Below are 55,358 nucleotides of genomic sequence, written 5' to 3' on the forward strand. Positions count from 1 at the left end.
CCCGGGGGGGGGGTTGCCCCCACCCCCCCCCCCCCCCCCCCCCCCCCCCGTGTGGGTGAATGCTTCTCAGCCGAAGAAGACCTTCGCCTCCTCGTAGACCTCCAGCGGCACCGTCTTCAGCCGCGCCGTCGCCTCCGCCAGGGGCACCCGCACCACGTCCGTGCCCCGCAGCGCCACCATCTGCCCGAAGGCGCCGTCCCGTACCGCCGTGATCGCGTGCAGCCCGAACCGCGTGGCCAGCCAGCGGTCGAACGCGCTGGGCGTCCCGCCGCGCTGGACGTGACCCAGCACCGTGGTGCGGGCCTCCTTGCCCGTGCGGCGTTCGATCTCCTTGGCCAGCCACTCGCCGACCCCCGACAGGCGGACGTGGCCGAAGGGGTCGAGCGCGGCCGCGTCCTTGAGGACGAGGTCGCCGTCGTGCGGCATCGCGCCCTCGGCGACCACCACGATCGGCGCGTAGCTGGCGCGGAAGCGGGAGGTGACCCAGCCGCAGACCTCGTCGACGTCGAAGCGCTGCTCGGGGACGAGGATGACGTTGGCGCCGCCGGCCAGGCCGGAGTGCAGGGCGATCCAGCCGGCGTGCCGGCCCATCACCTCGACGACCAGGACGCGCATGTGCGACTCGGCCGTGGTGTGCAGCCGGTCGATGGCCTCGGTGGCGATGTTGACGGCGGTGTCGAAGCCGAAGGTGTAGTCCGTGGCGGACAGGTCGTTGTCGATGGTCTTGGGCACGCCGACGCAGCGCACGCCGTACTCGTCGTGCAGCCGGGCCGCCACCCCGAGGGTGTCCTCGCCGCCGATGGCGATCAGGGCGTCCACCGCGTGCTCGGCCAGGGTGCCGGTGATGCGGCGCACCCCGTCGGGCTCCTTGAACGGATTGGTGCGCGACGAGCCGAGGACGGTGCCGCCGCGCGGCAGGATGCCGCGGACCGCGGGGATGCCGAGCGGCACGACGGCGCCGGTCAGCGGTCCGCGCCAGCCGTCCCGGAAGCCGATGAAGTCGTAGTCGTAGTCCTGGACGCCCCTGCGGACGACCGCGCGGATGACCGCGTTGAGTCCGGGGCAGTCGCCGCCTCCCGTGAGCACTCCGATGCGCATGCCGGACACCCTCCCCTTCGCCGGGGACGACACCCGCAGGTCGCGCAGGGCGCTCAGGCGTCGTCGAGGCCTCGCTCTATCGCGTAGCGGACGAGCTCCACGCGGTTGTGCAGCTGGAGCTTGCCCAAGGTGTTCTGAACATGGTTCTGCACCGTCCGGTGGGAAATAACCAGCCGTTCGGCGATCTGCTTGTACGACAGACCCTTGGCGACCAGGCGCAGCACCTCGGTCTCCCGGTCGGTCAGCCGGGGGGCGCCGGGCTCGTCGGCGGTGGCGGGGGCCGGGGCGGCGGCCAGCCGGCGGTACTCGCCGAGGACGAGGCCGGCCAGGCCCGGGGTGAAGACGGGGTCGCCCGCCGCGGTGCGGGCCACGGCGTCCAGCAGCTCCTGGGGGCTGGCGGACTTCAGCAGGTAGCCGGTGGCCCCGGACTTCACGGCCTCCAGGACGTCGGCGTGCTCGCCGCTGGCGGAGAGCACCAGCACGCGCAGCCCCGGCATCTCGCCGACGAGCTCCTTGCAGACGGCGACGCCGGGCAGGCCGGGCAGGTTCAGGTCGAGCACCAGCACGTCCGGGGCGGTGGCCTTCGCCCGGCGCACGGCCTGCGGGCCGTCGCCCGCGGTGGCCACGATCGTGTAGCCGGCGGCGGCCAGGTCGCGGGCGACCGCGTCGCGCCACATGGGGTGGTCGTCGACGACCATCACCTTGATTGCGTCTGTGCTCATGCCTCGTTCTCGCTCCCCCGGGGAACCTTCAGTTCGACTTCCGTGCCCTGCCCGGGCACCGACAGCAGTTCGGCCGTGCCGCCGAGGTCGCGCAGCCGGCCGCGGATGGACAGCGCCACGCCCATCCGCCCCTCGCGCTCGGCGTCGGCCAGGCGGCCCTCGGGAATGCCGGGGCCGTCGTCGCGCACGGTGACGATCACCTCGTCCGGTTCGTCCTCCAGCAGGATCCAGGCGTGGGCGTCCTCGCCGGCGTGCCGGGCGACGTTGTCCAGAGCGGCGCCGACGGCGGCCGCCAGCTCGGCGGCCGCGGCCGCCTCCAGCAGCACCGGCGTACCGGGCGCGGAGACGGTGATGCGGCCCGAGGCGTGCGGCGCGAGCAGCGCCCGTACGTCGCAGGGGCCGGCCGGGGGCGCGGGCGCGGGGCCCGGGGCGGTGCCGGCGGCCACGGTCCGTACCAGGGCGGCGTCCTCGGCGAGCTGGGCGGCCGAGCGCTGCGGCGGCACCAGGCCGCCGGCGATCAGGGTGCGCAGGGCGATCTCCTGCTCGCCGGCCATCTGGCCGAGCTCCGCCGCCTCGCCGCCGATCTGCGCGCCGCGCCGCTGGACCATGGCCAGCACCTGCAGGACGCCGTCGTGGATGTCGCGGGCCAGCCGCTCCCGCTCGCGGGTGGCGGCCTCGATCTGCAGGGCGCGGGCCAGGGTGCGCTCACTGGCCCGGGCGACCTCGACGATGTAGCCGATGGCGATGGAGGAGACCCACACCAGGACGACGTTGTGCACGGTGTCCCGGGCCGGACTGCCGCGCTCGACGAGGTTGACGACCGCGACGAGCGTCGAGCCGGCCGCCGCCCAGCGCCAGCCGCCCTTGATGGCCAGGCCCAGTACCGCCCCGCCGGTCCAGATGGACGGCAGCGTGGCCGCGCCTGCGTCGATGCGCTCGGCGGTGTCCAGCAGCGGGGTGAGCGCGATGCCCGTCAGCGCGATGGCCAGGTCGGTGACGAGGAAGGGCCTGGTGCAGCGCTCCGCGGAGGTGACCCTGTTCCAGGTCAGCGCCGTCCACACGGTCAGTACGCCCATGTAGAGCGCGGCCCCGAGGGGATGCGCGTACGCATGACGGTTCAGGGCGAACAGCCCGAGCGCATAGGCCAGGCTCAGGATGCGATATCCGGTCAGCGCACGCCACAGCGGCAGCTCCACCGACATCCGTACGACGCGCGGGCGCCCTGCGGTGCCCCGTGACATGAAACGACCCCCCTGCCGGGCGGCCGCCGTGTCCTACCGGCCGCTGTGCCGCCTAGCTCTCGCTGTCCTTGCTGTCCTTCGCCGTGTCCTTGTCGAGGCCGGCGGCCTTGGCCGCCTTCTCCTCCTCGGCCTTGCGCTTGGCCTCCTCCGCGATCTGCCGCTTGGCGGCGGTCGCGTAGATGTCCACGTACTCCTGGCCGGACAGCTTCATGATCTCGTACATGACCTCGTCGGTCACCGAGCGGAGGATGAAGCGGTCGCCGTCCATGCCGTGGTAGCGGCTGAAGTCCAGCGGCTTGCCGATGCGGATGCCGGGCCGCATCAGCTTGGGCACGACCTTGCCGGGCGGCTGGATCTTCTCCGTGTCGATCATCGCCACCGGGATCACCGGGGCGCCCGTGGCCAGGGCCACCCGGGCCAGACCGCCGGGCTTGCCGCGGTAGAGGCGGCCGTCGGGGGAACGGGTGCCCTCCGGGTAGATGCCGAAGAGCTCACCGCGCTCCAGCACCTCGATGCCGCTCTTGATCGCGGCCTCGCCGGCCCCGCGCGCACCCGAGCGGTCCACGGGCAGCTGGCCGACGCCCTTGAAGAACGCCGCCGTCAGCTTGCCCTTGACCCCGGGGGAGGTGAAGTACTCCTGCTTGGCGATGAACGTGATCTTGCGATCCAGCACCGCGGGAAGGAAGAAGGAATCCGAGAAGGACAGATGGTTGCTCGCGAGGATCGCGGGCCCCTCGGCCGGTACGTTCTCCAGCCCCTCCACCCACGGCCGGAAGGCAAGCTTCAGCGACCCGCCGATGGACAGCTTCATAGCGCCGTAGAACAACCGAGAACCTCCTGTGTGTGACGAGGAGACCTTAACCTGCCTACCCCCCGTGCGGCGCTCCGCGTAGGCTGAGGGCTCAAGGCCCCTCGTGTCCGTTGTCCCGTTGCATCGATCGGAGATCCCGGTGCTGCTCCTCCCCGGAGCCGAGCCGTTCCGCCATGAGGGCGGAGAGGTCGGCGTCCTTGTGTGTCACGGCTTCACCGGTTCCCCGCAGTCCGTCCGGCCCTGGGCCGATTATCTCGCGGAGCGGGGCCTGACGGTGTCCCTGCCGCTGCTTCCCGGGCACGGCACACGCTGGCAGGACATGGCGATCACGGGCTGGCAGGACTGGTACGCCGAGGTCGACCGCGAGCTGTGGCGGCTGCGGGAGCGCTGCAGGCAGGTCTTCGTGTGCGGCCTGTCGATGGGCGGCGCGCTCGCCCTGCGGCTGGCGGCCCACCACGGCGACGCGATCTCCGGCATCGCGCTGGTCAACCCGGCCAACAAGGTGCACGGCCTGGCCGCCCGCGCCCTGCCGGTGGTGCGCCACCTGATGCCCACCACCAAGGGCATCGCCAGCGACATAGCCAAGCCCGGCGTGACCGAGACCGGCTACGACCGGGTGCCGCTGCACTCCGCGTACTCCTTCCGCCGCTTCCTGCAGCAGCTCGACCGCGAACTGCCCCAGGTGACCCAGCCGTTGCTGCTGATGCACAGCCCCCAGGACCATGTGGTGCCGCCGGCCGACTCCGCGCGCATCCTGGCCCGCGTCTCCTCCCTCGACGTCACCGAGCGGCTGCTGGAGAACAGCTACCACGTGGCCACCCTCGACCACGACGCTCCGAAGATCTTCGAGGAGACGCACGCGTTCATCGGCCGCCTCACCACGGCCGCCGAGCTGCCCGGGGCGGCCGCCCATGGCTGAGCCCGACGCGGGCCGCGACCGCGACGACAGCCGCGACCCCCTCGACGAGGACCGCGCCTGGGCCGAGCTCGTCGCCGCCTACGGCGAGCAGCCCGACCCCGAGAAGGGCCTGTGGCCCGCGACGGGCAACGACGACGAGCCGACCGCTTCCGGCCACCGCACGGCGGAGCGTACGGACGAGGCCGGCCCCACCGCCGCCCCCTCCCCGGAGGCCCCCGGCGCCGCCCCCGGTACCCCGGCCCCGCCCGCCGACAGCGGCCCCGCCGTGCGCGCCGCCGCCTCGCCGGGCCCGCGGGACTGGAGCCCGGCGCAGAAGGCGGGCGACGCCGACGACGAGGGCCACTTCGTCCCGCCCGAGCCGCCCCCGCTGCCCACCGGGGACACCACCTCCCGCTTCGCCTGGATCGCCGTGCTCGGCGGCCCCCTGCTGCTGCTCGTGATGGTGCTGCTGCGCCAGGAGCTCACCTGGTGGATCACCACGCTGGGCGTCGGCGGCTTCCTCGGCGGCTTCGCCACGCTCGTGCTGCGCATGAAGGACGGCGACGACGAGGACGACGACGACCCGGGACGCGGAGCCGTCGTCTAGGACGCGTCCGGCGGATCATGCAGCGCCCCGTAGGGGCGCGGGGCAGCGTCGATTTGCGGCGCCGCCGCGTGGGCGCGACAAGCCACGACGCGCCCGCAGACAGGGCGCCTTGCTTCGCCCCGGGACTCGGGGTAGCGGGCCGCCGGTGGCCGATCGCAGCCGCAGATCGACACCGCCCCGCGCCCTACGGGGCGCTCAGCAGCGCTCGTCCCGCAGGGCCTTGAGCCGGGCCACGTCCGCGGCGTGGCCCTCCTTGCCGCCCGGCGTCTCGATCGTCAGCGGCACGCCCGCCGTCTCCGGGTGCGCGAAGAGCTCCCCGAAGGGTTCCGCGCCGATGTGCCCGGCGCCGATGTTGGCGTGCCGGTCCTTGTGGGCGCCGACGACGTCCTTGGAGTCATTGGCGTGGATCAGCCCCAGCCGGCCCTCGCCCACCACGGACACCAGCTCGTCCAGCATGACCTTCACCCCGCCCGGCCCGGCGAGGTCGTGGCCGGCCGCGAAGAGGTGGCAGGTGTCCAGGCACACCCCCAGCTTCGGGTGGTGCTCCAGCGCCTCGAAGTACGGACCGAGGTCGGCCACCAGGGAACACAGCGACGCCCCCTGGCCTGCCGTCGGCTCCAGCAGCAGCCGCGGATCGTCGTCGTGGGTGAGCTCCGCCAGCAGCGGCAGCAGCCGCTCGTGCACCTGGGCCAGCGCGGTCTGCCGCCCCCGGCCGCCGGTCGCCGAACCGGTGTGCACCACCACGCCCAGCGCGCCGATCTCCCGGCCCCGGCGCAGCGAGTGACGCAGGGACGCGACGGACTGCTCGACGGTGGCCTCGGTGTGCGAACCGAAGTTGATCAGATAGGGGGCGTGGACGTAGACGGGCAGCTCCTCGGCCGCGCACGCGGCACGGAACGCCTCGTCCTGGGCCGGGCTGCCCGGCGGCGTCGCCCAGCCGCGCGGGTTGGCGACGAAGACCTGCACGGCCTCGGCGCCCATCTCGCGGGCGTACGGCAGGCCCGTCCTGGCCAGCCCGCCGGCCACGGGAATGTGGCCGCCGACGGGATTGCGCCGCCGGCCACTCACGGGGCTCGTGGTGCTCACAGTCCGCCCTTCATCCGGATCACGATCGTGTCGCCCTTGGCCGCCTGGTCGCCGCCGCGCACCGACTGGGCCTCGACGGAGTCGCGCGGGAAGAAGAACGGGCGGTCGACCTGCACCTGGAATCCGGCGGCCTGCAGGGTCCTCTTGGCCTCGGCCTCGGTGCGGCCGGTGACGTCCGGGACGATGACCATCTCCTTGCCCTTGGAGACCGTCACCGTGATCTCGTCGCCCTCGCCGGCGATCTGTCCCTTGCCCGGCGTCTGCTGGGCCACGGCGCCCTTGGGCTTGTCGGAGAAGACCTGCTCGTCGGCCACCTTCACCGCCAGGCCCGCGTCACGCAGCCGGGCGGTGGCGTCCGCGACGGACAGCCCCGTGACGTCCGGCACGGAGATCTGGCGGCCCTTGCTGACCACGATCGCCACCTGGGACTCCGGCCGCATCTGCGTACCCGGCGCGGGGTCGGTGGAGAGCACCGAGTCCTTCGGGGTCTCGTTGCTGAACTGCCTGGTGACCTCGCCGACCGCCAGGCCCTGGTCCTCGATCTTCTTCTTGGCCTGGTCGAAGGTCATGCCCGCGACGTTCGGCACCTCGGACTTCTGCGGGCCGCGGGAGACGGTCACCGTCACCTTGCCGGTGTTGCGGATCTTCCGGCCCGGTTTGGGGTCGGTGGCGATGACGTGCCCGCGCTCGACGGTGTCGCTGAACGCCTGCTTCACGCTGATCTCCAGCCCGGCCTTGTCCAGCTCCTGCTCGGCCTTGGCCTGGGTCATGTCCAGCACGGCGGGTACGGAGGTGAACTGGCCGGAGTTGATGTACCAGATGCCGGTCCCGGCCAGGACCGCCAGCAGCGCACCGGCCGCCGCCAGCAGCCACAGCCGCGGGCGGCCGGGGCGCGGACGCGCGGGGACGGGCGGCGCCGCGGGCGGTGCGGGCGGCGGCGTGGCCGGCAGCTCGATGCGGGTCGTTCGGTCGATGCCGGGATCCGCCGGCACGCGCGGGATCACGCTCGTAGCGTCCTCGGACGGCACGGGGCGGGGGATCACGCTCGTTTGTTCCTCGGAACCGGCCGGCTGCGGGCCCTGCTCGGGCGTGCGGGCACCCGGCGGCACCAGGTCGAGCTGCGCGTCGTCCAGGCCCGCCCGCACCTGCCGGACCTGCGCCAGCAGGGCCGCGGCGTCGACCGGCCGCAGCTCGGCGTCGCGCGCGGTGGCCGCGGCGACCAGCGCGTCCAGCCCGGGCGCGAGGCCGGGCACGGCCTGCGACGGCGCGGGCACGTCCTCGTGCAGGTGCTGGTAGAGGATCTGCGCGGGGGTACCACCGGTGTGCGGCTTGGCGCCGGTGAGCATCTCGTACAGCACCACGCCACAGGCGTAGACGTCGGCACGGGTGTCGGCCGTGCCGTGCTCGATCTGCTCCGGGGCGAGATAGGAGACGGTGCCCAGCACCGAACCGGTACTGCTGGTGGTGTTGGCGTCCACCGTCCGCACCAGGCCGAAGTCGGCGACCTTGACCCGGCCGTCGTCGCCGATCAGCACGTTCTCCGGCTTCATGTCCCGGTGCACCAGCCCGGCCCGGTGCGCGGCGCCCAGCGCCGCCAGCACCGGCTCGGCGATGTCGAGCGCGGCCCGCGGGCGCAGGGCGCCGCGCTCGCGCAGGATGTCGCGCAGGGTGCAGCCGGCGACGTACTCCATCGCCAGATAGACGTACCGCCCGTCGGTGCCCTGATCGAAGACCCCGACCACATTGGGATGGTCCAGCCGGGCCACGGCCCGCGCCTCCCGGATGAAGCGCTCCACGAACGCCCCGTCGGCGGCGAGGGAGGGGTGCATGACCTTCAGGGCGAGCACGCGGTCCAGCCGGGTGTCCAGGGCGCGGTACACCGTGGCCATGCCGCCCACGGCGACACGCGCCTCGACGCGGTAGCGGCCGTCGAGCAGCTGGTCGACGAGGGGGTCCGGCAGGGTCGTATCCACGGCACACGAGTCTACGAGCCGATCCGGGCCCCCCTGCAGGGCCTTCGGCCCGCACGCCTTTTCTGCAGCCGAACAGTGACAGGAAGCGGCTGTCCCGTGACCTGGGCCGACTGCTGCTCAGGCGGGACCGAGCCCCGCCTGAGCCCTGATCGTGTCCACGGCTTCCCGGGTGAGCAGCCGCAGGGGGACGACCGTCCAGCGGTCGCCCTTGCGCATGATCACGGCCCGGCCGTCCCTGGTGCGGCCGATGTGGACGAACCCGTGATCGCGCCGCAGGTCCTTCGCCAGGTGCTCGCCGTGGATCACGGGACTACTTCCTCTCGCGCTCCTCGTCGTCAGCAGCGGACGACCAGACGTCGCCGTTCTGGGACACGCGGGTGTCGGGGTCAGTGGCGGTGCCCTGGTTCTCGTGCGGGTCCCAGTCGTCCTCGTTCTTCTTTCCCATGTTCCTGTGCTCCTTCCTGGTCATCAACACTCAAGGGCCGTGGAGTAGCAGGTCGTGATGTGGTGAAAGCCGGAGTGCTCCGGGTTGCGCTCGAAATGATGCAAAGCCCACAGCTCCGACATTTCGGAGGTTGCCTCGTCCGACGACGTTTCTCCGCAGGTCACGCACTTCGTCCGGTAGCTTCGCGGCTTCGAGGCTTCCGGTACCAGGCGCCAACGTTCGCGAAGGGACTTCCAACTTTCCATCAGAACGACTCCCACCCGCTTCGACCGTCCCTGGGAGCAATCCACATTCCGCCCGGAACCGTCACCACGGCCCAGACCGACTTGCCGACGCCCCGGCGGCTTCGCACGCCCCAGCGCGAGGACAGCTCTGCCACCAGGGCGAGGCCCCGGCCGCCCGTCCCGTCTCCGGGGCGCAGCCGCGGTCGTGTCTCGTCCGCGTCGTCCACGGAGATACGGACGCCGCCGGCCCCGCGGCAGAAGGACGTCTCGATCTCCCGGCCCACCGGGACCCGGGCCCACCGGACGGCGTTGCTCATCAGCTCGCACAGCACCAATGCCGCGGAATCCTCGATTTCCGCGAGGCCCCAGTCCCGCAGGGCCGCACGCAACTCGGCACGTGCCAGGCCGACCGATCTCGGGTGGCGCTTCCACCGCCGTACGCGCCTCACGTCCGCGGCGCGTCTGCTGATCACTGGGCTCACATTGCTCACGTCCCGACCATCCTTCGAGAACACGGGTAAGCGACGCGAGTGAACGTAGAGGGCGCGCAGAGGGAAACCCGGAAACTTTTTCCGAGGTCGCGGAAGCCGTGGATCCGAGTCCTTACTTCATGGCTCCCAGCCGCACGGCCAGCTCGTGGACATCCCGATGACGTGTCTGCTTGGCCAGACGGCGAGCCAGGTCACGCGCGAAGTCGTGCGCACGGATCTGCTCGGGCGCGGTCCTGAACGCGCGCTTCAGGTGGGTAACAGCCTCGTCGAGCCGGTGGGCCTGGCCGTACGTCCGTGCCATGTCCAGGCGGAAGCGGGCCCGGCGCTCGACGGGCAGGCTCCTGGCGAGCCGGCCGGCGTTCGGCCGGGAAACCATGGCCAGCGCCTCGTCGACCTCTTCGAACTCCAAGGCCGTCGCCAGCCGGTGGATCTCGACGTTGGCCGGGCCGAAGGACGTCCACATGTCGTTCCTGTCGACCCCCAGCCGATCAGCGGCTTCCCGGGCACGACGCAGCATCTCGCCGGTCAGTGCGCGGTCGCCCGAGCGGGCCGCTGCCACGGCCCCGCCGAGGAACAGCGTCCCGTACACGGATACGGCCTCGGGTGACGAGCGCCACCAGGCCGCGCTGACGTCATGTGCTGCGTCCTGGGTAACGTTCACGGCTTCTTCTGCGAGACCGGCCCCCAGCTGGACGTGTGCGACACCGCGCCGGACGGCGAGTGTCACCACGGGATCGCCGAGTTCGCTCGCGGCCATGTCGCCCTGGTCGATCGCCGTCCACGCCAGGTTGGTCTCACCGAGCTTCCGCAGGTAGACGGCTGTCACATGGAGGGCCAAGGCGAAGCCTCGCCGGGCCTTGGCCTGCTCACGGCCGGTGGGCCGGCTGCACAGTGCCAGCCTCGTGTCGGCCAGCAGACCGGGCAGGACTTCGCCGAGACGGGCGTACTCAGATCCCTGGTAGAGGGCCCAGGCGCGGCCGACCTCCACTTCGACCCGCTCGGGGCGGGGGACCTCCCGGCGATCGAACAGGTCGCCGGACAGCCGCCGTGACTGCATGAGAGCGGCCCGGATCGCCGGCACGTTGCCCTTGGTGTCGTCGTGATCCTCCAGCAGCTTCGGCGAGCCCTGCAGGTCTTCCAGGTGCACGCGCAGGACGTCGGCGAGGTCCGTCCGGATCCTGATGCTGTTGACGGGGATCCGGTCCGTTTCGACCCGGTAGAGCCAGTCCTGCGACCGATCGAGCAGCTCGGCGAGTTCCCGGCGGTTCAACCCGCGTCGGTCGCGGTAGAAACGCACGCGCTGCCCGAACGTGAGGTGATCGGTCATGCCCCGCATCGTCGCCCTCCCCTGGCTCCTTGTCGGCACAGCCTGCCCGGCCCGTCTTCGTAGGCTCGGGTCATGACCGAGAACGAGCATGAACGACGCATGGCACGCCCGCGTATGGCGGCAGGCGCCCTGTTCTTCGACGAACAAGAGAACGTGTTGCTGGTGCGCCCGTCGTACAAGCCGAAGTGGGAGATCCCTGGCGGGTACGTCGAGACGGGGGAGTCACCTTTGAGCGCCTGCCGTCGTGAAGTGCGGGAGGAACTCGGCATCTCGCCACCGATCGGCCCCCTCCTTGTCGTCGACTGGGCGCCGAGCGACACCGAAGGCGACAAGGTGCTGTACGTCTTCGACGGCGGTCGGCTCGACGTCGATGCAGTAGGGGCGATCAAGCTCGCGTCCGACGAATTGCTGGCCGCCGAATGCCATCCCGTTGAGGCGCTGGACGACCTGTTGATTCCCCGGTTGGCCCGCAGGGTCAGGCGCGCGATCACGGCACGAGCGCAGGCCCGCCCCCAGTACCTCGAACACGGCGAGCCCGTCTGAGGGGACCGAGTCGTGCACGGCCCCGGCCGCGCCCGCACGTGGCAGCGGCGGCCAGGGCCGTGCCGGCGCCTCACGCCACGGCGCCCACCCCCGCCAGCAGCTCTCCCACGATCGCCGAGCCGTTGAGGGTCAGCACCGACTCCGGGTGGAACTGGACGCCCGCGAAGCCGTCGCCCCGCAGGGCGTGGATCTCGCCCGTCGTCGGGTCGGCGGACAGCTCGGCGCCGTCGGCGGTGGTGCCGTGGGCCACGTACGTGTTGTAGAAGCCCACCGTCTCCTGCCGTCCGAAGAAGTCGATGCGTTCCTGGGCGCCCTGGAAGGGGATGCGCTTGCGCACGATCTGCAGGCCCAGTTCCGCCGCGATGAGCTCGTGGCCCAGGCATACGCCGAGCAGGCCGTGGCGGTGGGTGGCGAGGAGGTCGGCGGTGAGGGTGCGCAGCAGGCGCATCTTGGGGTCGGTGGCGTCGGAGGGGTTGCCGGGGCCGGGGCCGAGGACCACCGGGCCGTCGTGGTGCAGGGCGGTCTCGTGCAGGCCGGGTTCGTCGTAGCGGCGGACGGTGACGGTGAGGCCGGCGGTGCGCAGGAGATGGGCCAGCATGGCCGTGAAGGTGTCCTCGGCGTCGACGACGAGCGCATGTCCGCCGGGTGCGGCGGTGGAGGGGGCGGTGTGCATTCGCAGCCAGAAGGGGGCGAGGTCGGCGCGGCGGGCGTCCAGTGCCGCGCGTACGCGGGGGTCGTCGGCGAGGTGGACGGGCGGGGCCGCCGCGGGGCGTACGGGGCCCGGTCGGACGCCGAGTGCGGTGAGCACGGCCGCGGCCTTGGCGTGGGTCTCGGCGACCTCGCCGCAGGGATCGGAGTGGCGTACGAGGGTGGCGCCGACGCCGACGTGGAGGCGGCCGCGGCGGTCGATGTCGGCGGTGCGGATGAGGATGGGCGAGTCGAGGGTCTGGGCGCCGCCGGCGTCGCGGCCGATGAGGGCGAGGGCGCCGGCGTAGTAGCCGCGGCCGCGGGGTTCGTGGCGTTCGATGACGCGGCAGGCGTTCTGGACGGGGGAGCCGGTGACGGTGGCGGCGAACAGGGTCTCGCGCAGCACGTCGCGGACGTCGAGCGAGGAGCGGCCGCGCAGCTCGTACTCGGTGTGGGCGAGGTGGGCCATCTCCTTGAGCCGGGGCCCGACGACGACGCCGCCCATGTCGCCGACGGTGCACATCATCTTGAGTTCCTCGTCGACGACCATCGACAGCTCCTCCACCTCCTTGCGGTCGTGGAGGAAGGCGAGGAGGTCCTCGGGGGTGGGGCCGCCGGCCGGGTAGCGGTAGGTGCCGCTGATGGGGTTCATGACGACCGTGCCGCCGGACATCCGTACGTGGACCTCGGGGCTGGCGCCCACGAGGGTGCGGGCGGGGGTGTGCACCAGGTGCGTCCAGTACGCGCCGCGCTCGCCGGCGAGCAGCCGGCGGAAGAGGGCGAGGGCGTCGGCGGCGTGGAAGCCGTGGATCTCGCCCTCGAAGGTGCGCCGGACGACGAAGTTGGCGCCCTCGCCGGTGCCGATCTCGTCCTCGATGACCCGCCGGACGATCCCGGCGTACTCCTCGTCGCCGACGTCGAAGGCGCCGCCCTCGACGGTCACCCGGTGGGCGGGCAGGGCGGCGAGGACCTCGTCGAGCGGGAGCTCGTGGGTCTCGTGGGGGGTGAGGACGAGCAGGGGCGTGCCGTCGTCGCGGGCGGCGAAGCCGCGCTCGCGGATCTGCCGGAAAGGGACGAGGGCCAGGGCGTCGTGGGCCGCCCCGCCGCCGGTGGGGGCTCCGGTGGGCAGGGGGATGTCGGCGAGGCGGCCGGCCTCGGTGACGGGGCCGAGGAGGAGTTCGACGGTGCCGGTGTCCCGGCCCGGGGTGCGGCGGTGGAGCAGGGCGAAGGGCGGGCAGGCAGGGTCGGTCAGCCGGGCGATGAGGTCGGCGGTGGGGCCGGCGGTCGTGGCGGTCATGGGGGTTCCTTCCGGGTCGGGGAGGAACGGCCCTCGTGACCGGCGTCCGGTCCGTGGACGCCGAAGGCCGCCCCTCGGGGCGGCCTTCGCAGTCGTCGTCGCGTACGCGCGATCAGTGGGCCGCCGGAGGAGCGGTCCACCACCAGAAGCGATTCCGGTCTGCGTGTGCGTACATGTCCGGCACGGTACCCCACGGGCGGGGCCGCTGTCCCGGTTTTCGGTGCGGGCGCGGGGCGCGGGTGCGGTCCGGAAGCGGTAGGTACGCGTCTCGTTTTCTGTCTCACACTGCGGTCCGGCGCCGGGGGCGCCGTGGCGACCCCGTAGTGTTGAGGGCGTGACCGTGAACGCTGACATCCACGCCGGTGGCAACACCTGGCGCTCTCTGCCCGCGGCGCAGCAGCCTGACTGGCCGGACCAAGAGGCTCTGCGCGATGTGATCGCCGAGCTCGAGTCCTATCCGCCTCTCGTCTTCGCCGGCGAGTGCGACCAGCTGCGCGAGCGTCTGGGAGCCGTCGCGCGCGGTGAGGCGTTCCTGCTCCAGGGCGGCGACTGTGCCGAGGCCTTCGACGCCGTCGGCGCGGACCAGATCCGCAACAAGCTCAAGACCCTGCTCCAGATGGGCGCGGTGCTGACCTACGCCGGGCAGGTGCCCGTGGTGAAGGTGGGCCGGATCGCCGGCCAGTACAGCAAGCCGCGCTCGAAGCCGACGGAGACCCGCGACGGGGTGACCCTGCCGACGTACCGCGGCGACTCCGTCAACGGCTTCGCGTTCACCCCCGAGGCCCGTACGCCGGACCCGCAGCGGCTCAAGCGCATGTACCAGGCGTCGGCCTCGACGCTGAACCTGGTGCGTGCCTTCACCACCGGCGGCTACGCCGACCTGCGGCAGGTGCACGCCTGGAACCAGGACTTCGTGCGCTCCTCGCCGTCCGGTCAGCGCTACGAGCAGGTGGCGCGGGAGATCGACCGGGCGATGAACTTCATGAACGCCTGCGGGGTGGTCCCCGAGGAGTTCCGCACGGTCGAGTTCTACGCCTCGCACGAGGCGCTGATCCTGGACTACGAGTCGGCGCTGACCCGGGTGGACTCGCGTACCGGCCGGCTGTACGACGTCTCGGGCCACATGGTGTGGATCGGTGAGCGCACCCGCCAGCTGGACGGGGCGCACATCGAGTTCGCCTCGAAGATCCGCAACCCGATCGGTGTGAAGCTCGGCCCGTCCACGACGCCGGAGGACGCGCTCGCGCTGATCGACCGGCTGGACCCCGAGCGCGAGCCGGGCCGGCTGACCTTCATCACCCGGATGGGCGCGGACAAGATCCGCGACAAGCTGCCCACGCTGGTGGAGAAGGTCACGGCGTCCGGTGCCGCGGTGGCCTGGGTCTGCGACCCGATGCACGGCAACACCTTCGAGGCGGCCTCGGGCCACAAGACCCGGCGCTTCGACGACGTGCTGGACGAGGTCAAGGGCTTCTTCGAGGTGCACAAGGGCCTGGGCACCCACCCGGGCGGCATCCACATGGAGCTGACCGGCGACGACGTCACCGAGTGCGTGGGCGGCGGCGACGAGATCTTCGTCGACGACCTGCACCAGCGCTACGAGACGGCGTGCGACCCGCGGCTGAACCGCAGCCAGTCGCTGGACCTGGCGTTCCTGGTCGCGGAGATGTACCGGGACCAGTAAGGGAGTGGGCGAACGCCGTGGGGCGCGGATCACGTGATCCGCGCCCCATGGCGTTTCCGTGCATTGTCTTTCGGCCACCCCGCCGGGTAAGGTAAGGGTTACCTTATTGATCAATCGGTCGGAACGACCGGCGAGGCGGTGACCGCGTGTACGTCTGCTCGTGCTTCGGCATCACGGAGCAGCAGGTGCGCGACCACGCGGACCAGGGCGCCTGCACGCCTCGCCAGATCGCCTCGGCCTGCAAGGCCGGCACCGACTGCGGCAGCTGCGTGCGCCGCATCCAGGCCCTGCTCGGCCGCGGCGCCTGCCCCCGCCGCGAACTCGCCGACCGCGGCGGAAGCGACGTACTGGCCGCGGAACCCACGCTCGCGCGGGCTGCCTGAGCGCCCCGCAGGGGCGCGGGGCGGTGTCGATGTGCGGCTCCGCCGCGTGGGCGCGACCAGCCACGACGCGCCCGCGGACGACGTAGCGGACTCCGGCGAAGCGCCTACGCGCTGCCGCCGTTCTCCTGCTCGATGTACTGGGCGAGGTACAGCGGCTCCCCCAGCTTCTCGATCAGCTCCAGCTGGGTGTCGAGGTAGTCGATGTGGTCCTCCTCGTCGGCGAGGATCGACTCGAAGATGTTGGCCGAGGTGATGTCGCCCTTGGCCCGCATGACCTCCACCCCGCGCCGCAGCCGGTCGATGGCCTCGACCTCCACCTGCCGGTCGGCCTGGAACATCTCGGTGATCGTCTGGCCGATCCGGACGTGGAAGAGCCGCTGGTAGTTGGGCAGTGCCTCCAGGAAGATGATCCGGTCGGTGAGGGTCTCGGCGTGCCGCATCTCGTCGAAGGACTCGGCGCGCGTATGCGAGGCGATCTTGGTCCAGCCGTGGTGCTCCTGCAGCTTGGCGTGCAGGAAGTACTGGTTGATGGCGGTCAGCTCCGCCGTCAGCTGCTCGTTGAGGAACTCGATGACCTCGGGGTCGCCCTGCATCGCCAAGGCTCCTTCCCAGCGGGATGATCCAGTGGATTGCGCGCATCCTCGCACCGGCGCCGGAAGTCGTCCAGTAAGTGCACACTTATCCGGGTCGTCCGGTTATGCCTGATCACCCTTGGTCATCAGCACCCATCGCCGTCTGCCACCATTGAGCCATGGGGCCCTCTAAAAACACCGAAAGCCGCAAAGGGGAGCGTCCCCAGCCACCGCCGGGCGGTGCCCCCACGCTGCCTCCGGGGCAGCGCCTCCAGCGCGGCTGGCCGGTGACGCACTACGGGCCGGTGCCGAAGTTCCGGCCCGAGCGCTGGGAGTTCCGTGTCTTCGGCGCGACCGCCGACGGCGGCAAGCACTGCTGGACGCACGAGGAGTTCACCGCCCTGCCGTACAGCACGGTGGTGGGCGACCTGCACTGCGTGACGAAGTACAGCATGCTCGGCGCCGAGTGGGGCGGCGTGAGCGCGCGCACGCTCCTGGAGCTCGCCCCGCCCGCGCCCGAGGCCACGCATGTGATGGTGTGGGCCGAGTACGGCTTCAGCTCCAACCTGCGCATGTCGGACTTCGCGGCGGAGCGGACCATCTTCGCCACGCACAAGGACGGCGAGCTGCTGACCGCCGAGCACGGCTTCCCCGTACGCCTGGTGGTCCCCCACCTCTACGCATGGAAGGGTCCCAAATGGGTGCGCGGCGTGGAGTACATGACCGCCGACCGGCGGGGCTTCTGGGAGGAGCGCGGGTACCACAACATCGGTGACCCGTGGCGCGAGCAGCGCTACTCCTACCAGGAGGAACCGGGCGACGGCCCCGAGCTGTAGCCGGCCGCTCAGGCGGAGGCCGGCACCCGCAGGGCCGCCAGCACCGGCAGGTGGTCCGTCGCGGCCCTGAGGTCCGCCTCGGTGACGCCGGCCAGCCCCATGGGCACCCCGCAGCCCAGCACCTCGACGCCGGGCGTCGCGAAGAGCGCGTCGATGCGCTGGGGGGGATCGCCCAGGCGCGTGGTGTTCTCCCGGCCCCACGGGCGCACCGCCCAGCCGTCCTGCAGGTGCTCCGCCAGCAGGGAGAACGTCCGGCCGTCGGGACGGTCGTTGAGGTCGCCGGCGACGACGGCATGGGGCACGCCGAGGCCGGCGAGCCGCTCCAGCACCAGCCGGCCCTGCTCGTAGCGCTCGCCGGCGTCGATGCTCAGGTGGCAGCTGACGACCCCCAGCCGGGCCGAGGGCCCGAAGCGCAGCACGGCCGTGGCCAGCCCGCGCTGGTGCAGCCCCGGGGTGCGCGGCAGCAGGACGTCCTCGGTGCGCTCGGCGTGCGCCCGCAGCGTGGTCAGGAGCATCGGTCCGGAGGCGGTGCCGCCACCGGTGACGTACACCAGCCCCGCCTGCCGCGCGAGGCGGGCGGCGGCCTTGCGCCAGCGGAAGAAGCGCGGCGCCTCCTGCACGCAGACGACGTCGGGCGCGCACGCCCGGATCACCCGGGCGAGCGCTCCGACGTCGTCGCGCAGGGAGCGCACGTTGTAGCTCAGCACGCGCACGACCGCCGAGCCGTCCGGCTCGGTGCGGGAGGCCGGCAGGTCCGGCAGCGTGCCGAGCACGGGCTCAGCCCTGACGGGCCAGGTCCGCCGCGCCCACCAGGCCCGCCTTGCCGCCGAGCTGGGCGGCGAGCACCTGCGCGTGCGGACGCCACTGGCTGCCGACGAGCCAGCGCTTGAAGGACTTGCGGATCGGGTCGAGGACGAGGTCGCCCTCGTCGGAGACGCCGCCGCCGACGATGAACGCCGAGGGGTCGAAGAGCGAGGCGAGGTCGGCGAGGCCGGCACCGGCCCAGCGGGCGAGCTCGCGGAAGGAGTCCATCGCCACCGGGTCGCCCTGGCGGGCGGCGTCGGAGATGTGCTTGCCCTGGATGCCCTCGGGGGTGCCGTCGCCGAGGGAGAGCAGGACGGTGGCGTTCTCCGGGGTGGCCTGGGCGCGCTGGCGGGCGTAGCGCACCAGGGCGCGGCCGGAGGCGTACTGCTCCCAGCAGCCCTGGCTGCCGCAGCCGCACAGCAGGCCGTCCGGCACGACGCGGATGTGGCCGAACTCGGCGGCCACGCCGAAGCGGCCGCGGCGCAGCTTGTTGCCGATGATGATGCCGCCGCCCAGGCCGGTGCCCAGGGTGATGCAGATGACGTCGTCGTGGCCCTGGCCGGCGCCGAAGCGGTACTCGCCCCAGGCCGCGGCGTTGGCGTCGTTCTCGACGACGACCGGCAGGCCGACGCGCTGCTCGACCTTGTCCTTCAGGGCCTCGTGGCGCCAGTTGATGTTCGGGGCGAACAGTACGGTGGCCCGCTTGTCGTCCACATAGCCGGCGGCACCGATGCCGACGGCCTCGACCTCGAAGCCCTCGCTGACCGTGCGCACCGCGTCCGCGATGGCGTCGATGACCCCTTCGGGAGTCTCCGGGGTCGGCACCTTGCACGTCGCCAGGATCGTGCCCTCTTCGTCGACCACACCGGCCGCGATCTTGGTACCGCCGATGTCGACGCCGATGGTGAGTCCCATGTGTCCCTCAGTTTTTCGCTCGATCCCCGCCGTGACCCACCGTACCCGAGCAGCGGATCAGTCGAGGTCGATGCGGTGGTTCTCGCCCGAGGAGGGGCCCTCGTCCCCGCCGGTGCGGGGGGCCGGGGGCTCGCCGCGCGTCCAGCGGGCCTCCTGGCGGTGGACGGCCGCGCGGTAGGCGGCCAGCAGCTCGGAGCCGGCGCCGGCGAGGTGGTCGAAGACCTCCGGGTTGCGCTCGATGACCGGCTCGACGACGGAGCGGGCGCGGTCGACGAAGTGCCGCACCGCGACCTGGGCGGTGGGGCCGCCCAGGGGCAGCTGGATGGCGGCGACCTTCTCGGCCACCGCATCGACGAGTCTGCGCAGCTCCTCGGCCGCGCTGCCGGGCTCCTGCGGGCCGCCGCGCCCGTGGCGGGCCCGCTCGGCGGCGAGGTCCTCGGCGCAGGCCCGCTCCCAGGCGTCGGGGTCGGGCTCCCGGCCGGGGCCGGGGCGCTCGGTGGGATCGCTCATGACGGACTCCTGCACGCGGTATTTCCTTCGACGTTACCCGACCGACGCCCGGGCGTTCAGGACGTCCTCGGCCAGAGATCGGGATCGGGCACGAAGCGTACGCACAGCTCGCCGTCGCGCAGCGCGGCGCCCGAGACGCTGCACCGGCGCAGGGCGGAGGGCAGCGGCAGCACGCGGCGGAACGGGCCGACGGTCAGGACGAGTTCGTCGCCGCGCCGCACCAGGTCCAGCTCCTCGCGGCGGGCGCCGGGCAGGGGCAGGTGCCAGGTGAGCATCCCGTCGGTGGCCAGGCGGTCCGCCACCCGCCAGGGGTCGGCGCTCTCGCGGCCGTCCGGCGGCAGGGTGGCGCGGGCGGCGAGCAGGGCCAGGTCCTGCGCCCCGCGCGGGGAGCGCCCGAGGTGGGGCAGCTCGCGGACGGTGACGCCGTCGGCGAGGAACTCCGCGCACAGCTCCTTGTGGGCGCCCTGCTGCTCGGCGGCCAGGCCCGCGAGCCAGGGGTCGGCGGAGCCGTCCGGCAGCAGGCGGTTGGCCACCAGGGAGTCGATCCGGCAGCCGTGCAGGGCCAGGCCGGCCCGGGCGGTGCGCAGCGCCTCGGTGGCCACGGCGCCGGGTTCGGCGACGAGCCGTACGGTCGTGTCCGGCGCCTCGATCACCTGCCGTACGGCGGCGAGCTCCTGCTGCCACTGGGCGGCGGTCTCGTACAGCCGCTGGGCGGGCATGGGCACGCGGGCCAGCTGGGCGAGGACGGGGCGCAGGGCGCGGGCGGCCTGGCGCTCGGGGGGCAGCAGGCGCTCGAGGTAGCGGCCGAGCTGCTCGGGCAGGGCGAGCAGGGCGACGGCCTCGTGGACGGGCGGCATGTCGACGACGAGCGTCTGCCACCGATCAGCGTCGGCGTGCGCGGCCCGCAGGGCGGCCAGCAGCGACAGCTGGCCGGCGCCGGGCAGTTCGGTGAGCTCCTCGGGGTCGAGGGGGCTGGCGCCCAGCAGGTCGAACACGGAGGCGCCGCGCTGCTGCAGGTCGCCGGCGAGGGTACGGAAGTGCTCGCCGGGGGCGATGCGGGCGGCCCACAGGCCGGGGGCGGCCTCGGTGGGCGGGGCCCACGGCGCACGGCCCCGGGCCCCGCTCTCGGGGGTCAGCGGCGTGCCGAGGACGGCGTCCGGGGTGGGTCCCCGGTCGCTGGTGAGCAGCAGCACGCGGCGTCCGGTGCGGGCGGCGGCCAGTGCGGTGGCCGCCGCCACGGTGGTGCGGCCCGCGCCTCCGGGACCGGTGACGAGGACCGTGCGCACGGTGGAGCCTTCCGGTGGTTCGGTTCGGTGCGTCGAGGTGACGGCGTTACGAGGCCGTGCCGGTCTCGACGCGCTTCTTCAGGCCGTCCAGGGCGCGGTCGATGATGACCTTCTCCGCCTTGCGCTTGATCATGCCGAGCATGGGGATCTTGACGTCGACGGTGAGGGTGTAGGTCACCTTGGTGTGCTTGCCGCCCGCGGCGGGCTCCAGGCTGTAGGAGCCGTCGAGCTGGCGCAGCATCTGCGACTTCACCAGGGACCACTGGACGACATGGGGGCTCGGCCAGCTGTAGGCCAGGGTGTGGTCGTCCTTGATGGCGCCGGCGTCCAGGACCAGGCGCACCTTGGCGGCGCGGCCCTGCTCGTCCCGCTCGAGCACCTCGGCCTGCTTGACCTCGCCCGTCCACTGCGGGTAGCGGTCGAAGTCGGCGATGACCGACATGACCTCGGCGGGGGTCGCCTCGATCGTGATATCCGAGCTGGTGTGTTCCGCCATCTGCGTGGCTCCTCCGTACCGGTGCGCGGCGTCGGCTTGCCGGATGGGATTCCCGGCGATCGTTGTCTGCCGGTGAAGGCTACCTCCCGCTGCGCGTCACCACTCCAGCACCCACGGTGTGCTCGTGGACGCGAAGTGGCCGACATTGACGCACTCGGTCGCGCCCACGCGCATGCGCCGGGCGAGCGGCTGGTGGACGTGACCGAAGAGGGCGTAGCGAGGGCGCACGGCGCGGATGGTCTCCAGCAGGGCGGCGCTGCCGCGCTCGAAGCGGCGGGCGACGGTGTCGTAGCACAGCTCCGGCACGTCGGGCGGGATGTGCGAGCACAGCACGTCGACCTCGCCGAGGGCGGCGAGCTTGGCGGCGTAGGTCTCCTCGTCGATCTCGTAGGGGGTGCGCATGGGCGAGGGCAGGCCGCCGCCGACGAAGCCGAAGACCAGCCCGCCGATCTCCACGCGCTCGCCGTCGAGCACGGTGGTGCCGGGGCGGGCGTACTCGGGCCACAGGGGCGGCACGTCGACGTTGCCGTAGGTGGCGTAGGTGGGGGTGGGGAAGGCGGCGAACAGCTGCGCGTACTGCTTGCGCACGGCCTGCTCGACGACGGCCGCGCGGTCGCCGCCCACCGCGGCCCACAGGCCGCGGGAGAGGGCGCGGGCCTCCTCGAAGCGGCGGGCGGTGCGCAGCTCGACGATGCGGTCGGCGGCCTCGACGCCGAACAGTTCGGGGAAGATGCCGCGCGAGTGGTCGGCGTAGTCGAGGAAGAGGACGAGATCGCCGAGGCAGATCAGGGCGTCCGCGCCGTCGCCGGCGCGCGCCAGCCCCTCGGCGTTCCCGTGCACGTCGCTGACCACATGGACTCGCATGCCGCTCACCCTAGGGCGCGGGCGGCTGCCACAGGAAGGGCCCCGACCTGCGGTTACTTCCCGGTTACCCGGCGGAGGGGCTAGGGTGCGGGGAGCGGTCCGGTGGCATGTGACGCACGGAACATCTGGGCGTGACCCTCTATTCGAAAGACGTACTGGTGGGTAACGTCCGGGCAGTCCACGCTGTCCAACACCCCCCTGCCTGATCAATGGACCGCAGCCGACGCAGCGCCCCTCGACGACGCGGCGGCGCCGGCGCCCGACGAGGAGCAGCAGTCTTGCGCGAGTTCAGCCTTCCGGCCCTGTACGAGGTCCCCGCCGACGGCAACCTGACGGATCTCATCCGCCGGAACGCCTCCGTGCACCCCGATGTCGCGGTCGTGGGACGCAAGGTCGGCAGCCGCTGGGAGGACGTCACCGCCGCCGCCTTCCTCGCCGAGGTGCGCTCCGCCGCCAAGGGCCTGATGGCCTCCGGCATCAAGCCCGGCGACCGCATCGGCCTGCTCTCGCGCACCCGCTACGAGTGGGCCCTGCTGGACTTCGCCATCTGGAGCGCCGGCGCGGTCACCGTCCCGGTCTACGAGACCAGCTCCCCCGAGCAGATCCAGTGGATCCTCGGCGACTCCGGCGCCGTGGCCTGCCTGGTGGAGACCGAGGCCCACGAGGAGGCCGTCGACTCGGTGCGCGACCGGCTGCCCGACCTCGCCCACGTGTGGCGGATCGAGGGCGGCGGCGCGATCGAGAAGCTGCGCGACGCCGGCGCGGGCATCGGCGACGAGGAGGTCGACGAGCGCAGCGCGCTGGCCACCGCCGACTCCCCGGCCACCATCGTCTACACCTCCGGCACCACCGGCCGCCCCAAGGGCTGCGTGCTCAGCCACCGGGCCTTCTTCGCCGAGTGCGGCAACGCCGTCGAGCGGCTCAAGCCGCTGTTCGACACCGGCGAGTCCTCCGTCCTGCTCTTCCTGCCCGCGGCGCACGTCTTCGGCCGGCTGGTCGAGGTCGCCTCCGTCCTCGCGCCCATCAAGCTCGGCCTCGTCAGCGACATCCGCAACCTCACCGAGGACCTGCAGGGCTTCCGCCCCACCCTCGTGCTCGGCGTGCCCCGGGTCTTCGAGAAGGTCTACAACGGTGCCCGCGCCAAGGCCCAGGCCGACGGCAAGGGGGCGATCTTCGACAGGGCCGCCGAGACCGCCATCGCCTACAGCCGCGCCCTGGACACCCCGGCCGGCCCCTCCTTCGGGCTGCGGATCAAGCACAAGGTCTTCGACAAGCTCGTCTACTCCAAGCTGCGCGCGGTCCTCGGCGGCCGCGCCACGCACGCCATCTCCGGCGGCGCCCCCCTCGGCGAGCGGCTCGGCCACTTCTACCGCGGCATCGGCTTCACCGTGCTGGAGGGCTACGGCCTGACCGAGTCCTGCGCGGCCACCGCCTTCAACCCCTGGGACAAGCCCCGCATCGGCACCGTCGGCCAGCCCCTGCCCGGCTCGGTGATCCGCATCGCCGACGACGGCGAGGTGCTGCTGCACGGCGAGCACCTGTTCACCGGCTACTGGAACAACGAGACGGCCACCGCCGACGCGATGAGCGACGGCTGGTTCCACACCGGCGACCTCGGCACCCTCGACGAGGACGGCTTCCTGCGCATCACCGGCCGCAAGAAGGAGATCATCGTCACCGCCGGCGGCAAGAACGTGGCCCCCGCGGTCATCGAGGACCGCATCCGGGCCCACGCGCTCGTCGCCGAATGCATGGTCGTCGGCGACGGCCGCCCCTTCGTCGGCGCCCTCGTCACCCTCGACGAGGACTTCCTGCCCCGCTGGCTGGAACGCCACGGCAAGCCGGCCGGCCTGACCCCGGCCGAACTCGCCGACGACCCCGAGCTGCTGGCGGACGTGCAGAAGGCGGTGGACGACGGCAACGCGGCCGTCTCCAAGGCGGAGTCGGTGCGCAAGTTCCGTATCCTGCCGGGGCAGTTCACGGAGGAATCCGGCCATGTGACGCCGTCGCTGAAGCTCAAGCGCAACGTCGTGGCGAAGGACTTCGCGGACGAGATCGAGGCCATCTACCACGGGTAGCCCCGGGGCCCCGGGCCCCCCGGGAGATCCCTACAGCAGCTCCTTCAGGCGCTCCGCCAGAAGGTCCCAGCGCCAGCGTTCCTCGACCCACTCGCGACCCCGGCGGCCCATGCGCTCGCGCAGCCCGGGGTCGCGCAGCAGGGTGACGATGCGCTCCGCCGCCTGTGCGGCGCAGCCGCCGCGCACCACGTAGCCCGTCTCGCCCTCCAGGACGGCGTCCGGGGCGCCGCCCGAGTCGCCCGCCACCACCGGCAGGCCCGTCGCCGACGCCTCCAGGTAGACGATGCCCAGGCCCTCGACGTCCAGCCCGCCCCGGCGCGTACGGCAGGGCATCGCGAAGACGTCGCCGGCGCCGTAGTGGGCCGGCAGCTCCTCCCACGGCACGGCGCCCGTGAAGCGGACCGCGTCCGCCACGCCCCGCTCGACGGCCAGCTTGCGCAGGTCCCCCTCGTACGGGCCGCCGCCGACGATCAGCAGCACCGTGTCCGGCACCGCCGCCAGGATCCGCGGCATCGCCTCGATCAGGGTGTCCTGTCCCTTGCGCGGCACCAGCCGCGAGACGCACACGACCACCGGCCGGTTCGCGAGGCCGAGCCGGGCGCGGACCTCGGCGCCGCCCGAGGCGGGGTGGAAGGTCTTCTCGTCCACGCCCGGCGGCAGTTGCACCATGCGGGCCGCGGCCTCGTCCGTCAGGGCGGCGGCGATGCGCGAGCGCGTGTACTCGCCCAGGTAGGTCAGGGTGTCGGTGCCCTCGCCGATCCGCCGCAGCAGCTGCCGGGAGCCCGGCAGCTGCGCCCAGCCCGCCTCGTGCCCGTGCGTGGTGCCCACGATCCGCCGCGCGCCCGCGCGGCGCAGGGCCGGGGCCATCAGCCCCAGCGGGGCCGCGGCCCCGAACCACACGGAGCTGCAGCCGTGTTCCCGCAGCAGCTCGCACGCGCGCCGGGTCACCCTCGGCGTCGGCAGCAGCATCGTGGTGCGGTCCCGGACCACGGCGAACGGCTGCTCCGCGTCGAACCGGGCCGTGGCCGCGCGGCCCTCGTGGCCGTGCTTCCAGGTCGAGGCGTAGACGACGATGCCCGCCGGGTCCAGGCGCAGCGCCATGTTGTGCAGGAACGCCTGGATGCCGCCGGGACGTGGCGGGAAGTCGTTGGTGACGATCAGGGTCTTGTGCCGGGTCGTGTGCATCGCCGCCGACAGTACCGGGTGCATTGGGGGGTGAACCGCGCCACGTCCCGCCACGTCGTCGCGCGGTGGCGCCCCGGAACGGCATCATTCCCTTCAGTGACGGTGCGACGGAGGTGAGTGATGGTGGCGGGCACTGGTCTGCGACTCTCGATCGTGGTGTGGGCCGTCACCCGGGCCGTACTGCTGATGTGCGTCTTCCGCGTCTGGGACATGCCCGGCTCGGACGTCTCCGTCGACATCGAGGTGATCTACCAGGGCTGGTACGGGGTGCTGAGCACCGGCATCTACCCGTACGACGACGTCACCTGGCAGTACCCGCCCGCCGCCGCGCTCGCGGTCCTCTCCCCCGCCCTGCTGCCGTTCCTCGGCTACGCGCCCGCCTTCTTCACCGTCTGTCTCGCCGCGGACGCGGCCATCATGGGCATGCTGCTGTACGCGGCCCGCGGCGGCGGGCGCAGCCCGCTGGGCGTGTGGGTGTGGGTCGCCGGAGTGCCGCTGCTGGGGCCCATCGTCTACGCCCGCTACGACGTGATGGTCACCGCCGTCGCGGTGGCGGCCCTGTTCGCCTCCCGCCGCCGCACCCGGCTGGCGGGGGCGCTCACCGGGTTCGGGGCGCTGCTGAAGGTCTGGCCCGTCCTGCTGCTCGTCGGCACCCCGCGCGGCCGCCGCACCCGCTCCACGTGGGGCGCCGCCCTGCTGACGGTCGCGGTGCTCACCATGCTGTTCACCGCCGCGATGCCCGGGGCCCTGGCCTTCCTCACCTTCCAGCGCGACCGGGGCACGGAGGTCGAGTCGCTGGGCTCGCTGGTCTTCCACCTGGCGCGGCACTTCGGCTGGCACGGCAAGGCCCGGCTGAACTACGGCTCGGTGGAGTTCCTGGGCCGGCACGTGCACGCGGTGAGCGCACTGGCCCTGCTGCTGAGCGTGCTGGCCTTCGCCTGGCTGCTGATGTGGCGGGTACGGGCCCGCCGCTTCACCGCGACGACGCCGTACGACGCGGCGTTCGCGGCGGTGCTGCTGTTCACGACGACGAGCCGGGTGATCAGCCCCCAGTACATGGTGTGGCTCATCGGGCTGGCCGCGGTGTGCGTGACGATGCGCACCCCGCGGCAGCAGCTGCCGGTGCTGCTGGTGCTCCTTGCGGCGCCGCTGACGCAACTGGAGTTCCCCATCTGGTTCTCGCACGTCGTCGCCAGCGACAAGCTGGGGGTGGCGACGCTGACCCTGCGCAACGCGCTGCTGGTGACGGCGACGGTCATCTCCTGCCGCCGGCTGTGGCGCGAGACCGTGCTCCCACGGGGGGCGGCGGGCACGCAGGAGCCGGACCCGCCCCGCGAGTCGGCACTGGTGGGTCACTGACCCTTCGGGGCTCCGCCCCTCCGCCGGTTTGTGGGCAGGCGTTCCGCAGGGCGGAACGGGTGGGCGCAAACCGGCCACCGGGCCGCACCGGTCAGAACGCCTCCGCCACGTACTCGCGCCACTGGGCCGTGAAGGCGGCCTCGCTCACGCCGAGCGTCCCCCAAAAGCCCCCGCGCCCGGCGGCGCGGTACGCGGCCACCAACCGCTCCTCGCCCCACCGCTCCGCGATGAGGCGGCACGCCAGCCAGCCCCCCTCGTACGCGCGCGCCAAGCGCCCCGCATCGCCCGCGAAGGCGAAGTCGGCGTCCGGCGGCAGCCGGTCGGGGGCCTCGCCCCGGGCGACGGCGCCGGCGAGTTCGGGGGCGACCTGGCGCGGCGTGCGGCCCGCACCCCGGTAGGCGACCCAGTCGGCGAAGCCTTCGGACAGCCACATCGGTGTCGAGCGGGTCGTTGCCTCGCGCGTGGCCGCGTGGGTGGTCTCGTGGGTGAGCACGATCCGCCGTCCGAAGTCGCCGAGTTCGGCGTAGGCCTCGGGGTTGACGACGATGCGGTCCTCGGTGGTGACGGCGGCGATGCCGCGGTATTTGGAAGGCGGGGAGTCGAGGAGGGCGGCCATGCGGTCGAGGGTGGCGGGGAGTTCGACGACGACGCGCCGGGGCCAGGGGCCGGGCCATGCGGCGGTGACGGCGGGTACGGCCCGGTCGGCGAGGTCGGCGAGGTCCTGGAGCCGGCCGCGGTCCTGGTCGACGCCGAGGACGAGGGTGCTGGCGCCGTGCACGGCGGTGAGGGTGCCTTGTTCCCACAGCTGGTTGCCGGCGCGGGTGGCGTCCTGTCCGGTGACGTACCAGCGTTCGCCGTGCCGTGCGACGGTCAGCCGGACCGGCACCGTGGCGGTGGTGCCGCCGTAGCCGGCGATGCGGTAGCGCAGCTGGGCGTCGGCGGTGGTGCCCTTGAGGCTTTTGAGCCGGTATTCCCAGGTGGCGAGGGGAAGCGCGGCGAGGTTGGCGTAGACGCGGCGGCGGTCGGCGCGGTAGCGGTCGGCGGCGGGGTCGACGGCGTCGAGGTAGGCGTTCTCGTTCTTGTCGCGGACGGCGGCGGCCCAGCGTTCGAGCAGCCGGCGCACGCCTTGGGTGCCGCTTTCGTGGGGTGGGGTGGTGCAGCCCGCGAGGACGAGCAGGGCTGCGGCGGCGGCTCCGTACGCCGCGCGCCGTCGTTTCCCTCCGCCACCGCCTGTCACGCCCGCATCGTACGGGCAGGGGTGGCGCGGCCGGTTCAGGGGCGGGTGACGGAGGAGATCGGCATCATGTCGGCGCGGTCGTAGCGCACGCGGGCGCCGGGGTAGGGGGCGTGGACGACCTGGCCGCCTCCGACGTACATGCCGACGTGGCTGGCGTCGTCGCGGTAGATGACGAGGTCTCCGGGGCGGGCCTCGGAGAGGGAGACGTGGCGTCCGGCGTGCCGCTGGGCCTGGGAGGTGCGGGGCAGGCCGACGCCGGCGCGGCCGTAGGCCCATTGCATGAGGCCGGAGCAGTCGAAGGCGGTGGGTCCGTTGGCGCCCCAGGCGTAGGGCAGGCCGACGGCCTGGCGCACGGCCATGGCGGCCAGGGCGCCGCGGCCGGAGCCGCCGAGGGAGGAGAGGTCGGGCAGGGCGGGTGCGGCGGCGTGCAGGGGGCCGGCGGGGCGTTCCTCGGAGCGGGAGGAGCGGGCGTACTGGGCGCGCTCGGCGTCGGGGAGGGTGTTGAGGAGCCGGCGGGCGGCGGAGAGGCGGGATTCGACCTCGCGTTTGTGGGCGTCGACGGCCCGGCGGGTGTCCTCGAGTTCGGCGAGGGTGCGGGCGGCTTCCTGGCGCTGCTGGCGCAGGGTGCGCTGGGCGGCGAGGAGGGCGTGGAGTTGTTCGGCCTGGCGTCCGGTGACCCGGTCGAGGGTGCTGGCCTTGTCGAGGTAGCCGTCGGGGTCGGAGGAGAGCAGCAGTTCGAGGGCGGGGTCGACGGCGCCGCTGCGGTACTGGGCGGTGGCCATCATGCCGAGGGTGCCGCGCATGCGGTTGACCTGTTCCTGGCCGCGGGCGACGCGGTCGGTGGCCCGTTCGACCTGTTGGCGCAGGGCGTCGGCGCGTTCGCCGGCGGCGTTGAACTTCTCCGTGGCCCGCTCGGCCTGCTCGTAGAGCCGGTCGAGCTGGGCGCGCACCGTTCCGGTGGGCTTGACGTCCTCGGTGCCGTCGCCGGGGGTGGCGGTGGCCGGGGCCGCCGAGAGGGCGGCCGCGGCGGTGGCCACGGCGGCGGAGAGCACGGAGACCCGCATGCCCGGGACGAGGCCGGAGGGAGCGATACGGCGATGGGACGCCACGGGGCGGCGCACTCCTTCCTGACGTGCGGCCCCTGCCGCCCGGTGACGGGCGGACGACGGCCGGGCGCCGCGCGGCAGACAGTAGCGGCGCGCTCACCCCGTGTTCAAAGACCTTCGCCCGCGAAGGCTCGTGCGAGATGCCGGCGCCCCGCCCAAGGTGCAGGTCACCGGCGGGGCGTGCGGTCAGTTGCCGTAGTGGTCATTCCCTCGAAAGGGCGGCATGGCGCGCTGGCGCGCCCGGTGGCGGCCCGTCAGCCGATGCGCACGCCGAACTGGAAGGGCATGTTGCTCATGGCCTCGTAGCGCACGCTGGCGCCCGGCTTGGGGGCGTGCAGGGTCATGCCGTTGCCCGCGTAGAGGCCGACGTGGTGCAGGTCGCCGTAGAAGAGCACCAGGTCGCCGGGCTTGAGCTGGCTCTGGTCGTAGATGCGGGTGCCGTCGTTGGCCTGTTCCTGCGAGGTGCGGCTGATGTCGACGCCGGCCTGGGCGTACGCCCATGAGGTCAGGCCGGAGCAGTCGAAGGAGCTGGGGCCGGTGGCGCCCCAGACGTAGGGGGAGCCGACCTTGCCGTCGGCGGCGGCGAGGGCGGCGGCGCCGCGGCCGGAGCCGGCGGGGATGTTGGGCCGGCTCGCGGAGCGGCCGGCGCGGGCGCCGTCGGTGGAGTGGCCGTCCTTGCCCTGGGTGCTGCCGCCGTTCTCGCCGGTGATCTCGGCGCGTTCCTTGGCGGAGAGGGAGTTGAGCTGTTCCTGGGCGGCGGCGAGCTTGCCCTGGATGTCCTTCTTGTTCTCGCTGAGCGCCTTGCGGGTGGATTCGAGGTCGGCGAGCTTGCCGGTGGCCTCGGCGCGCTGCTGGCTCAGGCTGCGCTGCTTGGCGGCTATCTGGCGCAGCGTCTCGGCCTGCTTCGCGGTGAGCTGGCCGAGGGTGGAGGCGTCGCGCAGGTAGCTCTCGGGGTCGGAGGAGAGCAGCAGTTGCAGGGCGGGGTCGAGGGAGCCGGTGCGGTACTGGGCGGTGGCCATGGCGCCGATGCCGGCGCGGAGCTTGTTGAGCTCCTCCTGGCCGCGGGCCACCTTGTCCTGGAGGTCGCCGACCTCCTTCTCCAGCTTCTCCTGCTTCTCCTTGGCCCCGTTGAACTTCTCGGTGGCCTGCTCCGCCTCTTCGTAGAGCTTGTCGACCTTGGCCTTGGCATCCGAGGTGGAGGGCGCATCGGCGTGGGCCGCCTGCGCGGAGAGGGCGACGGCCGCTGCGGCGGTCGCGGTCAGCACGCCGGCACGGGCGCGGCTCGGCTGCTTGGGACGACGGTGGGACGCCACGGAGTCGAGCTCCTTCATCTGCCTCGGCCGCCGGCGGTGCCGCGCGGTCGCGCGCGCACGGCGGGACCTTCACCACCATCCCGAATGAATGATCGCCGAGTGAAGGTTCGAGGCCCGACCCTAGTGAGCGGAATGTGATCCTTTCAAATTCTCAAGCGAAAAAATTCCGTCAGAACCCCATCCTTTACCTGCCGGACACGTTCCGTAGCCGACGGGCGACGATCAGGGACGGGCAAGTCGCTTGAGCAGCAGGGCCGATGAGACCGGCCGGGCGCCCGCCTTGGCCACGCCGTCGGCCACCTCGCGGTCGGTGGAGACCACCACCACCGGCCGGCCGGGCGGTTCGGCCCGCACCAGCTGGCGGATCAGCTCGTCCGCCGTCACCCCGGGCTTGCTGAAGAGCACCCGCACCCCGCGCGGCGGCGCGAGCAGCACCGGGGCCGCCAGCTCCGCACCGTCGAAGACGCAGGTCACCTCGGCGCCGGTGCGGGCGGCCAGCATGGCCAGGCCGCCCAGCAGCCGCAGCCGCTGCTTGTCCAGCGGCATGGTGGGATAGCCGGTCTTGGTCACGTTGTAGCCGTCGACGACCAGGTGGGTCTGAGGCAGCGCCAGCAGCTGGTCGAGGAGGGCCGGATCGGTCTCCGACAGGGCGCGGGTGGCGATGTCCTTGGGCGACATGGTGCCCGGGCGCATCGCGTCGACGGTGTCCGCGGGGCGTACGGAGACGGGGGGCAGCGCCAGTTCGCGGCGCAGGCCCTGGGCGGCGTCCAGCACGGAGTCCAGCAGCAGGCGCAGCCGCATGTCCTCCACGCTGCGGCCCTCGCGGGCCGCCCGGCGGCTGGCCTCCAGGGCCGCCTCGGCCTCGGCCAGCCGGGCCTTGACGCGGCGCGTCTCGCCCTGGGCCGCCGCCTTGTCGGTGGCGGCCTCGGCGCGCACGGCCTCCAGCTCCTCGTGGGCCTTGCGCAGGGCCGCCTCGCCGCGCCGCACGTCGCTGTCGGCGCTGCGCAGCTTGCGGCGCAGCGTCTCGGCCTCCTTGCGGGCCGCGTCCAGCTCGGCGCGCGCCCGCTCGGCCTCGGTGCGGGCCTCGGCCCGTACGGTCGCGAGCTCCTCGCGCAGGCGCTGCAGCTCGCGCTGCGCCTCCTCGCCGGCGCGCTCGGCGCCGGCCCGGGCGGCCTCCTCGCCGGCGGCGGTGACCAGCTTGACCCAGCCGGGCGGGCGCAGCACGAAGGCCATGGCCGCCACGTCCTCGGGGTCGGCGGCGGCGGGCGGGGCGCCGGATTCCAGGGCCTCGGCGAGTTCGGAGCCGCTCTCGCGCAGCTTGGCGGCGATGCGCTGGCGGAAGGCGGCGTCGCCCTCCACGGCGGCGGCCATGGCGTTGCCGGCGAACTTCGCGCGCCGGCTCGGGGTGAACCGGGCGTACTGCCGCAGCTGTGCGGGCAGTTCCGCGACCGTCAGCTGACCGAAGGCATCGGCGACGAGCCCGATGACGCGCCGCCTGATGCCCTCGGGCAGGGGGCGGTCGAGCACCTCCAGGACACCGTCGTCGGCGCCGCCGGCGTCACCGGCCGCCTCCACGCCGTCCCTGTGCTCCACCACCGCTTCACCGCTCCCGTTCCTCAGGCCGTCGCACCCGGCCGCTCCACCAGCTCGATCATGGTCTCGTCCGTCCTCGTCGAGTGCTCTTCGTAACCCTACGGCCTGCGGGCCGCCGGACACGGTGGTGCGGGCCCATGGCCGCCTCCCGGCGAGGCGCTTGGTGCCGGTTGCGCCCGGTACGACATGATCTGGTCATGATCGCAGCGGCCGCGCCCGGGAAGGCGGGCACCCCCTGGGTGACCTGGACGCTCCTGACCGTGTGCGGGGTGGTCTTCCTCGCCGGCCCCGCCTCCGGCCTCAGTCCCTCCTACGGCAGCGGCACCGCCCTGCTGACCGCGCAGACCGAGTACTTCCAGCGCTGGGGGGTGGTGCCGGCGGAGCTGTGGCACGGTTCCCCCACGCATCTGATCACCCCGCTCACCGCGCTGTTCGTGCACGGCAACTGGCTGCACCTGCTGGGCAACATGCTCTTCCTCTACGTCTTCGGTGCCATGACCGAGGCGCACCTGGGACACGCCGCCTTCGCCCTGTGCTACCTCGTCACCGGCTATCTGGCCCTGCTCGGTTACGCGGTCGTGCACGCCGGCTCCGACCGCACGCTGGTGGGGGCGTCCGGCGCCATCTCCGGTGTGCTCGGCGCTTTCCTCTATCTCTTCCCCAGGGCCCGGGTGACCAGCCTCTTCCCGTTCCTCTTCTTCCTGCCTCTGCGCTTTCCCGCCTGGGTCGTGCTGCTGTTCTGGTTCGCCCTGCAGTGGCTGGCGGCGGGCACGGAGGCCGGGCGGCCGGGCGTTGCCTACCTCGCCCACGTGCTGGGATTCGCACTCGGATTCGGCTACGCCTGGGTGCACCCGACGCCTGCGGTTAGAGTGAGGGCCGCAGCCGGGGCCACCGAAACCGGGTCCACCGAAGGAGACAGAACGACGTGATCACCTCGATCGTGCTCATCAAGACCGACGTGGACCGCATCCCCGAGATCGCCGAGTCGATCGCCGCGCTGGACGGCGTGAGCGAGGTCTACTCGGTCACCGGCGCCTACGACCTGATCGCGATCGTGCGGGTGGCCCGGCACGACGACCTGGCGGACGTCATCCCGGGCCGGATCAGCAAGGTCGCCGGCGTCACCTCGACGGAGACGCACATCGCCTTTCGCACCTACTCCCAGCACGACCTGGAAGCGGCCTTCGCCATCGGCCTGGACAACTGACGCCTCACGCCGCCCGCTGCGCCGGCACGCAGCGGCCGCCCTCCGTGCGGTAGAGCCACCTGGCGCCGTGTGCGACCAGTTCGCGCACCGCCCTGACGAACCGCTCCACGTGCTCGTCGGGCGTACCGGCGCCGAAGCTGATGCGTACGGCGCTGTGCGCACGGCCCTCGCCCGGCGCACCGCACTCCCCCGCCTCCTCCTGCCCGGTGCCCAGCAGCGTGCGCACCAGCGGGTGGGCGCAGAAGAGCCCGTCGCGGACCCCGATGCCGTACTCGGCGGACAGCGCGGCGGCCAGGTGCGAGCTGTTCCAGCCCTCCACGACGAAGGAGAGCACGCCCACGCGCGGGGCGTCGGGGCCGAACAGCGACAGCACCCGTACGCCCGGCACCTCGGCGAGGCCCTCGCGCACCCGGGCCACCAGCTGCCGCTCGCGCGCGACGAGGCCCTCGAAACCCGCCTCGGTCAGCGCCCGGCAGGCGGAGGCGATGGCATAGGCGCCGATGACGTTGGGCGAACCGGCCTCGTGCCGGGCGGTGGTGGTGTGCCACTCGGTCTCCAGGCGGCCGTCGGGGAGCCGGGTGACCCGGCGGCTGGCGCCGCCGCCGGCCAGGTACGGCTCGGCCTCGCGCAGCCAGTCGGGGCGGCCGGCCAGCACCCCGGAGCCGAAGGGTGCATAGAGCTTGTGGCCGGAGAAGGCCACCCAGTCGACGTCGAGGTCCCGGACGTCCACGGGGTGGTGCGGGGCGAGTTGGGCGGCGTCCAGCACGATGCGCGCGCCGTGGGCGTGCGCCGCGGCCGCCAACTCCCGTACGGGCCACAACTCCCCGGTGACGTTGGAGGCGCCGGTGACGCAGACCAGCGCGGGCCCGTGGGGCTCGCGGTCCGCCAGCGCCCGCTCCAGGGTCGCGACCGCCTCGGCGGGGGTGCGGGGTGCGGGCAGGCAGGTGACGCGGCCCTCGCCCCAGGGCAGCAGCGCGGCGTGGTGCTCGGTCTCGAAGACGAACACCCGGCAGCCGGCGGGCAGGACGGTCGCGAGCAGGTTGAGGGAGTCGGTGGTGGAGCGGGTGAAGACGACCTGGTCGTCCTCGCGGCAGCCGAGGAAGCGGGCGACGGTGGCCCGGCTGTTCTCGAAGAGGTCGGTGGACAGCTGCGAGAGGTAGCCGGCGCCGCGGTGCACGCTGCCGTAGTACGGCGCGTAGGCGGCGACGTCGTCCCACACGCGGCGCAGGGCCGGGGCGCTGGCGGCGTAGTCGAGGGCCGCGTACGTCACCTCGCCCCCGGTGACGAGCGGTACGCGGATGTCGCCGCCCAGAACGGGCAGCGGGGGACGAACCGGACTCTCGGTGGCGACGGTGGCGGCAGGCATGGCGAACTCCCGTACGTGAACAGGCGAGCAGAGGAAGAGGGGTACGCGGAGAAGGGGCTCTTCGAGCCCTAGCGCATTCGCTGCATCACGGAAGGATCTCCCTCGACGACCAGGATCCCTGGCGAGGGATCCGCGCTTGCCGCAGACGTCCTGCCTGCGGCCCGGTCATCACCCGGGGCACCCCGCCACGGAAGGAGGGTTGCCGGACAGCAGGCCGGGGCCGAAACGCTGTCACTCGTGACCTGGCCAGGAGTATGGCATACGTGATCGCCCCGCGGAACCGTCGTTCCACGGGGCGAGACACCACCGGCCGGAAAGGGGTCAGGCGTTGCTGGCCGCCACCCACTTCTCCAGCGTGCGCAGGGCGGCACCGGAGTCGATGGACTCGGCCGCCCGCGCCATGGCGGCACGGATCTGCTCGGGCAACGGCGCGTCGGTGGGCGCCAGGGCCACCAGCGCCGCCGCGGAGTTGAGCAGCACCGCCTCCCGTACGGGGCCGGTCTCGCCGGCGAGCAGGCGGCGGGCGACGTCGGCGTTGTACGAGGCGTCGGCGCCGCGCAGCGCCTCCACCGGCACGATGTCGAGGCCCACCTCGCGGGGGTCGAACGCCTCCTCGCGCACCCGGCCGTCGCGCACGACCCACACCCGCGAGGTGGCGGTGGTGGTCAGCTCGTCCAGCCCGTCGTCGCCGCGGAAGACCAGGGCCGTCGAGCCGCGCTCGGCCAGCACCCCGGCGAGCACCGGCGCGATACGGGCGTCGGCGACGCCGGTGGCCTGGGCGCGCACCCGGGCGGGGTTGGTCAGCGGGCCCAGCGCGTTGAAGGTCGTCCGGATGCCCAGTTCGCGGCGGGCCGGGGCGACGTGCCGCAGGGAGGGGTGGAACTTGACGGCGTTGCAGAAGGTGATGCCGGCCTCCTCGGCGACCTCCACCACCCGCCGGGGCGTCAGCTCCAGGTTGACGCCCAGCTTCTCCAGGACGTCGGAGGAACCGCTGGCGGAGGAGGCGGCGCGGTTGCCGTGCTTGACGACCTTGGTGCCGGTACCCGCCACGACGATCGAGGACATCGTGGAGATGTTGACGGTCTTGGCCCCGTCGCCGCCGGTGCCCACGATGTCCACGCTGGGCCCGGGCACCTCGATGAGGTTCGCGTGCCGGTACATGGCGCGGACCAGGCCGGAGATCTCGGCGACGGTCTCGCCCTTGGCCCGCAGGGCCACGGCGAAGCCGGCGATCTGGGCGTCGCTGGCCGCCCCGCGCATGATCCGGTCCATGGCCCAGGCCGTGTCGTCGGCACTGAGGTCCACTCCGCGCAGCAGGGCCTCCAGGATGCCCGGCCAGGACGGGGCCACCGAGCGCTCGCCGCCAGATGGGGTCGCAACGTTCATGGTCCACACTCCTGGAGTGGTCTGGGGCGGGGCGCTCCGCATGGCCCCGTCTGGCGTCCAGCCTATCGACCGGCCCCGGACGGCGAAGAGCCCCGTCCAAGCGCTGGACGGGGCTCCTGCCGTGGCGATCAGTCGTCAGTGATCAGCTGCGGGGATCAGTGGTGGCCGTGACCGCTGGTGATCTCCCGGTACTCCTCCGCGGTGGGCTTGGGGATCTGGGTCCCCTCGCCGTAGAAGCCCTTGGAGAGCTTCACGCGGAGCTTCTGGCCGGCACCGACCTTGCGGGCGACACCGTTCTCGTCCACCGCCGGCTCCAGCTCGAGCGGCTTGGGCTGCTCGTGCGAGGTCAGGGTGTGCAGCTGCTCCTGCGAGAGCGGCTCGTGGACCTCGATGAACTCACCGTGCGGCAGGCGCTTGATGATGCCGGTCTCGCGACCGTGCAGCACCTTGTCCTTGTCGCGACGCTGCAGGCCGAGGCAGATGCGGCGGGTGGCGATGAACGTCAGGACCGGCACCACGAAGAAGCCGACGCGGACGAACCAGGTGATGGCGTTGATCGACAGGTGGAAGTGGGTGGCCCACAGGTCGTTGCCACCACCGACCAGCAGCACGAAGTACCAGCTGATCCACGCGGCGCCGAACGCGGTGCGCGTCGGGGCGTTGCGCGGGCGGTCCAGCAGGTGGTGCTCCCGCTTGTCGCCGGTGACCCAGGACTCGATGAACGGGTAGACGGCGATGGCCGCCAGCACCGTCGGGAAGATCACCAGCGGGATGAACACGCCCAGGACGAACGTGTGGCCCCAGACGTTGATCTCCCAGCCCGGCATCACACGGATGAGGCCCTCGGAGAAGCCCATGTACCAGTCGGGCTGGGCGCCGGTGGAGACCTGGTCCGGCCGGTAGGGGCCCATCGCCCAGATCGGGTTGATGGTCGCGATGGCGGCGATGGCCGCGATCACACCGAAGACCAGGAAGAAGAAGCCACCGGCCTTGGCCATGTAGACCGGCAGCAGCGGCATGCCGACCACGTTCTCGTTCTTCCGGCCGGGACCGGGGAACTGCGTGTGCTTGTGGTAGAAGACCAGGATCAGGTGCGCCACCAGCAGGCCGAGCATGATGCCCGGCAGCAGCAGGACGTGGATCGAGAAGAACCGCGGCACGAAGTCCGAGCCGGGGAACTCGCCGCCGTACAGGAACATCGAGATGTACGTGCCGACGACCGGCACGGACAGGATGGCGCCCTCCATGAAGCGGACACCGGTGCCCGACAGCAGGTCGTCCGGCAGCGAGTAACCGGTGAAGCCGGTGAACATGCCGAGGACGAACAGCAGGAAGCCGAACAGCCAGTTGACCTCACGCGGCTTGCGGAACGCACCGGTGAAGAAGACGCGCATCATGTGCACGAACATGCCGGCGAGGAAGATCAGCGCCGCCCAGTGGTGGATCTGCCGGATGAGCAGACCACCGCGCACGTCGAAGCTGATGTCCAGGGTCGACTTGAACGCCTCGGACATCTGGACGCCCTGCAGCGGCTCGTAGGAGCCGTGGTAGACGACCTCGTTCATGCTGGGGTGGAAGAAGAGCGTCAGGTAGACGCCCGTCATGATGATGATGACGAAGCTGTAGAGGCAGACTTCGCCCAGCATGAAGGACCAGTGGTCCGGGAAGATCTTCCGCATGTTGACCTTGGCCAGGCTGTAGATGCCCAGCCGGCCGTCGGCCCAGTCGGCGACCCGCTCGCCCGCGGGTGCCTTGCGGCGATTGTCGGTAGCGGTTGCAGTGCTCATCCGCGCTCCCAGAAGGCAGGACCGACGGGCTCGGCGAAGTCGCCCATGGCCTCGAGGTAGCCCTTGTCATTGACCTTGATCCGCAGCTGCGGAAGGGCGTGGCCGGCCGGGCCGAAGATCACGCGACCGCCGTCGGACAGGTCGAAGGTGGACTGGTGGCACGGGCACAGCACGTGGTGGGTCTGCTGCTCGTAGAGGCTGATCGGGCAGCCGACGTGCGTGCAGATCTTGGAGAAGGCCACGATGCCGTCGGCCGACCAGTCGAGCTCGCGCTTGTCCTTGATGTTCTCCGGACGCAGCCGAACGATCATCAGGGCCGCCTTGGCGATCTCCTGCTGGAAGTCGTGGTCCTCCTCCTTCATGCCCTCGGGCATGGCGAAGGTCAGGGAGCCGACCTGGATGTCCTCGGGGCGCAGCGGCTGCATCGTGTTCTGGTTGATGAGCATCTTGCCCGCGGACCAGGCGGTCTTGCGCAGCTTGGTGCCGGGCAGCGGACCGAGGTCGCGCAGCAGCACCACGCCGGAGAGCGGCACCAGGGCCAGCGCGCCGAACATGGTGTTGCGCAGCAGCTTGCGGCGGCCGAAGCCGGACTCCTCGGCGCCCTGCTTGAAGTCGGCCAGCACCTTGGCCTTGACCTCCGGGGAGGCCTCGATCGGGTGCCGGTCGTCGGCGTACTCGACGTCCGACATCAGGGTGCGGGCCCAGTGGACCGCGCCCGCGCCGATGCAGAACAGCGCCACGCCCAGGGTCAGGCCCAGCGCGAAGTTCAGCGCGCTGATGTGCCCGAGCGGGAAGACGTAGATGCTCTTGTCGACCGGGAGGGTCACGTAGGAGGCGATGAAGCCGACCGTGGCCAGCATCGACAGCAGGAACAGGAAGGCGACCACGCGCTCGGAGCGCTGGGCTGCCCGCTCGTCGATGTCCTGCTTACGGGGCTCGTGCGGCGGCAGCCCCGGGTCGGCGAACGGGTCGCCGGCGGTGGCTACGGCACCTTCGTGCGCGCCCTGCGCGCTCGGCAGGGTCTCTTCTGGAATGTCTTGGCTACTCATGACTTCTTGGCCTTGGCGGTGTGGGCGGCGACCCAGATGGCGACGGCGACCAACGCGCCCAGACCGAAGATCCACGCGAACAGACCCTCGCTGACCGGGCCGAGACCGCCCAGTTCGAGGCCGCCCGGGTTCTTGGTCTTGTCGCTGTTGACCGTGTCGAGGTACGCGATGATGTCCTTCTTGTTCTTCTCGGACATCGTCGTGTCGGGGAAGGAAGGCATGTTCTGCGGGCCGGTCTGCATGGCCTCGTAGATGTGCTTCGGGTTGACGCCCTCGAGCGACGGGGCGTACTTGCCGTTCGAGAGCGCGCCGCCCTTGCCGGTGAAGTTGTGGCACTGGGCGCAGTTCGTACGGAAGAGCTCCCCGCCCTTGGCGATGTCGGCGCCGTCGGGGCTGTACTGGCTCTTGGTCGGAGCGACCGGGCCCGCGCCGAGGGAGGCGATGTACGCGGCGAGCTGGTCGATCTCGGCCTGCGAGTAGACCACCTTCTTGCGGGGCGCCTGGGCGCCCTGCTGCTGCAGCGGCATGCGGCCGGTGGCGACCTGGAAGTCCACGGCGGCGGAGCCCACGCCGATCAGGCTCGGCCCGTCGGAGGTGCCCTGACCGCCGGTGCCGTGGCAGCTGGCGCAGCCCACGGAGTAGAGCTTCTTGCCCTCCTCGATGGCGAGGGACTGGGCGCTGTCATCGGCCTTGGCCGACTCGGCCGGCGCGAACGCGGCGTACAGCCCCCCGGTTACCGCCAGCGCGAAGAGTAGGACGACGACCGCCGCCAGCGGATGGCGTCGTCGTGCGGAGAGCTTTTTCACGGATTACCCCGGTGTCAGGATCTTCTGCGTCGATGCTGGACTGATGGTCCGGTGCGGGACGGGACCGATTACTTGATCAAGTAGATCGTGGCGAAGAGGCCGATCCAGACCACGTCGACGAAGTGCCAGTAGTAGGACACGACGATGGCCGCCGTCGCCTGGTGGTGGGTGAACCTCTTGGCCGCGTACGTCCTGCCCAGGACCAGCAGGAAGGCGATGAGACCGCCCGTCACGTGCAGGCCGTGGAAGCCGGTCGTCAGGTAGAACACCGAGCCGTACGGGTCGGAGGACAGGGACAGGCCCTCGTCCTTGACCAGGCTCGTGTACTCGTACACCTGACCGCCGATGAAGATGGCACCCATCACGAACGTGACGATGAACCAGGTGCGCAGCTTCTTGACGTCACCGCGCTCGGCCGCGAACACGCCGAGCTGACAGGTGAGCGAGGAGAGCACCAGGATCGTCGTGTTGGTCGCCGAGAACGGAAGGTTCAGGGCCGAGGCCATTTCCTTCCAGTGGTCGGCACCCGTCACCGATCGCAGGGTGAAGTACATCGCGAAGAGGGCCGCGAAGAACATCAGCTCGGAACTCAGCCAGATGATGGTTCCGACGCTGGTGAGGTTCGGTCGGTTGACCGAGGGGTGCGCGTGCCCGGTATCTACTGCTGTTGCTGTCGCCACGACCGACATTATGTCGGTCGCTTATCTCGCGCTCACTCCGGGGGGTGCCGTTCGGTGTGTCAAGACGCTGTGCGCTGCTCGTACGGCCCATCACGGCCCCCGCGCGGAGTAGCATCCGCGCTGAGCCGTCCGTTCATGAGCGTCACTCCCACGACCTGGAGGAACGATGCAGCCGACCGCAACGGTGCTGGTGTACAGCGATGACGCGCACACGCGCGAACAGGTGCGGCTGGCGGGCGGCAGGCGCCCGGCCACCGGTCTTCCCGAGGTGGAGTACCTGGAGTGCGCCACGTTGCCGGCGGTGCTGCGGACCCTGGAGGAACGCCGGGTGGACGTGTGCGTGCTGGACGGCGAGACGGCCCCTGCGGGCGGCATGGGGGTGTGCCGGCAGCTGAAGGACGAGGTCTTCCGCTGCCCGCCGGTGCTGCTGCTGATCGGCCGGCCGCAGGATGCCTGGCTGGCCTCCTGGAGCAGGGCGGAGGCCGTTGTCACCCATCCGGTGGATCCGGTGGCGTTCGCCGAGGCGCTGGCGGAGCTGCTGCGCCAGCGGCTGTCCGTCGAGGCCTGAGGGGCCCCGCCGTCACACCTGGGGCCGCAGCCGGGCGGTGTCGGCCGGACCGGTGCCCTCGCGCTTGCCGGCCACCAGGGCGCTGCCCTCGCGCCACTGCTTCCAGGACATGTTCCAGTCGCCGAAGCCGTTGTCGAAGGGCGTCATGGTGGCCCCGGCGCTGCCGACGACCTTGACGATGTCGCCCACGCGCACGTTGTCGAAGAACCACTTGGCGTTGGCGGTGCTCATGCCGGTGCACCCGTGGCTGACGTTGTCCCAGCCCTGGGAGCCCTCGGACCAGGGGGCGGCGTGCACGTACTCGCCGCTCCAGGTGACCCGGGTGGCCCAGTAGACCGGCAGGTCGTAGGCGTCGGAGCTGCCCTCGGAGATGCCGATGCTGGTGCCGCGCATGCGCACGAAGGACTCCTGGCCGAGGACGACCTTGATGCCGTTGCGGGTGGCGTAGCCGGGCTTGCCGGTGGTCACCGGGATGGAGCGGATCTCCTGGCCGTTCTTCAGCACCGTCATGTAGTGGGCGCTGGCGTCCGTGACGGCCTCCACCCGGTCGCCTGTGGTCAGGTGGACGCCCTGCACCGGCCCGCCGTACAGCCCGCCGCCGACCTTGATGCCCTCCAGGGCGGCCCGGACGTCGATGGTGGCGTGCGCAGGCCAGTACTCCTGGGGGCGGTAGTGCAGGGTGCGGTTGTCCACCCAGTGCCAGGCGCCCTCCACCGGAGGGTCGGACTCCACCCGCAGGGTGCGCTCGACCACGGCCCGGGCGGCCGGGTCGGAGACCGGCTCGCTCAGCTCGGCGGTGATGGGCTGTCCGACGCCGTAGGTGCCGCTCTGCGGGCCGAAGGCGAGGCGCAGCACCCGCTTGGCCCGGCTGGTCTCGTAGTCGATCGTGCGGCGCCCCTGGGCGCCGTCCTCGTCCTCCGTGCTGATGCGCACGGTGTAGTGGGCGCCGGCGGACAGGGCGCCGGTGCTGTGCCAGCGCGAGCCGTCGGGCGCGAGCTCGCCCTTGACGTAGCGTCCGGCGGCGTCGGTGACGGTGACGTCGGTGATGCGGTCGCCGCCGGTGGCCTCCACCTCCAGCGGCTTGGCCGGGTCGGCCTGCCGGGTCTCCCCCGCGCCGGCGACACCCACCTGGTCCGAGGCGTCGTACGGCCGGTCGGCCAGTGGGTTGCCCGATCCGCAGCCGGTGAGCCCCGGAACCGCGCAGGCCAGCAGCAGGGCGCCGGCCACTGCCGTGCGGCCGCGCGCCGGACGGCGGCGAGGTGAGTGATTCATGGTCATACCGTAGGAAAAACGGCCGCGCGCGGCGCTCGCTGCGCCTGCAAACGGGTGCCGCCCGTCCGGTGCATACGACCCGCCGCCTGCGACCGCCGCACACGACCACCGCATGCGAAAGGGCCCCGCACACCGTGTCGGTGTGCGGGGCCCTCCGGGGTTCGCCGGGGCGAGCCCTTACTGGTTCTGGTTCTCGCCGCGGTAGAACTCGAACACCCAGCCGAAGAGGCCGACCAGGATGATCGGTGCCGAGAAGTACATGAGCCACCAGCCGAAGCAGATGCTCATGAAGGCGAGGGCACCACCGACGGCCAGGGAGAGCGGCTGCCAGCTGTGCGGGGCGAAGAAGCCCAGCTCACCGGCGTCGTCGGCAACGTCGGCCTCCTTGTTGTCCTGCGCACCGGCGTCCACCCGGCGTGCGGTGAACGCCAGGTAGTAGCCGACCATGACGCACAGACCGAAGGCCATGAACAGCGCGGTGGTACCGGCCACCTCCTTCGACCACACGCCGTAGACGACCGCCATGGCGAGGATGAAGAGGGACAGCCACAGGAACATCCGGCCCTGGATCTTCACTTGCCGGCCTCCTTGCCGCCCGCGAGGGCCTTCTCGCCCGCGAGGTTCTCTTCGAGCTCGAGGGCCGCGATCTCCGGGTGGTGCAGGTCGAACGCCGGGGATTCGGAGCGGATCCGCGGCAGGGTGAGGAAGTTGTGCCGCGGCGGCGGGCAGGAGGTCGCCCACTCCAGCGAACGGCCGTAGCCCCACGGGTCGTCGACCTCGACCTTCTTGCCGTACTTGGCGGTCTTCCAGACGTTGTAGAAGAACGGCAGGATCGACAGGCCCAGCAGGAAGGAGCTGATGGTCGAGATGGTGTTCAGCGTGGTGAAGCCGTCGGAGGCCAGGTAGTCGGCGTAACGGCGCGGCATGCCCTCGGCACCCAGCCAGTGCTGGACGAGGAAGGTGCCGTGGAAGCCGACGAACAGCGTCCAGAAGGTGATCTTGCCCAGGCGCTCGTCCAGCATCTTGCCCGTGAACTTCGGCCACCAGAAGTGGAAGCCGGAGAACATCGCGAAGACCACGGTGCCGAAGATGACGTAGTGGAAGTGCGCGACGACGAAGTACGAGTCGGAGACGTGGAAGTCCATCGGGGGCGAGGCCAGGATGACGCCGGTCAGACCACCGAAGGTGAAGGTGATCAGGAAGCCGACGGCCCACAGCATCGGGGTCTCGAAGGACAACGAGCCCTTCCACATGGTGCCGATCCAGTTGAAGAACTTCACACCGGTCGGGACCGCGATCAGGAAGGTCATGAAGGAGAAGAACGGCAGCAGCACACCACCGGTGACGTACATGTGGTGCGCCCACACGGTCACCGACAGACCCGCGATCGAGATCGTCGCCGCGATCAGACCCCAGTAACCGAACATCGGCTTGCGGGAGAAGACCGGGATGACCTCGGAAATGATGCCGAAGAACGGCAGGGCGATGATGTACACCTCGGGATGGCCGAAGAACCAGAAGAGGTGCTGCCACAACAGGGCACCGCCGTTGGCGGCGTCGAAGACGTGGGCCCCGAACTTGCGGTCCGCCTCCAGGGCGAACAGCGCGGCCGCGAGCACCGGGAAGGCCAGCAGGACCAGCACACCGGTCAGCAGCACGTTCCAGGTGAAGATCGGCATGCGGAACATCGTCATGCCCGGCGCGCGCATGCAGATGATCGTGGTGATGAAGTTGACCGAACCGAGGATCGTGCCGAAGCCGGAGAAGGCCAGACCCATGATCCACATGTCGGCGCCGACGCCCGGCGAGCGGACCGCGTCCGACAGCGGGGAGTAGGCGAACCATCCGAAGTCGGCCGCACCCTGCGGGGTGAGGAAGCCGGCCACCGCGATCAGCGAGCCGAACAGGTAGAGCCAGTAGGCGAACATGTTCAGCCGCGGGAACGCCACGTCGGGCGCGCCGATCTGCAGCGGCATGATCCAGTTCGCGAAACCGGCGAACAGCGGCGTCGCGAACATCAGCAGCATGATCGTGCCGTGCATCGTGAACGCCTGGTTGAACTGCTCGTTCGACATGATCTGCGTGCCGGGACGGGCCAGCTCGGCGCGCATGAGGAGCGCCATGAGGCCGCCGATGCAGAAGAACGCGAACGACGTGACCAGGTAGAGCGTGCCGATGGTCTTGTGGTCAGTGGTGGTGAGCCACTTGATCACCTGATTGCCCGGCTGCTTCTGGCGTACGGGTGGTGCTGCCGTGGCTGTTGCGGCGGCGGCACCCTGGGGTTCGTTGAGGATGCTCACTTGTTCTTGGTCTCCGCGTTCTTCGCGTGATCCGTCTGCGCGATGCCCGCCGGCTGGTAGCCGGTCTGACCCTTTGCCGCCAGCTCCTTCAGGTGCGCCCGGTACCGCTCGGGGGAGACGACCTTGACGTTGAAGAGCATCCGGGAGTGGTCCTGGCCGCAGAGCTCGGCGCACTTGCCCAGGAAGGTGCCCTCCTTGTTGGGGGTCACCGTGAAGCTGTTGGTGTGGCCCGGGATGACGTCCTGCTTCATCAGGAACGGCACCACCCAGAAGGAGTGGATGACGTCGCGCGAGGTGAGGACGAACTGGACGGTCTCACCCTTGGGGAGCCACAGGGTCGGGCCCGGGTTGCCCGTCTGCGGGTTGCGGTCGCCGGGGATGCCGACCTCGTAGACGCCCTCCGCGCCCTGCGGTGCCTTGCTCAGGAACCGGTCCGGGATCGCGTCGAGCTCCTTGTTCTCGCGGAGCGGCTTGGCCGGGGTGGCCGTGTTGCCGTCGACGTTCTCCATGTAGTTGAACGCCCAGCTCCACTGGAAGCCCACCACGTTGATGACGTGCTGCGGCTTGTCAGGGTTCGTCAGGAGCTTGTTCTCATCGCGCGCGGTGAAGTAGAAGAGCACCGACACGATGATGATCGGGACCACGGTGTACAGCGCCTCGATGGGCATGTTGTACCGGGTCTGCTTGGGAATCTCCACCTTCGACCTGCTGCGCCGGTGGAAGATGACGCTCCAGATGATCAGGCCCCACACCAGGACACCGATCGCCAGAGCGGCGGCCCAGGAGCCCTGCCAGAGGGAGAGGATCCGCGGCGCCTCTTCCGTGACGGGCGTTGGCATGCCGAGGCGGGGGAAGTCCTTCGATGTGCAACCGGTGGCGGTCGCCAGGACAGCGCCCGCGGCCAGCGCCTGCAGCAGCTTCCGCCGCACCGGGCGCCGCGACGAGCGGTCGGAGCCGTTGGGACTCACGTAGCGCCTTCCCGAGAGTCTCGCCCGTGCGGCCGGCTGCGGCCGTCTCGCTGGTCGGTCGCCGGCCCGCTGCGGGCAGGGGTTTGGATGTTTATGCGGACCAAACCCTACTGGACGCTATCTGGGGCCGCGCGGGGAGGGTGCCCAACGCGCCGGTCCGGTCCCCGAAGGGGTGGAATCTGCAGCTCCGGAGCCCTTCCGGCACTCCGTCAGACGCCCGGCCGGGCAGGCTCCGACTCCGCCGGCGATGGGGTTAGCGTTCCCCTCGTGCCCTACTTCGACGCCGCCTCCTCCGCCCCCCTGCACCCGGTCGCCCGCCAGGCGCTGCTGGCCGCCCTCGACGAGGGCTGGGCCGACCCCACCCGCCTGTACCGGGAGGGCCGGCGCGCCCGGCTGCTGCTGGACGCCGCCCGCGAGACGGCCGCGGAAGCCGTGGGCTGTCGACCGGACGAACTGGTTTTCACCCCATCGGGTACGCGCGCCCTGCACGACGGCATCGCCGGCGCCCTCGCCGGACGCCGCCGGGTCGGCCGCCATCTGGTCGTCTCCGCCGTCGAACACTCCGCCGTGCTGCACTCCGGCGCCGCACTCGAAGCGGCCGGCGGCACCGTGACCGAGGTCCCCGTCGACCGTCACGGGCGCGTCCGTACGGACGAGTGGGTCGCCGCCCTGCGCCCCGACACCGCCCTCGCCGCCCTGCAGTCCGCCAACCACGAGGTCGGCACCCGCCAGCCGGTGGCCGAGGCGGCCCGGGCCTGCCGGGAGGCGGGCGTACCACTGCTGGTCGACGCGGCCCAGTCGCTCGGCTGGGGCCCGGTCGAGGAGGGCTGGTCGCTGCTGACCGCCAGCGCCCACAAGTGGGGCGGCCCGCCCGGGGTCGGCCTGCTGGCCGTGCGCAAGGGAACCCGCTTCGCCCTGCCGGGCCCGGCCGACGAGCGGGAGAACGGACGCGCCCCCGGCTACCCCGACATCCCCGCCGTCGTCGCGGCCGCCGCCTCGCTGCGCGCCGTGCGCGCGGAGGCCGCCGCGGAGGACGCCCGGCTGCGCGTCCTGGTCGACCACGTCCGCGAGCGGGTCGCGCAGCTCGTCCCCGACGTGGAGGTGGTCGGCGACCCGGTGCACCGGCTGCCGCACCTGGTCACGTTCTCCTGCCTGTACGTCGACGGCGAGACGCTGCTGCACGCCCTGGACCGCGCGGGCTTCTCCGTCTCCTCCGGCTCCTCCTGCACCTCCAGCACGCTGGAGCCGAGCCATGTGCTGCGGGCGATGGGGGTGCTGTCGGAGGGCAACGTACGGGTGTCGCTGCCGCGCGGCACGACGGCGGCGGAGGTCGACGCCTTCCTCACCGCGCTGCCGGGCATCGTGGCCGGGGTGCGGGAGCAGTTGGGGGCGCCGACGGGGGCATCGGCGGCCGTCTCCCCCGCCGGCGAGGAGCTGGTCGTCGACTCGCTCGGCAAGCGGTGCCCGATTCCGGTGATCGAGCTGGCGAAGGTGATCGGCGACGTGCCGGTCGGGGGGCTGGTGACGGTGCTCTCCGACGACGAGGCGGCGCGCCTCGACATCCCGGCGTGGTGCGAGATGCGCGGGCAGGAGTACGTCGGCGAGCGCGCCGCCGAGCGCGGCGTGGCCTACACGGTGCGCCGCCGCGCCTGACGGCACCCCGTAGGGGCGCGGGGCAGGGCCGATGTGCGGCTGCCGCCGCGTGGCGCGCCAGGCCACGACGCGCCCGCAGGTCGGACGGCGCGTCCGCTGCGGGCCGTCGGTGGCCGATCGCGCCCACGCGGCGGCAGCCGCAGATCGGCCCTGCCCCGCGCCCCTTCGGGGCGCCGGGTGGGGGCGGAGCCCCAGGGCTCACGCCAGGTGCTTGCGCACCTCGGTGGCGGCGTCCTCGCCGTACGCCTTGGTGAAGCGCTCCATGAAGTGGCCGCGCCGCAGCTCGTACTCCTGGGTGCCCAGGGTCTCGATGACGAGCGTCGCCAGCATGCAGCCCAGCTGGGCCGAGCGCTCCAGCGGCAGCTCCCACGTCAGGCCGGCCAGGAAGCCCGCGCGGAAGGCGTCGCCCACGCCGGTCGGGTCGACCTTGGCCTCCTCCTGCGGGACGCCGACCTCGACGACCGGCTCGCCGCGCCGCTCGATGCGCACGCCGCGCGAGCCGAGGGTGGTGATGCGGGTGCCGACGCGCTCGAGGATCTCCTCGCCCGTCCAGCCCGTCTTGGACTCGATGAGCGCCTTCTCGTACTCGTTGTTGAACAGGTACTTCGCCCCGTCGACCAGCACCCGGATGTCGTCGCCGTCCATGCGGGCGAGCTGCTGGGAGGGGTCGGCGGCGAAGGGGATGCCCCGGGTGCGGCACTCCTCGGTGTGGCGCAGCATCGCCTCGGGGTCGTCGGCGCCGATGAGGACGAGGTCCAGGCCGCCGACGCGGTCGGCCACCGGCTGCAGCTCGATCTGGCGGGCCTCGCTCATGGCGCCGGTGTAGAAGGACGCGATCTGGTTGTGGTCGGTGTCCGTGGTGCAGACGAACCGCGCGGTGTGCAGGACCTCGGAGATGTGCACGGAGGCGGTGTCGACGCCATGCCGGTCGAGCCAAGCGCGGTAGTCGGCGAAGTCGTTGCCGGCGGCGCCGACGAGGACGGGCCGCAGGCCCAGCAGGCCCATGCCGAAGCAGATGTTGGGACCGACGCCGCCGCGGCGCACGTCGAGTTCGTCGACGAGGAAGGAGAGGGAGACGGTGTGCAGCTGGTCCGCCACGAGCTGGTCGGCGAAGCGGCCGGGGAAGGTCATCAGGTGGTCGGTGGCGATGGAGCCGGTGACAGCGATACGCACGGAGGGTCTGCTCCCTGAGGGCGTGGGACGGGGACATGGCTGAGCATGACGAGCCATCCCACGTTACCGGTTCGTGGGAAGACGACCGGGTCCGGTTCTCGCCGCTCCGTGCATAAATCTACCTAATAGTAGGTCTTTCACGGCACGCCGTCGCGTGCGTACGGTGCGGGTATGCCGAAGACTGTGAAGGACGTCACACCACCCCGGGAGCCGGGTTCGCTGGCCGAGCTGTGCCGCTGCTGCGCCCGGATGGCCCCGGAGTGGGGCGCCCCCCGGGACCCCGGGGGGCGGGGTGCCGCCGAGCGGACGCCGCTGTCGCTCATCCACGGGATCTCGGTACCCGCGCGCTCGGCCCGGCTGCTGGACGCGATGGCGGAGTACGGCGACTGACGACGCGGTCCCGCACCGGGTGGAACCGGCGGCTCCTGCGCCCCGTCCAAGTGGCGTCCCCTTCCCGGGGGATGCGGCAGTACTTCACTTTGAGCGGAGCGAAGGAGCGATGCGGTGAGCACCGAGGGCACCGAGCGCACCGGGGACGGCCCGGCGGACGACGGCACCGGCACCCGGCGGCGGCGATCGCCGCTGGTGGTGGCGTCGGTGGCGGCGGCCGTCCTGCTGGCCGGTGGCGGCGCCGCGTACTGGGCGTCCACGGCCTCGGAGGGCGGCGGCGCCCCGGCGCCCGCGACCGGCGGCAACAGCAGCACCCCACCACCCCTGGCCCTGGACGGCTTCGGCGCCCGGACGAGCCCGGGCGGGCCCTCGCAGGGCATCGCGCCGGGCGAGCCGGACCCGCACGGCGTGCTCTACCGGGCGGCGGGCAGGCTGCCGGACGGGCCGCGCAGCGCCGCCGTCCGGCTGCCGGCCCGCGAGGTGACCGCCGACCAGGTGGCCGCCCTGGCCAAGGCGCTGGGAATCTCCGGTACGCCCCGGCAGGCCGGCGACACCTGGACGGTGGGCGGCACCCCGGACGCGGCGGGGCCCACGCTGCAGGTGGCCCGGCAGGGGCCGGGCAGCTGGGCGTACACGCGCTACGGCGTGCCGGGCGGCGCGCACTGCGAGCACCCGCCGGGCGCGGGCCCGCGGCAGGAGCCCGAGGGGCCCGGGGCGAAGTGCCCCTCCTTCAAGGAGGGTTCGCCCCCGCCGCCGGACCCCGCCGCCGCGCAGCCGGTGTCGGAGGACACGGCGCGCAGGGCCGCGGCGCCCGTACTGAAGGCCCTGGGCCAGGAGGGGGCGAGGACGGACGCCGGCAAGGTCTTCGGCGCCCTGCGCACGGTGACCGCCGATCCGGTGGTGGGCTCGCTGCCCACCTACGGCTGGCAGACGACGTTGCAGATCGGTGCGGACGGCAAGGTGGCCTCGGGCAACGGGCAGCTGCAGCTGCCGCCGGCGGGGGCGACGTACCCGCTGGTGACCGCGCAGCAGGCGCTCGACGAGCTGAACAAGGGGGCCGGCACCGGCCGTCCGACGACCGGCGGCTGCGCGACGGCGGTCCCGTTCCGGCAGGACGGCCCGGCCCCGGACGCCGGGTGCCCGACACCGCCCGGCAAGGGCCCGGAGCCGGCGACGGTGCGCGGGGCGACGTTCGCGCTGTCGGCGCAGTCCGTGGGGGGCCGGCCGGCGCTGGTGCCCTCGTGGCTGTTCACGGTGGAGATGCCCGGCATGCCCAAGGGCGGCACGATCACGGTCGCCCAGCCGGCGATCGATCCGCAGTACATCGCCGGGCAGGGCCCCGGCGGCGCGGCGCCGTCCGGCGGCTCCGCGTCGGCGCCCGCGAAGTCGGGGCCGGTGCGGGTGGAGTCGTACACGCCGGCCGACGGCGGCAGGAAGCTCGTCCTGCACTTCTGGGGCGGGGTGTGCAGCACCTACGCGGCCTCGGCCGAGCAGTCGGAGCGGGCGGTGACGGTCAAGGTCACCGCGACCGAGAAGGATCCGGGCCGCTACTGCGTCCTGATGCTCAAGCGCTTCGACGCGACGGTCTCGCTGGACGAGCCGCTGGGCGACCGGTCGGTGGTGGACCTGACGACGGGCGCCAAGGTGAACGCGCTGCAGGAGAAGTGACGGCGGGAGAAGGAGCAGAAGGGCGGCACCCCCGAGGGGTGCCGCCCTTCCTCACGTCAGGCGTTCGGCCGGCTCAGCTGAACGAGTCGCCGCAGGCGCAGGAGCCGGTGGCGTTGGGGTTGTCGATCGTGAAGCCCTGCTTCTCGATGGTGTCGACGAAGTCGATGGAGGCACCGCCCAGGTACGGGGCGCTCATGCGGTCGGTGACGACCTTGACGCCGTCGAAGTCCTTGACGACATCGCCGTCGAGCGAGCGCTCGTCGAAGAAGAGCTGGTAGCGCAGACCGGAGCAGCCACCGGGCTGGACGGCGACACGCAGGGCGAGGTCGTCCCGGCCCTCCTGCTCCAGCAGGCTCTTGACCTTGGCGGCCGCGGCGTCGGACAGGAGGATGCCGTCGCTCACAGTGGTCTTCTCGTCCTGAACGGACATCTGCTTCACTCCCGGGTCTTGGTACGGGTGCGGACTGCTTGCTTACGCCAGCAACCGACGTGGTCCCGGATTCATTCCGGGTTACGGGTGTCCACACGGTGACGCCCGCCTTTCATGCTCGCACACCCGTCGCCGGATCGGGAATGCGTCACATTGACGCGAGCGGCATCGTCAAACTGACACGAAGCGGTTATGATAGATAGCGTCAAATTGACGATTAGGCCCCACCGGGCGTCTGCAGAAAGAAAGGGTGCGTGTCGTGACCACCGCCCAGCCCCTGGAGTTCCAGGACCCCTCCGCCTCGCCGCTCGCCCTGCTGCTGCTCGGCCGTGAGGCCGACCCGAAGAGCGAGCGCGGCGTGGAGTGCCCCGGCGACCTGCCGGCACCGTCCGACCCGGACCTGGTGGAGCGGGCCCGGGCGGCCAAGGCGCGGCTCGGGGACAAGGTCTTCGTCCTGGGCCACCACTACCAGCGCGACGAGGTCATCCAGTTCGCGGACGTGACCGGCGACTCCTTCAAGCTGGCGCGCGATGCGGCCGCCCGGCCGGACGCGGAGTACATCGTCTTCTGCGGTGTGCACTTCATGGCCGAGTCGGCCGACATCCTCACCTCCGACGCCCAGCAGGTCATCCTGCCGGACCTGGCCGCCGGCTGCTCCATGGCCGACATGGCCACCGCCGAGCAGGTCGCCGAGTGCTGGGACGTGCTGACCGAGGCCGGCATAGCCGAGGTGACGGTCCCCGTCTCGTACATGAACTCCTCCGCCGACATCAAGGCCTTCACCGGCAAGCACGGCGGCACCATCTGCACCTCCTCCAACGCCGAGCGGGCCCTGAAGTGGGCGTTCGAGCAGGGCGAGAAGGTGCTCTTCCTGCCCGACCAGCACCTGGGCCGCAACACCGCGGTGCGCGACATGGGCATGTCGCTGGAGGACTGCGTCCTCTACAACCCGCACAAGCCGAACGGCGGCCTGACCGTCGAGGAGCTGCGCGCGGCCAAGATGATCCTGTGGCGCGGCCACTGCTCCGTCCACGGCCGCTTCTCGCTGAACTCGGTCGAGGACGTGCGCGAGCGCATCCCGGGCGTGAACGTCCTGGTGCACCCCGAGTGCCGGCACGAGGTCGTCGCGGCGGCCGACTACGTCGGCTCCACGGAGTACATCATCAAGACGCTGGAGGCCGCCCCGGCCGGCTCGAAGTGGGCCATCGGTACGGAGCTGAACCTGGTCCGGCGCCTGGCGAACCGATTCGCCGACCAGGGCAAGGAGATCGTCTTCCTCGACAAGACCGTCTGCTTCTGCTCCACCATGAACCGCATCGACCTGCCGCACCTGGTGTGGGCCCTGGAGTCCCTGGCCGACGGCAAGGTCGTCAACCGCATCGAGGTCGACCCCGAGGTCGCGAGCTTCTCCAAGCTCGCCCTGGAGCGGATGCTGGCCCTGCCGTAGCGGGCCGGCGAACGCAGAGGGCGGGGCGCTGCGTGCGCCCCGCCCTTTGCGTTCGCCCGGTGCTCACCCCGTGCCCGGCTGCACCAGGCCCGACTCGTAGGCGACCACCACCAGCTGGGCCCGGTCGCGCGCGCCCAGCTTGGCCATCGCGCGGTTCACATGCGTCTTGACGGTCAGCGGGCTCACCGCCAGCCGCTCGCCGATCTGGTCGTTCGACAGCCCCCGGGCCACCTGCACCAGCACCTCGCGCTCCCGCGCGGTCAGCCCCTCCAGGCCCGTCGGGCCCGGGCCCGACGGATCGTGCCCGGTGCCCTGCGGCTGCGCGAGGAACCGCGCGATCAGGCCCTTCGTCGCCGCCGGCGACAGCAGCGCCTCCCCCGCCGCCGCGATGCGTATCGCGGCCAGCAGCTCCTCCGGCTCCGCGCCCTTGCCCAGGAAGCCCGAGGCGCCGGCCCGCAGCGCCTGCACCACGTACTCGTCGGCCTCGAACGTCGTCAGCATCACCACCCGTACCGCCCCCAGCGCCGGATCGGCGCAGATCTCGCGCGTGGCGGCGAGCCCGTCCGTCCCCGGCATCCTGATGTCCATCAGCACCACGTCCGGCACGTGCGCACGCGCCAGGCGCACCGCCGCGGCACCGTCCGCCGCCTCCCCCACGACCCGCATGCCCGGCTCGGACTCGACCAGTACCTTGAACGCGCTGCGCAGCAGCGCCTGGTCGTCCGCCAGGACCACGGTGATCGGCTCAGTCATGCGGCTCAGCCTAGGGTCCGGCCGGCCCCTGCCCGTCCCGCACGGAGCGCGACTGCAGCGGCAGGACGGTACGCACCCGGAAGCCGGCCGCCACCGAGCCGCCCCGCGGGCCGGCCTCGCAGGTGCCGCCGAGCGCCGCGGCGCGCTCGCGCATGCCGATCAGGCCGTGCCCGCCCGGCGCCTCCTCGCCCTCCTCCGGCATCCTCCCGGGCGCCGGCCCGCCGGCCCCGCCGTCGTCCAGCACCGTCAGATCCAGCCGGTCCGCGCTGCGCAGCAGGGCGACCTCGGCGCGGGCGCCGGGGCCGGCGTGCTTGTGCACATTGGTCAGGGCCTCCTGCAGCACCCGGTAGGCGGTGAGGTCCACGGCCGCCGGCAGCGGCCCGACGACCGCGGCGGCCTTCGCCGCGCCCCGGCCGGTGCCGGGCCCGCCGGGCAGCGTGGAGGCGGCGACGACGTCGACGTGCAGGCCCACCCGGCCGAAGCCGTCGACGAGCTGGTCCAGCACACCGAGGCCGGGCGCCGGCTCGGTGGGCGCCTCGGGATCGCCGTACTGCCGCAGCAGCCCGACGGTGGCCCGTAACTCCTCCAGGGCCGAGCGGCCGGCCTCGCGGACGTGGGCCAGGGCCTGCCGGGCCTGGTCGGGGCGGCTGTCCATGACGTGCGAGGCCACCCCGGCCTGCACATTGACCAGCGCGATGTGGTGGGCGACGACGTCGTGCAGCTCACGGGCGATGCGCAGCCGCTCCTCGGCGACGCGGCGGCGGGCCTCCTCCTCGCGGGTGCGCTCGGCGCGCAGGGCGCGCTCCTCGACGGCGGCCACGTAGGCCCGGCGGCTGCGGACGGCGTCGCCGGCGGCACCGGCCAGCGCGGTCCAGGCCAGCAGGCCGAAGTTCTCCTGCGCGTACCAGGGCGGCGGCCCGAAGAACATGACGACGCCCGTCAGCACGGCGACCGTGCCGGCCACGATCCGCCAGGCGGTGGGGCGCTCGGTGCGGGCGGCGACCGTGTACAGGGCGACGGCGGCGCTCATGGCGATCTGCGTACGGGCCGGCCCGTCGTGGTCGGCGACCGTGGCCACGACCGTCAGCACGCATGTCAGGGCGAGGACGGCACGCGGCACCAGGCGCCGGGCGATCAGGCAGGCGGAGGCGGCCGCCGACAGCAGCACGAAACCGGCCGCCGGGATCCTGCGGTCGGGGTGCGGGCCGAGGTAGACGCCGATGAGGACGAGCGCGAAGACGACGACGGCCAGCAGGCCGTCGGCGGCGTACGGGTGGCTGCGCAGCCAGCGGTGCGGCCGGGCGAGGCCGGTGCCGGCGAGGGAGGTCATCGCGGGTCCCCTCCGGGGCCGTGGCGCGGGCGGTGAGCGCGTCGCGCCCCCGTCCCGGGCGGACGGGGGCGCGATGCGGTGGTCGAGGTCGTGCCGTGGGGCGCGGGCCGGGCGGCGGCGCGGTCACCCGGGGATGAGGCCGTCGTCGCTGAGCATCTCGCGGACCTCCGCCAGCGTGGCGTCGGGCCCGGGCAGGATCAGTTCGGACGGTTCGAGGGCGTCGTCGGGCAGCGGGCCGCCGAGGCGACGCACGGCGTCGAGCAGGGCGCCGAGGGTGCGGCGGAAGCCGGCCTCGTCACCGCCCTCCATCTCCTCCAGCAGCTCGTCGTCGAGCTTGTTGAGCTCGGCGAAGTGCGCGTCGTCGACCTTCCACTGGCCCTCCCCCATGATCCGTACGATCATGTCCGGCCTCCTCGGGTCAGCTCTTGTCGAAGCGCGGGCGGTCCTGGTGGTGGGCCTGCTGCGCCTGCTGACCGGCGCCGCCCTCGATGGCCTGGCGCTCGCCGCCACCGGCGAGCTCGGCCTTCATCCGCTGCAGTTCCAGCTCCACGTCCGAGCCGCCGGAGAGGCGGTCGAGCTCGGCGGTGAGGTCGTCCTTGGCCATGCCGGTCGGGTCGTCGAGCGCGCCGGAGGCGAGCAGCTCGTCGATGGCACCGGCCCGGGCCTGCATCTGGGCGGTCTTGTCCTCGGCACGCTGGATGGCCAGGCCCACGTCGCCCATCTCCTCGGAGATGCCGGAGAAGGCCTCGCCGATGCGGGTCTGGGCCTGGGCGGCGGTGTAGGTCGCCTTGATGGTCTCCTTCTTGGTGCGGAAGGCGTCCACCTTGGCCTGCAGGCGCTGGGAGGCGAGGGTGAGCTTCTCCTCCTCGCCCTGGAGGGTCTGGTGCTGCGTCTGCAGGTCGCTGACCTGCTGCTGGAGCGCCGCCCGGCGGGTGAGCGCCTCACGGGCCAGGTCCTCGCGGCCGAGGGCGAGCGCCTTGCGGCCCTGCTCCTCCAGCTTGGTCGACTGGCTCTGCAGCTGGCCCAGCTGCAGCTCCAGGCGCTTGCGGGACGTCGCGACGTCCGCGACCCCGCGGCGCACCTTCTGCAGCAGCTCCAGCTGCTTCTGGTACGAGTAGTCGAGGGTCTCGCGCGGGTCCTCGGCCCGGTCCAGGGCCTTGTTGGCCTTCGCGCGGAAGATCATCCCCATCCGCTTCATGACACCGCTCATGGGCCTCGCGCGCCCCCTTCTGACCGTCTAGCTCTCCGACCGACCGGGCGGACCGGCCAGGACTCCAGCACAACCTTGCAGAACCCACACTACGGGCCCTGCTTCCATTACCGCACTGTCCGAGCCCGGATGCGCTCCTCCTGCAGGACGATCGCGCAGCGCGTCGTCTCCGGCCCGAGGAGTAGTGGGCCCCCGGGGGCGGAAGGGGGCGCTCCGCGCCGGGCGTGCGCCCGTCGTTGCCGGA

The 55,358-nt window shown here is 72.3% G+C and carries 55 protein-coding genes and 1 riboswitch; of the genes, 15 read left to right on the forward strand and 40 right to left on the reverse strand.

Going from position 1 to position 55,358, the window contains the following annotated elements; translation table 11 throughout:
• Positions 1-66 precede the first annotated feature (66 nt).
• Genes AC27L3_RS24950 through AC27L3_RS24965 form a run of 4 tightly spaced genes read right to left on the reverse strand, consistent with a single transcriptional unit; the run spans position 67 to position 3,887 of the window.
• Positions 67-1,098: a 6-phosphofructokinase gene (locus AC27L3_RS24950; protein WP_487236291.1), complete on the reverse strand. Its 1,032-nt coding sequence runs from the start codon at positions 1,096-1,098 to the stop codon at positions 67-69.
• Between the two features lie 53 nt (positions 1,099-1,151).
• The gene (locus AC27L3_RS24955) at positions 1,152-1,820 is read right to left on the reverse strand and encodes a response regulator (RefSeq protein WP_487236292.1); all 669 of its coding nucleotides are present in this window, start codon (positions 1,818-1,820) and stop codon (positions 1,152-1,154) included.
• Positions 1,817-3,061: a MacS family sensor histidine kinase gene (gene macS / locus AC27L3_RS24960; RefSeq protein ID WP_487236293.1), complete on the reverse strand. Its 1,245-nt coding sequence runs from the start codon at positions 3,059-3,061 to the stop codon at positions 1,817-1,819. The genes AC27L3_RS24955 and macS overlap by 4 nt, the downstream gene beginning before the upstream one ends.
• A 52-nt stretch (positions 3,062-3,113) precedes the next feature.
• Positions 3,114-3,887, reverse strand: a complete 774-nt coding sequence (locus tag AC27L3_RS24965) for a lysophospholipid acyltransferase family protein (RefSeq protein WP_487236294.1) — start codon at positions 3,885-3,887, stop codon at positions 3,114-3,116.
• A 124-nt stretch (positions 3,888-4,011) separates the two neighbouring features.
• Between AC27L3_RS24965 and AC27L3_RS24970 the strand changes: the two genes are divergently transcribed.
• Positions 4,012-4,791: an alpha/beta hydrolase gene (locus AC27L3_RS24970; RefSeq protein ID WP_487236295.1), complete on the forward strand. Its 780-nt coding sequence runs from the start codon at positions 4,012-4,014 to the stop codon at positions 4,789-4,791.
• Positions 4,784-5,377 (forward strand): hypothetical protein, encoded by a 594-nt coding sequence (locus AC27L3_RS24975; protein ID WP_487236296.1) that lies wholly within the window; start codon positions 4,784-4,786, stop codon positions 5,375-5,377. The genes AC27L3_RS24970 and AC27L3_RS24975 overlap by 8 nt, the downstream gene beginning before the upstream one ends.
• 195 nt (positions 5,378-5,572) lie before the next feature.
• On the opposite strand, the gene AC27L3_RS24980 is transcribed toward AC27L3_RS24975, so the two are convergent.
• The 7 genes from AC27L3_RS24980 to AC27L3_RS25010 form a co-directional block, all read right to left on the reverse strand.
• Positions 5,573-6,463 (reverse strand): deoxyribonuclease IV, encoded by an 891-nt coding sequence (locus AC27L3_RS24980; protein WP_487236297.1) that lies wholly within the window; start codon positions 6,461-6,463, stop codon positions 5,573-5,575.
• Positions 6,460-8,436, reverse strand: a complete 1,977-nt coding sequence (gene pknB, locus AC27L3_RS24985; protein WP_487236298.1) for a Stk1 family PASTA domain-containing Ser/Thr kinase — start codon at positions 8,434-8,436, stop codon at positions 6,460-6,462. Before pknB ends, AC27L3_RS24980 begins: the two co-directional genes overlap by 4 nt.
• A 117-nt stretch (positions 8,437-8,553) precedes the next feature.
• Complete coding sequence (locus AC27L3_RS24990; protein WP_487236299.1) at positions 8,554-8,742, reverse strand: hypothetical protein; 189 nt, start codon at positions 8,740-8,742, stop codon at positions 8,554-8,556.
• Positions 8,743-8,746: 4 nt separating this feature from the next.
• Positions 8,747-8,881 (reverse strand): hypothetical protein, encoded by a 135-nt coding sequence (locus tag AC27L3_RS24995; protein ID WP_487236300.1) that lies wholly within the window; start codon positions 8,879-8,881, stop codon positions 8,747-8,749.
• 23 nt (positions 8,882-8,904) lie between these two features.
• Positions 8,905-9,126 (reverse strand): DUF7848 domain-containing protein, encoded by a 222-nt coding sequence (locus AC27L3_RS25000; protein WP_487236301.1) that lies wholly within the window; start codon positions 9,124-9,126, stop codon positions 8,905-8,907.
• The gene (locus AC27L3_RS25005) at positions 9,126-9,596 is read right to left on the reverse strand and encodes an ATP-binding protein (RefSeq protein WP_487236302.1); all 471 of its coding nucleotides are present in this window, start codon (positions 9,594-9,596) and stop codon (positions 9,126-9,128) included. The genes AC27L3_RS25000 and AC27L3_RS25005 overlap by 1 nt, the downstream gene beginning before the upstream one ends.
• Positions 9,597-9,708: 112 nt before the next feature.
• Positions 9,709-10,923: a helix-turn-helix domain-containing protein gene (locus tag AC27L3_RS25010; protein WP_487236303.1), complete on the reverse strand. Its 1,215-nt coding sequence runs from the start codon at positions 10,921-10,923 to the stop codon at positions 9,709-9,711.
• 72 nt (positions 10,924-10,995) lie between these two features.
• Here AC27L3_RS25010 and AC27L3_RS25015 point away from each other — a divergent pair, with 72 nt between their 5' ends.
• Positions 10,996-11,466, forward strand: coding sequence for an NUDIX domain-containing protein (locus tag AC27L3_RS25015; RefSeq protein ID WP_487236304.1), 471 nt, complete (start codon positions 10,996-10,998; stop codon positions 11,464-11,466).
• A 70-nt stretch (positions 11,467-11,536) separates the two neighbouring features.
• On the opposite strand, the gene AC27L3_RS25020 is transcribed toward AC27L3_RS25015, so the two are convergent.
• Positions 11,537-13,450: an anthranilate synthase family protein gene (locus AC27L3_RS25020; RefSeq protein ID WP_487236305.1), complete on the reverse strand. Its 1,914-nt coding sequence runs from the start codon at positions 13,448-13,450 to the stop codon at positions 11,537-11,539.
• A 334-nt stretch (positions 13,451-13,784) separates the two neighbouring features.
• Here AC27L3_RS25020 and AC27L3_RS25025 point away from each other — a divergent pair, with 334 nt between their 5' ends.
• Positions 13,785-15,134 carry a class II 3-deoxy-7-phosphoheptulonate synthase gene (locus AC27L3_RS25025; RefSeq protein WP_344439343.1) on the forward strand — a complete coding sequence of 450 codons (1,350 nt, stop codon included), beginning with the start codon at positions 13,785-13,787 and terminating at the stop codon, positions 15,132-15,134.
• A gap of 146 nt (positions 15,135-15,280) precedes the next feature.
• A complete protein-coding gene (locus AC27L3_RS25030; protein WP_487236306.1) occupies positions 15,281-15,517 on the forward strand; it encodes a (2Fe-2S)-binding protein in 237 nt (78 codons plus the stop codon).
• A 104-nt stretch (positions 15,518-15,621) separates the two neighbouring features.
• On the opposite strand, the gene bfr is transcribed toward AC27L3_RS25030, so the two are convergent.
• Entirely contained in the window at positions 15,622-16,110 is a 489-nt protein-coding gene (gene bfr, locus AC27L3_RS25035; RefSeq protein WP_344439345.1) for a bacterioferritin, read from the reverse strand.
• Between the two features lie 158 nt (positions 16,111-16,268).
• Here bfr and AC27L3_RS25040 point away from each other — a divergent pair, with 158 nt between their 5' ends.
• Entirely contained in the window at positions 16,269-16,925 is a 657-nt protein-coding gene (locus tag AC27L3_RS25040; protein ID WP_487236307.1) for a sulfite oxidase-like oxidoreductase, read from the forward strand.
• Between the two features lie 8 nt (positions 16,926-16,933).
• Here AC27L3_RS25040 and AC27L3_RS25045 read toward each other — a convergent pair whose 3' ends face one another.
• From AC27L3_RS25045 to AC27L3_RS25070, 6 genes are all read right to left on the reverse strand, one after another.
• Positions 16,934-17,698: an endonuclease/exonuclease/phosphatase family protein gene (locus tag AC27L3_RS25045; RefSeq protein ID WP_487236308.1), complete on the reverse strand. Its 765-nt coding sequence runs from the start codon at positions 17,696-17,698 to the stop codon at positions 16,934-16,936.
• Positions 17,699-17,702: 4 nt separating this feature from the next.
• Positions 17,703-18,644, reverse strand: coding sequence for an ROK family glucokinase (locus AC27L3_RS25050; RefSeq protein WP_487236309.1), 942 nt, complete (start codon positions 18,642-18,644; stop codon positions 17,703-17,705).
• Between the two features lie 57 nt (positions 18,645-18,701).
• A complete protein-coding gene (locus AC27L3_RS25055) occupies positions 18,702-19,154 on the reverse strand; it encodes a DUF5304 domain-containing protein (RefSeq protein WP_487236310.1) in 453 nt (150 codons plus the stop codon).
• Between the two features lie 56 nt (positions 19,155-19,210).
• Complete coding sequence (locus tag AC27L3_RS25060; protein ID WP_487236311.1) at positions 19,211-20,440, reverse strand: ArsA family ATPase; 1,230 nt, start codon at positions 20,438-20,440, stop codon at positions 19,211-19,213.
• Positions 20,441-20,486: 46 nt separating this feature from the next.
• Positions 20,487-20,936, reverse strand: a complete 450-nt coding sequence (locus tag AC27L3_RS25065; RefSeq protein ID WP_487236312.1) for an SRPBCC family protein — start codon at positions 20,934-20,936, stop codon at positions 20,487-20,489.
• 96 nt (positions 20,937-21,032) lie between these two features.
• On the reverse strand, positions 21,033-21,800 hold the full coding sequence (locus tag AC27L3_RS25070) for a metallophosphoesterase family protein (RefSeq protein WP_487236313.1): 768 nt from the start codon (positions 21,798-21,800) through the stop codon (positions 21,033-21,035).
• A 278-nt stretch (positions 21,801-22,078) separates the two neighbouring features.
• Between AC27L3_RS25070 and AC27L3_RS25075 the strand changes: the two genes are divergently transcribed.
• On the forward strand, positions 22,079-23,878 hold the full coding sequence (locus AC27L3_RS25075) for an AMP-dependent synthetase/ligase (protein ID WP_487236314.1): 1,800 nt from the start codon (positions 22,079-22,081) through the stop codon (positions 23,876-23,878).
• 30 nt (positions 23,879-23,908) lie between these two features.
• On the opposite strand, the gene AC27L3_RS25080 is transcribed toward AC27L3_RS25075, so the two are convergent.
• Positions 23,909-25,063: a glycosyltransferase family 4 protein gene (locus AC27L3_RS25080; protein WP_487236315.1), complete on the reverse strand. Its 1,155-nt coding sequence runs from the start codon at positions 25,061-25,063 to the stop codon at positions 23,909-23,911.
• A 120-nt stretch (positions 25,064-25,183) separates the two neighbouring features.
• On the opposite strand from AC27L3_RS25080, the gene AC27L3_RS25085 reads away from it, so the two are divergent.
• Positions 25,184-26,422, forward strand: a complete 1,239-nt coding sequence (locus AC27L3_RS25085) for a glycosyltransferase 87 family protein (protein ID WP_487236316.1) — start codon at positions 25,184-25,186, stop codon at positions 26,420-26,422.
• Positions 26,423-26,513: 91 nt separating this feature from the next.
• Here AC27L3_RS25085 and AC27L3_RS25090 read toward each other — a convergent pair whose 3' ends face one another.
• The 4 genes from AC27L3_RS25090 to AC27L3_RS25105 form a co-directional block, all read right to left on the reverse strand.
• Positions 26,514-27,659, reverse strand: a complete 1,146-nt coding sequence (locus AC27L3_RS25090; RefSeq protein ID WP_487236317.1) for a hypothetical protein — start codon at positions 27,657-27,659, stop codon at positions 26,514-26,516.
• A gap of 35 nt (positions 27,660-27,694) precedes the next feature.
• Entirely contained in the window at positions 27,695-28,768 is a 1,074-nt protein-coding gene (locus AC27L3_RS25095) for a C40 family peptidase (protein ID WP_487236318.1), read from the reverse strand.
• Between the two features lie 251 nt (positions 28,769-29,019).
• The gene (locus AC27L3_RS25100) at positions 29,020-30,078 is read right to left on the reverse strand and encodes a C40 family peptidase (RefSeq protein WP_487236319.1); all 1,059 of its coding nucleotides are present in this window, start codon (positions 30,076-30,078) and stop codon (positions 29,020-29,022) included.
• A 222-nt stretch (positions 30,079-30,300) separates the two neighbouring features.
• Positions 30,301-31,653: an NYN domain-containing protein gene (locus AC27L3_RS25105; RefSeq protein WP_487236363.1), complete on the reverse strand. Its 1,353-nt coding sequence runs from the start codon at positions 31,651-31,653 to the stop codon at positions 30,301-30,303.
• A gap of 215 nt (positions 31,654-31,868) precedes the next feature.
• On the opposite strand from AC27L3_RS25105, the gene AC27L3_RS25110 reads away from it, so the two are divergent.
• Both AC27L3_RS25110 and AC27L3_RS25115 read left to right on the forward strand, forming a co-directional pair.
• Complete coding sequence (locus AC27L3_RS25110; protein WP_487236320.1) at positions 31,869-32,600, forward strand: rhomboid family intramembrane serine protease; 732 nt, start codon at positions 31,869-31,871, stop codon at positions 32,598-32,600.
• Positions 32,597-32,878, forward strand: coding sequence for an Lrp/AsnC ligand binding domain-containing protein (locus AC27L3_RS25115; protein ID WP_487236321.1), 282 nt, complete (start codon positions 32,597-32,599; stop codon positions 32,876-32,878). The genes AC27L3_RS25110 and AC27L3_RS25115 overlap by 4 nt, the downstream gene beginning before the upstream one ends.
• A gap of 4 nt (positions 32,879-32,882) precedes the next feature.
• Here the strand turns inward: AC27L3_RS25115 and AC27L3_RS25120 are convergent, their stop codons facing one another.
• The 6 genes from AC27L3_RS25120 to ctaE form a co-directional block, all read right to left on the reverse strand.
• On the reverse strand, positions 32,883-34,244 hold the full coding sequence (locus tag AC27L3_RS25120; protein ID WP_487236322.1) for an aminotransferase class V-fold PLP-dependent enzyme: 1,362 nt from the start codon (positions 34,242-34,244) through the stop codon (positions 32,883-32,885).
• Between the two features lie 127 nt (positions 34,245-34,371).
• Positions 34,372-34,487: riboswitch (SAM riboswitch) on the reverse strand.
• A gap of 78 nt (positions 34,488-34,565) precedes the next feature.
• The gene (trpD, locus tag AC27L3_RS25125) at positions 34,566-35,630 is read right to left on the reverse strand and encodes an anthranilate phosphoribosyltransferase (RefSeq protein ID WP_487236323.1); all 1,065 of its coding nucleotides are present in this window, start codon (positions 35,628-35,630) and stop codon (positions 34,566-34,568) included.
• A 155-nt stretch (positions 35,631-35,785) separates the two neighbouring features.
• A complete protein-coding gene (gene qcrB / locus AC27L3_RS25130) occupies positions 35,786-37,417 on the reverse strand; it encodes a cytochrome bc1 complex cytochrome b subunit (RefSeq protein ID WP_487236324.1) in 1,632 nt (543 codons plus the stop codon).
• On the reverse strand, positions 37,414-38,466 hold the full coding sequence (qcrA, locus tag AC27L3_RS25135; RefSeq protein WP_344439382.1) for a cytochrome bc1 complex Rieske iron-sulfur subunit: 1,053 nt from the start codon (positions 38,464-38,466) through the stop codon (positions 37,414-37,416). Before qcrA ends, qcrB begins: the two co-directional genes overlap by 4 nt.
• On the reverse strand, positions 38,463-39,272 hold the full coding sequence (gene qcrC / locus AC27L3_RS25140) for a cytochrome bc1 complex diheme cytochrome c subunit (protein WP_487236325.1): 810 nt from the start codon (positions 39,270-39,272) through the stop codon (positions 38,463-38,465). The genes qcrA and qcrC overlap by 4 nt, the downstream gene beginning before the upstream one ends.
• Positions 39,273-39,340: 68 nt before the next feature.
• Positions 39,341-39,961, reverse strand: a complete 621-nt coding sequence (gene ctaE, locus AC27L3_RS25145) for an aa3-type cytochrome oxidase subunit III (protein ID WP_344439385.1) — start codon at positions 39,959-39,961, stop codon at positions 39,341-39,343.
• Positions 39,962-40,118: 157 nt separating this feature from the next.
• Between ctaE and AC27L3_RS25150 the strand changes: the two genes are divergently transcribed.
• Positions 40,119-40,520 (forward strand): hypothetical protein, encoded by a 402-nt coding sequence (locus AC27L3_RS25150; RefSeq protein ID WP_487236326.1) that lies wholly within the window; start codon positions 40,119-40,121, stop codon positions 40,518-40,520.
• 12 nt (positions 40,521-40,532) lie between these two features.
• Here AC27L3_RS25150 and AC27L3_RS25155 read toward each other — a convergent pair whose 3' ends face one another.
• From AC27L3_RS25155 to ctaC, 4 genes are all read right to left on the reverse strand, one after another.
• Positions 40,533-41,792, reverse strand: a complete 1,260-nt coding sequence (locus AC27L3_RS25155; protein WP_487236327.1) for a L,D-transpeptidase — start codon at positions 41,790-41,792, stop codon at positions 40,533-40,535.
• A 177-nt stretch (positions 41,793-41,969) separates the two neighbouring features.
• Positions 41,970-42,368: a cytochrome c oxidase subunit 4 gene (locus tag AC27L3_RS25160; protein ID WP_344439391.1), complete on the reverse strand. Its 399-nt coding sequence runs from the start codon at positions 42,366-42,368 to the stop codon at positions 41,970-41,972.
• Positions 42,365-44,092, reverse strand: a complete 1,728-nt coding sequence (gene ctaD, locus AC27L3_RS25165; protein ID WP_344439393.1) for an aa3-type cytochrome oxidase subunit I — start codon at positions 44,090-44,092, stop codon at positions 42,365-42,367. The genes AC27L3_RS25160 and ctaD overlap by 4 nt, the downstream gene beginning before the upstream one ends.
• A complete protein-coding gene (ctaC, locus tag AC27L3_RS25170; RefSeq protein ID WP_344439395.1) occupies positions 44,089-45,060 on the reverse strand; it encodes an aa3-type cytochrome oxidase subunit II in 972 nt (323 codons plus the stop codon). Before ctaC ends, ctaD begins: the two co-directional genes overlap by 4 nt.
• A 267-nt stretch (positions 45,061-45,327) precedes the next feature.
• Here ctaC and AC27L3_RS25175 point away from each other — a divergent pair, with 267 nt between their 5' ends.
• Positions 45,328-46,713 carry an aminotransferase class V-fold PLP-dependent enzyme gene (locus AC27L3_RS25175; RefSeq protein ID WP_487236328.1) on the forward strand — a complete coding sequence of 462 codons (1,386 nt, stop codon included), beginning with the start codon at positions 45,328-45,330 and terminating at the stop codon, positions 46,711-46,713.
• Between the two features lie 198 nt (positions 46,714-46,911).
• On the opposite strand, the gene AC27L3_RS25180 is transcribed toward AC27L3_RS25175, so the two are convergent.
• Positions 46,912-47,886: a carbohydrate kinase family protein gene (locus AC27L3_RS25180; RefSeq protein ID WP_487236329.1), complete on the reverse strand. Its 975-nt coding sequence runs from the start codon at positions 47,884-47,886 to the stop codon at positions 46,912-46,914.
• A gap of 171 nt (positions 47,887-48,057) precedes the next feature.
• On the opposite strand from AC27L3_RS25180, the gene AC27L3_RS25185 reads away from it, so the two are divergent.
• Together AC27L3_RS25185 and AC27L3_RS25190 are read left to right on the forward strand one after the other, a co-directional pair.
• Complete coding sequence (locus AC27L3_RS25185; protein WP_487236330.1) at positions 48,058-48,276, forward strand: hypothetical protein; 219 nt, start codon at positions 48,058-48,060, stop codon at positions 48,274-48,276.
• 114 nt (positions 48,277-48,390) lie between these two features.
• Positions 48,391-49,944: a hypothetical protein gene (locus tag AC27L3_RS25190; protein WP_487236331.1), complete on the forward strand. Its 1,554-nt coding sequence runs from the start codon at positions 48,391-48,393 to the stop codon at positions 49,942-49,944.
• A 73-nt stretch (positions 49,945-50,017) separates the two neighbouring features.
• Here the strand turns inward: AC27L3_RS25190 and erpA are convergent, their stop codons facing one another.
• A complete protein-coding gene (gene erpA, locus AC27L3_RS25195) occupies positions 50,018-50,374 on the reverse strand; it encodes an iron-sulfur cluster insertion protein ErpA (RefSeq protein ID WP_004946545.1) in 357 nt (118 codons plus the stop codon).
• A 259-nt stretch (positions 50,375-50,633) separates the two neighbouring features.
• Between erpA and nadA the strand changes: the two genes are divergently transcribed.
• Entirely contained in the window at positions 50,634-51,821 is a 1,188-nt protein-coding gene (gene nadA, locus AC27L3_RS25200) for a quinolinate synthase NadA (protein ID WP_487236332.1), read from the forward strand.
• Positions 51,822-51,884: 63 nt separating this feature from the next.
• Here nadA and AC27L3_RS25205 read toward each other — a convergent pair whose 3' ends face one another.
• The 4 genes from AC27L3_RS25205 to AC27L3_RS25220 form a co-directional block, all read right to left on the reverse strand.
• The gene (locus AC27L3_RS25205) at positions 51,885-52,574 is read right to left on the reverse strand and encodes a response regulator (RefSeq protein WP_487236333.1); all 690 of its coding nucleotides are present in this window, start codon (positions 52,572-52,574) and stop codon (positions 51,885-51,887) included.
• Between the two features lie 10 nt (positions 52,575-52,584).
• The gene (locus AC27L3_RS25210) at positions 52,585-53,904 is read right to left on the reverse strand and encodes a sensor histidine kinase (protein ID WP_487236334.1); all 1,320 of its coding nucleotides are present in this window, start codon (positions 53,902-53,904) and stop codon (positions 52,585-52,587) included.
• A 123-nt stretch (positions 53,905-54,027) separates the two neighbouring features.
• Positions 54,028-54,306, reverse strand: coding sequence for a PspA-associated protein PspAA (gene pspAA, locus AC27L3_RS25215; protein WP_487236335.1), 279 nt, complete (start codon positions 54,304-54,306; stop codon positions 54,028-54,030).
• Between the two features lie 16 nt (positions 54,307-54,322).
• Positions 54,323-55,114, reverse strand: a complete 792-nt coding sequence (locus AC27L3_RS25220) for a PspA/IM30 family protein (protein ID WP_344439414.1) — start codon at positions 55,112-55,114, stop codon at positions 54,323-54,325.
• Between the last annotated feature and the right edge of the window lie 244 nt (positions 55,115-55,358).

This window comes from Streptomyces sp. PKA51 (genome assembly GCF_057552455.1).

Coding starts and splice junctions, on each gene's coding strand:
- AC27L3_RS25050 (WP_487236309.1), bottom strand. CDS start 18,644: ATGGGACTCACCATCGGCGTCGACATCGGCGGTACCAAGATCGCGGCC.
- AC27L3_RS25085 (WP_487236316.1), top strand. CDS start 25,184: ATGGTGGCGGGCACTGGTCTGCGACTCTCGATCGTGGTGTGGGCCGTC.
- AC27L3_RS25150 (WP_487236326.1), top strand. CDS start 40,119: ATGCAGCCGACCGCAACGGTGCTGGTGTACAGCGATGACGCGCACACG.
- AC27L3_RS25020 (WP_487236305.1), bottom strand. CDS start 13,450: ATGACCGCCACGACCGCCGGCCCCACCGCCGACCTCATCGCCCGGCTG.
- AC27L3_RS25000 (WP_487236301.1), bottom strand. CDS start 9,126: ATGGAAAGTTGGAAGTCCCTTCGCGAACGTTGGCGCCTGGTACCGGAA.
- AC27L3_RS25155 (WP_487236327.1), bottom strand. CDS start 41,792: ATGAATCACTCACCTCGCCGCCGTCCGGCGCGCGGCCGCACGGCAGTG.
- AC27L3_RS25220 (WP_344439414.1), bottom strand. CDS start 55,114: ATGAGCGGTGTCATGAAGCGGATGGGGATGATCTTCCGCGCGAAGGCC.
- AC27L3_RS24995 (WP_487236300.1), bottom strand. CDS start 8,881: ATGGGAAAGAAGAACGAGGACGACTGGGACCCGCACGAGAACCAGGGC.
- AC27L3_RS24975 (WP_487236296.1), top strand. CDS start 4,784: ATGGCTGAGCCCGACGCGGGCCGCGACCGCGACGACAGCCGCGACCCC.
- AC27L3_RS25010 (WP_487236303.1), bottom strand. CDS start 10,923: ATGACCGATCACCTCACGTTCGGGCAGCGCGTGCGTTTCTACCGCGAC.
- AC27L3_RS25015 (WP_487236304.1), top strand. CDS start 10,996: ATGACCGAGAACGAGCATGAACGACGCATGGCACGCCCGCGTATGGCG.
- ctaE (WP_344439385.1), bottom strand. CDS start 39,961: ATGTCGGTCGTGGCGACAGCAACAGCAGTAGATACCGGGCACGCGCAC.
- erpA (WP_004946545.1), bottom strand. CDS start 50,374: ATGTCCGTTCAGGACGAGAAGACCACTGTGAGCGACGGCATCCTCCTG.
- AC27L3_RS25185 (WP_487236330.1), top strand. CDS start 48,058: ATGCCGAAGACTGTGAAGGACGTCACACCACCCCGGGAGCCGGGTTCG.
- AC27L3_RS25070 (WP_487236313.1), bottom strand. CDS start 21,800: ATGCGAGTCCATGTGGTCAGCGACGTGCACGGGAACGCCGAGGGGCTG.
- AC27L3_RS25055 (WP_487236310.1), bottom strand. CDS start 19,154: ATGAGCGATCCCACCGAGCGCCCCGGCCCCGGCCGGGAGCCCGACCCC.
- bfr (WP_344439345.1), bottom strand. CDS start 16,110: ATGCAGGGCGACCCCGAGGTCATCGAGTTCCTCAACGAGCAGCTGACG.
- pspAA (WP_487236335.1), bottom strand. CDS start 54,306: ATGATCGTACGGATCATGGGGGAGGGCCAGTGGAAGGTCGACGACGCG.
- macS (WP_487236293.1), bottom strand. CDS start 3,061: ATGTCACGGGGCACCGCAGGGCGCCCGCGCGTCGTACGGATGTCGGTG.
- AC27L3_RS25065 (WP_487236312.1), bottom strand. CDS start 20,936: ATGGCGGAACACACCAGCTCGGATATCACGATCGAGGCGACCCCCGCC.
- AC27L3_RS24955 (WP_487236292.1), bottom strand. CDS start 1,820: ATGAGCACAGACGCAATCAAGGTGATGGTCGTCGACGACCACCCCATG.
- AC27L3_RS25120 (WP_487236322.1), bottom strand. CDS start 34,244: ATGCCTGCCGCCACCGTCGCCACCGAGAGTCCGGTTCGTCCCCCGCTG.
- qcrA (WP_344439382.1), bottom strand. CDS start 38,466: ATGAGTAGCCAAGACATTCCAGAAGAGACCCTGCCGAGCGCGCAGGGC.
- AC27L3_RS25205 (WP_487236333.1), bottom strand. CDS start 52,574: ATGACTGAGCCGATCACCGTGGTCCTGGCGGACGACCAGGCGCTGCTG.
- AC27L3_RS24950 (WP_487236291.1), bottom strand. CDS start 1,098: ATGCGCATCGGAGTGCTCACGGGAGGCGGCGACTGCCCCGGACTCAAC.
- AC27L3_RS25040 (WP_487236307.1), top strand. CDS start 16,269: ATGGGGCCCTCTAAAAACACCGAAAGCCGCAAAGGGGAGCGTCCCCAG.
- AC27L3_RS25110 (WP_487236320.1), top strand. CDS start 31,869: ATGATCGCAGCGGCCGCGCCCGGGAAGGCGGGCACCCCCTGGGTGACC.
- AC27L3_RS25080 (WP_487236315.1), bottom strand. CDS start 25,063: ATGCACACGACCCGGCACAAGACCCTGATCGTCACCAACGACTTCCCG.
- AC27L3_RS25210 (WP_487236334.1), bottom strand. CDS start 53,904: ATGACCTCCCTCGCCGGCACCGGCCTCGCCCGGCCGCACCGCTGGCTG.
- trpD (WP_487236323.1), bottom strand. CDS start 35,630: ATGAACGTTGCGACCCCATCTGGCGGCGAGCGCTCGGTGGCCCCGTCC.
- qcrB (WP_487236324.1), bottom strand. CDS start 37,417: ATGAGCACTGCAACCGCTACCGACAATCGCCGCAAGGCACCCGCGGGC.